At 42.2% G+C, this 56,925-nt stretch carries 58 protein-coding genes and 1 pseudogene (2 of these 59 only partly in view); 48 read left to right on the forward strand and 11 right to left on the reverse strand.

The annotated features are described in order from the left end of the window. The 9 genes from ACHBIE_RS01245 to ezrA all read left to right on the forward strand — a co-directional run. Positions 1 to 31 carry the final stretch of an RsmF rRNA methyltransferase first C-terminal domain-containing protein gene (locus tag ACHBIE_RS01245; protein ID WP_172010044.1) on the forward strand. Its footprint begins 1,271 nt before the window's first position, so 31 of the gene's 1,302 nt are visible here — the last part of the coding sequence; the start codon falls outside the window, past its left edge; it ends in the stop codon at positions 29 to 31. 136 nt (positions 32 to 167) lie between these two features. Continuing rightward, a complete protein-coding gene (locus ACHBIE_RS01250; protein ID WP_105110979.1) occupies positions 168 to 1,037 on the forward strand; it encodes a phosphate ABC transporter substrate-binding protein PstS family protein in 870 nt (289 codons plus the stop codon). Positions 1,038 to 1,039: 2 nt separating this feature from the next. Then, entirely contained in the window at positions 1,040 to 1,957 is a 918-nt protein-coding gene (gene pstC, locus ACHBIE_RS01255; RefSeq protein WP_105123235.1) for a phosphate ABC transporter permease subunit PstC, read from the forward strand. After that, positions 1,947 to 2,834 (forward strand): phosphate ABC transporter permease PstA, encoded by an 888-nt coding sequence (gene pstA, locus ACHBIE_RS01260; protein ID WP_105123236.1) that lies wholly within the window; start codon positions 1,947 to 1,949, stop codon positions 2,832 to 2,834. Before pstC ends, pstA begins: the two co-directional genes overlap by 11 nt. Positions 2,835 to 2,858: 24 nt before the next feature. Continuing rightward, entirely contained in the window at positions 2,859 to 3,662 is an 804-nt protein-coding gene (gene pstB / locus ACHBIE_RS01265) for a phosphate ABC transporter ATP-binding protein PstB (RefSeq protein ID WP_105123237.1), read from the forward strand. Between the two features lie 12 nt (positions 3,663 to 3,674). Next, positions 3,675 to 4,433: a phosphate ABC transporter ATP-binding protein PstB gene (pstB, locus tag ACHBIE_RS01270; RefSeq protein WP_105110975.1), complete on the forward strand. Its 759-nt coding sequence runs from the start codon at positions 3,675 to 3,677 to the stop codon at positions 4,431 to 4,433. A 30-nt stretch (positions 4,434 to 4,463) separates the two neighbouring features. Beyond that, positions 4,464 to 5,120: a phosphate signaling complex protein PhoU gene (phoU, locus tag ACHBIE_RS01275; RefSeq protein ID WP_105123238.1), complete on the forward strand. Its 657-nt coding sequence runs from the start codon at positions 4,464 to 4,466 to the stop codon at positions 5,118 to 5,120. Between the two features lie 404 nt (positions 5,121 to 5,524). Then, the gene (gene gyrB, locus ACHBIE_RS01280; RefSeq protein ID WP_105110973.1) at positions 5,525 to 7,477 is read left to right on the forward strand and encodes a DNA topoisomerase (ATP-hydrolyzing) subunit B; all 1,953 of its coding nucleotides are present in this window, start codon (positions 5,525 to 5,527) and stop codon (positions 7,475 to 7,477) included. Between the two features lie 98 nt (positions 7,478 to 7,575). After that, on the forward strand, positions 7,576 to 9,300 hold the full coding sequence (gene ezrA, locus ACHBIE_RS01285; protein ID WP_394732505.1) for a septation ring formation regulator EzrA: 1,725 nt from the start codon (positions 7,576 to 7,578) through the stop codon (positions 9,298 to 9,300). A 212-nt stretch (positions 9,301 to 9,512) separates the two neighbouring features. Here the strand turns inward: ezrA and ACHBIE_RS01290 are convergent, their stop codons facing one another. Continuing rightward, entirely contained in the window at positions 9,513 to 11,708 is a 2,196-nt protein-coding gene (locus ACHBIE_RS01290; RefSeq protein WP_394732545.1) for an LTA synthase family protein, read from the reverse strand. A gap of 194 nt (positions 11,709 to 11,902) precedes the next feature. Between ACHBIE_RS01290 and ACHBIE_RS01295 the strand changes: the two genes are divergently transcribed. The 7 genes from ACHBIE_RS01295 (at position 11,903) to ACHBIE_RS01325 (ending at position 18,441) form a co-directional block, all read left to right on the forward strand. Beyond that, positions 11,903 to 13,063: a class I SAM-dependent rRNA methyltransferase gene (locus tag ACHBIE_RS01295; protein WP_394732506.1), complete on the forward strand. Its 1,161-nt coding sequence runs from the start codon at positions 11,903 to 11,905 to the stop codon at positions 13,061 to 13,063. Then, positions 13,060 to 13,734, forward strand: coding sequence for a type I 3-dehydroquinate dehydratase (gene aroD, locus ACHBIE_RS01300; protein ID WP_105160665.1), 675 nt, complete (start codon positions 13,060 to 13,062; stop codon positions 13,732 to 13,734). The genes ACHBIE_RS01295 and aroD overlap by 4 nt, the downstream gene beginning before the upstream one ends. A 1-nt stretch (position 13,735) precedes the next feature. After that, positions 13,736 to 14,902, forward strand: coding sequence for a chorismate synthase (aroC, locus tag ACHBIE_RS01305; protein ID WP_394732507.1), 1,167 nt, complete (start codon positions 13,736 to 13,738; stop codon positions 14,900 to 14,902). 7 nt (positions 14,903 to 14,909) lie between these two features. Next, positions 14,910 to 16,013, forward strand: a complete 1,104-nt coding sequence (locus tag ACHBIE_RS01310) for a prephenate dehydrogenase (protein ID WP_105137178.1) — start codon at positions 14,910 to 14,912, stop codon at positions 16,011 to 16,013. Between the two features lie 9 nt (positions 16,014 to 16,022). Then, positions 16,023 to 16,361 (forward strand): YlbF/YmcA family competence regulator, encoded by a 339-nt coding sequence (locus tag ACHBIE_RS01315; RefSeq protein WP_105110968.1) that lies wholly within the window; start codon positions 16,023 to 16,025, stop codon positions 16,359 to 16,361. Between the two features lie 53 nt (positions 16,362 to 16,414). Continuing rightward, on the forward strand, positions 16,415 to 17,026 hold the full coding sequence (locus tag ACHBIE_RS01320; protein WP_394732508.1) for a DUF3885 domain-containing protein: 612 nt from the start codon (positions 16,415 to 16,417) through the stop codon (positions 17,024 to 17,026). A gap of 728 nt (positions 17,027 to 17,754) precedes the next feature. Next, positions 17,755 to 18,441: a hypothetical protein gene (locus tag ACHBIE_RS01325; protein ID WP_394732509.1), complete on the forward strand. Its 687-nt coding sequence runs from the start codon at positions 17,755 to 17,757 to the stop codon at positions 18,439 to 18,441. A gap of 38 nt (positions 18,442 to 18,479) precedes the next feature. On the opposite strand, the gene ACHBIE_RS01330 is transcribed toward ACHBIE_RS01325, so the two are convergent. Both ACHBIE_RS01330 and ACHBIE_RS01335 read right to left on the reverse strand, forming a co-directional pair. Continuing rightward, on the reverse strand, positions 18,480 to 19,073 hold the full coding sequence (locus ACHBIE_RS01330) for a DUF1361 domain-containing protein (protein ID WP_394732510.1): 594 nt from the start codon (positions 19,071 to 19,073) through the stop codon (positions 18,480 to 18,482). Positions 19,074 to 19,223: 150 nt separating this feature from the next. Continuing rightward, positions 19,224 to 19,817 (reverse strand): DUF1361 domain-containing protein, encoded by a 594-nt coding sequence (locus ACHBIE_RS01335; RefSeq protein ID WP_394732511.1) that lies wholly within the window; start codon positions 19,815 to 19,817, stop codon positions 19,224 to 19,226. Positions 19,818 to 19,962: 145 nt separating this feature from the next. Here ACHBIE_RS01335 and metG point away from each other — a divergent pair, with 145 nt between their 5' ends. Continuing rightward, complete coding sequence (gene metG / locus ACHBIE_RS01340) at positions 19,963 to 21,969, forward strand: methionine--tRNA ligase (RefSeq protein WP_394732547.1); 2,007 nt, start codon at positions 19,963 to 19,965, stop codon at positions 21,967 to 21,969. Positions 21,970 to 22,009: 40 nt separating this feature from the next. On the opposite strand, the gene ACHBIE_RS01345 is transcribed toward metG, so the two are convergent. Further along, positions 22,010 to 23,266 carry an ISL3 family transposase gene (locus ACHBIE_RS01345; protein WP_394732512.1) on the reverse strand — a complete coding sequence of 419 codons (1,257 nt, stop codon included), beginning with the start codon at positions 23,264 to 23,266 and terminating at the stop codon, positions 22,010 to 22,012. Between the two features lie 200 nt (positions 23,267 to 23,466). Continuing rightward, positions 23,467 to 25,014 (reverse strand): PucR family transcriptional regulator ligand-binding domain-containing protein, encoded by a 1,548-nt coding sequence (locus ACHBIE_RS01350; protein ID WP_105122872.1) that lies wholly within the window; start codon positions 25,012 to 25,014, stop codon positions 23,467 to 23,469. A 117-nt stretch (positions 25,015 to 25,131) separates the two neighbouring features. Between ACHBIE_RS01350 and fdrA the strand changes: the two genes are divergently transcribed. The 6 genes from fdrA to arcC are packed head-to-tail and all read left to right on the forward strand — an operon-like array spanning position 25,132 to position 33,471. Continuing rightward, positions 25,132 to 28,140, forward strand: a complete 3,009-nt coding sequence (gene fdrA / locus ACHBIE_RS01355; RefSeq protein ID WP_105122873.1) for a DUF1116 domain-containing protein — start codon at positions 25,132 to 25,134, stop codon at positions 28,138 to 28,140. Then, complete coding sequence (locus tag ACHBIE_RS01360) at positions 28,130 to 28,975, forward strand: DUF2877 domain-containing protein (RefSeq protein WP_105122874.1); 846 nt, start codon at positions 28,130 to 28,132, stop codon at positions 28,973 to 28,975. The genes fdrA and ACHBIE_RS01360 overlap by 11 nt, the downstream gene beginning before the upstream one ends. Continuing rightward, positions 28,965 to 30,209, forward strand: a complete 1,245-nt coding sequence (locus tag ACHBIE_RS01365; RefSeq protein WP_105122875.1) for an MFS transporter — start codon at positions 28,965 to 28,967, stop codon at positions 30,207 to 30,209. Before ACHBIE_RS01360 ends, ACHBIE_RS01365 begins: the two co-directional genes overlap by 11 nt. Before the next feature lie 21 nt (positions 30,210 to 30,230). Next, the gene (locus tag ACHBIE_RS01370; RefSeq protein ID WP_105122876.1) at positions 30,231 to 31,442 is read left to right on the forward strand and encodes a dicarboxylate/amino acid:cation symporter; all 1,212 of its coding nucleotides are present in this window, start codon (positions 30,231 to 30,233) and stop codon (positions 31,440 to 31,442) included. Further along, positions 31,439 to 32,509: an ureidoglycolate dehydrogenase gene (gene allD / locus ACHBIE_RS01375; RefSeq protein ID WP_105122877.1), complete on the forward strand. Its 1,071-nt coding sequence runs from the start codon at positions 31,439 to 31,441 to the stop codon at positions 32,507 to 32,509. Before ACHBIE_RS01370 ends, allD begins: the two co-directional genes overlap by 4 nt. 23 nt (positions 32,510 to 32,532) lie before the next feature. After that, complete coding sequence (gene arcC / locus ACHBIE_RS01380) at positions 32,533 to 33,471, forward strand: carbamate kinase (protein WP_105122878.1); 939 nt, start codon at positions 32,533 to 32,535, stop codon at positions 33,469 to 33,471. 18 nt (positions 33,472 to 33,489) lie between these two features. Here the strand turns inward: arcC and ACHBIE_RS01385 are convergent, their stop codons facing one another. Continuing rightward, the gene (locus tag ACHBIE_RS01385) at positions 33,490 to 34,056 is read right to left on the reverse strand and encodes a GNAT family N-acetyltransferase (protein ID WP_394732513.1); all 567 of its coding nucleotides are present in this window, start codon (positions 34,054 to 34,056) and stop codon (positions 33,490 to 33,492) included. A gap of 61 nt (positions 34,057 to 34,117) precedes the next feature. Between ACHBIE_RS01385 and ACHBIE_RS01390 the strand changes: the two genes are divergently transcribed. The 5 genes from ACHBIE_RS01390 (at position 34,118) to ACHBIE_RS01410 (ending at position 38,611) form a co-directional block, all read left to right on the forward strand. Then, a complete protein-coding gene (locus ACHBIE_RS01390; RefSeq protein ID WP_105122880.1) occupies positions 34,118 to 35,059 on the forward strand; it encodes a competence protein CoiA in 942 nt (313 codons plus the stop codon). 41 nt (positions 35,060 to 35,100) lie between these two features. Further along, a complete protein-coding gene (locus ACHBIE_RS01395) occupies positions 35,101 to 35,742 on the forward strand; it encodes a hypothetical protein (protein WP_105122881.1) in 642 nt (213 codons plus the stop codon). 72 nt (positions 35,743 to 35,814) lie between these two features. Then, positions 35,815 to 37,617, forward strand: a complete 1,803-nt coding sequence (gene pepF, locus ACHBIE_RS01400) for an oligoendopeptidase F (RefSeq protein WP_394732514.1) — start codon at positions 35,815 to 35,817, stop codon at positions 37,615 to 37,617. A 1-nt stretch (position 37,618) separates the two neighbouring features. Next, positions 37,619 to 38,065 carry a hypothetical protein gene (locus ACHBIE_RS01405; protein ID WP_394732515.1) on the forward strand — a complete coding sequence of 149 codons (447 nt, stop codon included), beginning with the start codon at positions 37,619 to 37,621 and terminating at the stop codon, positions 38,063 to 38,065. Between the two features lie 12 nt (positions 38,066 to 38,077). Then, the gene (locus tag ACHBIE_RS01410) at positions 38,078 to 38,611 is read left to right on the forward strand and encodes a DUF6630 family protein (RefSeq protein ID WP_172062088.1); all 534 of its coding nucleotides are present in this window, start codon (positions 38,078 to 38,080) and stop codon (positions 38,609 to 38,611) included. Positions 38,612 to 38,661: 50 nt separating this feature from the next. Here the strand turns inward: ACHBIE_RS01410 and ACHBIE_RS01415 are convergent, their stop codons facing one another. Beyond that, on the reverse strand, positions 38,662 to 39,111 hold the full coding sequence (locus ACHBIE_RS01415) for a DUF1694 domain-containing protein (RefSeq protein WP_105122885.1): 450 nt from the start codon (positions 39,109 to 39,111) through the stop codon (positions 38,662 to 38,664). Between the two features lie 151 nt (positions 39,112 to 39,262). Between ACHBIE_RS01415 and eno the strand changes: the two genes are divergently transcribed. Further along, the gene (gene eno / locus ACHBIE_RS01420; protein ID WP_099871461.1) at positions 39,263 to 40,570 is read left to right on the forward strand and encodes a surface-displayed alpha-enolase; all 1,308 of its coding nucleotides are present in this window, start codon (positions 39,263 to 39,265) and stop codon (positions 40,568 to 40,570) included. Between the two features lie 154 nt (positions 40,571 to 40,724). Here eno and ACHBIE_RS01425 read toward each other — a convergent pair whose 3' ends face one another. Beyond that, positions 40,725 to 41,888: a tyrosine-type recombinase/integrase gene (locus tag ACHBIE_RS01425; RefSeq protein WP_394732516.1), complete on the reverse strand. Its 1,164-nt coding sequence runs from the start codon at positions 41,886 to 41,888 to the stop codon at positions 40,725 to 40,727. Positions 41,889 to 42,055: 167 nt separating this feature from the next. Next, positions 42,056 to 42,682, reverse strand: coding sequence for a helix-turn-helix domain-containing protein (locus ACHBIE_RS01430; protein WP_394732518.1), 627 nt, complete (start codon positions 42,680 to 42,682; stop codon positions 42,056 to 42,058). Between the two features lie 190 nt (positions 42,683 to 42,872). On the opposite strand from ACHBIE_RS01430, the gene ACHBIE_RS01435 reads away from it, so the two are divergent. The 15 genes from ACHBIE_RS01435 to ACHBIE_RS01505 all read left to right on the forward strand — a co-directional run bounded on the left by ACHBIE_RS01435 (position 42,873) and on the right by ACHBIE_RS01505 (position 51,039). Continuing rightward, on the forward strand, positions 42,873 to 43,070 hold the full coding sequence (locus ACHBIE_RS01435) for a helix-turn-helix transcriptional regulator (RefSeq protein ID WP_105106978.1): 198 nt from the start codon (positions 42,873 to 42,875) through the stop codon (positions 43,068 to 43,070). 14 nt (positions 43,071 to 43,084) lie between these two features. Continuing rightward, entirely contained in the window at positions 43,085 to 43,807 is a 723-nt protein-coding gene (locus tag ACHBIE_RS01440; RefSeq protein ID WP_394732519.1) for a BRO family protein, read from the forward strand. A gap of 263 nt (positions 43,808 to 44,070) precedes the next feature. Further along, on the forward strand, positions 44,071 to 44,466 hold the full coding sequence (locus tag ACHBIE_RS01445; protein ID WP_105110609.1) for a hypothetical protein: 396 nt from the start codon (positions 44,071 to 44,073) through the stop codon (positions 44,464 to 44,466). After that, complete coding sequence (locus ACHBIE_RS01450; RefSeq protein WP_105110608.1) at positions 44,448 to 44,651, forward strand: hypothetical protein; 204 nt, start codon at positions 44,448 to 44,450, stop codon at positions 44,649 to 44,651. The genes ACHBIE_RS01445 and ACHBIE_RS01450 overlap by 19 nt, the downstream gene beginning before the upstream one ends. Positions 44,652 to 44,805: 154 nt before the next feature. Next, entirely contained in the window at positions 44,806 to 45,141 is a 336-nt protein-coding gene (locus ACHBIE_RS01455; RefSeq protein WP_394732521.1) for a hypothetical protein, read from the forward strand. After that, complete coding sequence (locus ACHBIE_RS01460; protein ID WP_104929583.1) at positions 45,134 to 45,403, forward strand: hypothetical protein; 270 nt, start codon at positions 45,134 to 45,136, stop codon at positions 45,401 to 45,403. Before ACHBIE_RS01455 ends, ACHBIE_RS01460 begins: the two co-directional genes overlap by 8 nt. Before the next feature lie 209 nt (positions 45,404 to 45,612). After that, a complete protein-coding gene (locus ACHBIE_RS01465) occupies positions 45,613 to 46,488 on the forward strand; it encodes a primase alpha helix C-terminal domain-containing protein (RefSeq protein ID WP_394732522.1) in 876 nt (291 codons plus the stop codon). Between the two features lie 53 nt (positions 46,489 to 46,541). After that, positions 46,542 to 47,978: a phage/plasmid primase, P4 family gene (locus ACHBIE_RS01470; RefSeq protein ID WP_394732523.1), complete on the forward strand. Its 1,437-nt coding sequence runs from the start codon at positions 46,542 to 46,544 to the stop codon at positions 47,976 to 47,978. A 312-nt stretch (positions 47,979 to 48,290) separates the two neighbouring features. Continuing rightward, positions 48,291 to 48,476 carry a hypothetical protein gene (locus ACHBIE_RS01475; RefSeq protein WP_394732524.1) on the forward strand — a complete coding sequence of 62 codons (186 nt, stop codon included), beginning with the start codon at positions 48,291 to 48,293 and terminating at the stop codon, positions 48,474 to 48,476. 14 nt (positions 48,477 to 48,490) lie between these two features. Continuing rightward, positions 48,491 to 48,655, forward strand: a complete 165-nt coding sequence (locus ACHBIE_RS01480; RefSeq protein ID WP_162840654.1) for a hypothetical protein — start codon at positions 48,491 to 48,493, stop codon at positions 48,653 to 48,655. An 89-nt stretch (positions 48,656 to 48,744) separates the two neighbouring features. Next, positions 48,745 to 48,981 carry a hypothetical protein gene (locus ACHBIE_RS01485; protein WP_172085034.1) on the forward strand — a complete coding sequence of 79 codons (237 nt, stop codon included), beginning with the start codon at positions 48,745 to 48,747 and terminating at the stop codon, positions 48,979 to 48,981. A gap of 3 nt (positions 48,982 to 48,984) precedes the next feature. Beyond that, the gene (locus ACHBIE_RS01490) at positions 48,985 to 49,986 is read left to right on the forward strand and encodes a hypothetical protein (protein ID WP_394732526.1); all 1,002 of its coding nucleotides are present in this window, start codon (positions 48,985 to 48,987) and stop codon (positions 49,984 to 49,986) included. A gap of 43 nt (positions 49,987 to 50,029) precedes the next feature. Further along, positions 50,030 to 50,353: a replication protein gene (locus ACHBIE_RS01495; RefSeq protein WP_394732528.1), complete on the forward strand. Its 324-nt coding sequence runs from the start codon at positions 50,030 to 50,032 to the stop codon at positions 50,351 to 50,353. Beyond that, positions 50,353 to 50,586: a hypothetical protein gene (locus tag ACHBIE_RS01500; RefSeq protein ID WP_394732529.1), complete on the forward strand. Its 234-nt coding sequence runs from the start codon at positions 50,353 to 50,355 to the stop codon at positions 50,584 to 50,586. The genes ACHBIE_RS01495 and ACHBIE_RS01500 overlap by 1 nt, the downstream gene beginning before the upstream one ends. Positions 50,587 to 50,637: 51 nt before the next feature. Then, the gene (locus ACHBIE_RS01505; RefSeq protein ID WP_394732531.1) at positions 50,638 to 51,039 is read left to right on the forward strand and encodes an ArpU family phage packaging/lysis transcriptional regulator; all 402 of its coding nucleotides are present in this window, start codon (positions 50,638 to 50,640) and stop codon (positions 51,037 to 51,039) included. Between the two features lie 682 nt (positions 51,040 to 51,721). On the opposite strand, the gene ACHBIE_RS01510 is transcribed toward ACHBIE_RS01505, so the two are convergent. Further along, positions 51,722 to 51,907, reverse strand: a complete 186-nt coding sequence (locus ACHBIE_RS01510; protein ID WP_105122886.1) for a hypothetical protein — start codon at positions 51,905 to 51,907, stop codon at positions 51,722 to 51,724. 55 nt (positions 51,908 to 51,962) lie between these two features. Then, positions 51,963 to 52,973, reverse strand: a complete 1,011-nt coding sequence (locus ACHBIE_RS01515; RefSeq protein WP_105122887.1) for a lactonase family protein — start codon at positions 52,971 to 52,973, stop codon at positions 51,963 to 51,965. A 134-nt stretch (positions 52,974 to 53,107) separates the two neighbouring features. Here ACHBIE_RS01515 and ACHBIE_RS01520 point away from each other — a divergent pair, with 134 nt between their 5' ends. The 4 genes and pseudogenes from ACHBIE_RS01520 to ACHBIE_RS01535 form a co-directional block, all read left to right on the forward strand. Continuing rightward, entirely contained in the window at positions 53,108 to 54,274 is a 1,167-nt protein-coding gene (locus ACHBIE_RS01520; protein WP_394732534.1) for an AI-2E family transporter, read from the forward strand. Next, on the forward strand, positions 54,267 to 55,496 hold the full coding sequence (locus ACHBIE_RS01525) for a tetratricopeptide repeat protein (protein ID WP_394732535.1): 1,230 nt from the start codon (positions 54,267 to 54,269) through the stop codon (positions 55,494 to 55,496). The genes ACHBIE_RS01520 and ACHBIE_RS01525 overlap by 8 nt, the downstream gene beginning before the upstream one ends. Before the next feature lie 3 nt (positions 55,497 to 55,499). Continuing rightward, positions 55,500 to 56,216, forward strand: coding sequence for an acetolactate decarboxylase (gene budA, locus ACHBIE_RS01530; RefSeq protein WP_394732536.1), 717 nt, complete (start codon positions 55,500 to 55,502; stop codon positions 56,214 to 56,216). Positions 56,217 to 56,407: 191 nt separating this feature from the next. Then, a pseudogene (locus tag ACHBIE_RS01535) lies at positions 56,408 to 56,925 on the forward strand (IS982 family transposase); it runs 347 nt beyond the window's last position.

Consider the following 56,925-nt stretch of genomic DNA (forward strand, 5'->3'; position numbering starts at 1 on the left):
AAACAGCTTTCCCAAAGGCCTTCGTTTTTAAGAGATGCAAGCAGATTATTTTTGCAACTTGTACGGTTATATGTTATAGTGGAATGGTGGAAAAATCTTGTAAATTCTATGTAAAAAATACATAAAATAGAGGAGATTCCACTGAAAAATGTAAAGGAAAAAACGACATGAAAAAAAAGCATAAGCTAGGTATTGCAGCTTTATTTTTAGTTTCTAGTTTGGCCCTTTCTGCTTGCTCGTCATGGATTGATCGTGGAGAATCCATTACAGCAGTAGGGTCGACAGCCCTCCAACCCTTGGTTGAGGCGGCAGCGGATGAATTTGGCTCTGTCAACATCGGTAAGTCTGTCAATGTCCAAGGTGGTGGTTCGGGTACTGGTTTGTCACAGGTTCAGTCAGGAGCTGTCCAAATTGGTAACTCAGACGTATTTGCTGAGGAGAAGGATGGGATTGATGCCAGCCAGCTGGTGGACCATCAAGTAGCAGTTGCAGGTCTAGCGGTCATTGTCAACGAAGAGGTGACAGTAGACGACATCTCGACAGAGGACTTGCGTAAAATCTTCACTGGTGAAATTACCAACTGGAAGGAGCTAGGTGGTAAAGACCTTCCAATTTCCATTATCAACCGTGCAGCAAGTTCGGGTTCTCGTGCGACCTTTGACGGCATCATCATGCAAGGTGAAAAAGCCATTCAAAGTCAGGAACAGGATTCAAACGGGATGGTTAAGTCCATTGTAGCCCAAACGCCAGGAGCGATTTCTTATTTGGCCTTTGCCTATCTAGATGAGTCAATTCATACCATTAAATTGAACGGGTTTGAACCGACGGCTGAAAATGTAGCGACCAACGACTGGCCAATCTGGGCTTACGAGCATATGTACACCAAGGGCGAGCCTGAAGGTTTGACCAAGGAATTCTTGGACTACATGTATTCAGAAGAAGTCCAAGAAGGTATCGTTGTCAGCATGGGCTATATTTCTATGAATGCCATGAAAGTTGAAAAGACAGCTGATGGCGTGGTCACAGAGAAGGAGTAGAAATGAAAAATCAACAACTTGAAAAAGAATTGTCAACCCCTTCCAAGAACTCTCGTTTAGAGAAATTTGGTCAAATTTTGACCTTCCTTTGCTTGAGCTTGATTGTCTTCATCGTTGCCATGATTTTGATTTTCGTGGCCCAACGCGGACTTTCGACCTTCTTTGTGGATGGCATTAGCATTGTAGATTTCTTGTTCGGTGACAAGTGGGAACCGGCATCCAAAACTTTTGGTGCCCTACCAATGATTTCTGGTTCCTTTATCGTTACCATCCTGTCAGCAGTGATTGCAACGCCGATTGCTATCGGAGCAGCAGTCTTTATGACAGAGATTTCACCAAAACGTGGTGCTAAGATTCTCCAGCCAGTTATCGAATTGCTAGTCGGTATTCCATCAGTAGTTTATGGTTTCATCGGTTTGCAGGTGGTGGTACCCTTTGTCCGCTCCATCTTTGGCGGGACAGGTTTTGGTATCTTGTCAGGTGTATTCGTACTCTTCGTCATGATTTTGCCAACTGTAACCTTTATGACAGTGGACAGCTTGAAGGCCGTTCCTCGTCACTACCGTGAGGCAAGTTTGGCCATGGGTGCGACGCGTTGGCAGACTATCTGGCGCGTTATACTGAACGCAGCTAAACCAGGTATTTTTACAGCTGTTATCTTCGGTATGGCCCGTGCATTTGGTGAGGCCTTGGCTATTCAGATGGTGGTGGGTAACTCAGCGGTTATCCCAACGTCCTTGACAACACCTGCTGCGACCCTGACCTCTGTCTTGACCATGGGTATCGGTAACACGGTAATGGGAACGGTCCAGAACAACGTCCTCTGGTCACTGGCCCTTGTCTTGCTCTTGATGAGCTTGGTCTTCAATATGATTATGAAATTTATTACGAGAGAGGGTAAGAAAAACTATGCACGCTAAGAAAATGGATAAACTGGCGACTGGTATTCTTTACTCTATCGCTACAGTTATCGTCGTTATTTTGACAGCCCTTATCCTCTTTATCCTATTAAGAGGGTTGCCTCATGTAGACTGGCATTTCTTGACCAGCAAGTCATCTTCCTATAAAGCAGGTGGTGGTGTTGGTATCCAACTCTACAATTCCTTCTTCCTCTTGGTTGTAACGCTTTTGATTTCAGTTCCTCTGTCAACTGGTGCTGGTATCTACCTAGCGGAATATGCTAAGAAAGGTCCGTTGACCAACTTTATCCGTACCTGTATTGAAATCTTGTCCTCTCTGCCATCGGTAGTCGTTGGTTTGTTTGGTTACTTGATTTTCGTTGTCCAGTTTGAATATGGTTTCTCTATCATCTCAGGTGCCTTGGCCCTGACTGTATTCAACCTGCCACAGATGACCCGTAACGTTGAGGATAGCCTGCGCCACGTTCACCATACACAACGTGAGGCCGGTTTGGCCCTTGGGTTGTCACGCTGGGAAACCGTTCTCCACGTGGTCATTCCTGAGGCTTTGCCAGGTATTGTTACTGGTATTGTCCTTGCATCCGGTCGTATCTTCGGTGAAGCAGCAGCTCTGATTTATACCGCTGGTCAATCAGCTCCGGCCCTTGATTGGTCCAACTGGAACCCGCTCAGCGTTACCAGCCCGATTTCGATTTTCCGTCAGTCAGAAACCCTAGCGGTTCATATCTGGAAGGTCAACAGTGAGGGAACGATTCCTGATGCGACACAAGTATCTGCAGGTTCTGCAGCCATCCTCTTGGTATTTATCTTGATTTTCAACCTTTCTGCCCGTTATATCGGTAAGAAACTTCATGCGAAAATGACTTCTGCAGCATAAGCAGTCGACTTATAAGGAGAAAAAATGGCAGAATATAACTGGAATGAACGCCATATCATTACCTTCCCAGAAGAAAAAATTGCCCTTTCGACAAAGGATGTACATGTTTACTACGGTAAAAATGAGGCTATCAAGGGCATTGATATGCAGTTCGAGAAAAATAAAATCACAGCCTTGATTGGTCCGTCAGGTTGTGGGAAATCGACTTACCTTCGCAGTCTCAATCGGATGAATGATACCATTGATATTGCCAAGGTAACCGGCCAAATCCTCTATGAAGGAATTGACATTAACAAGCCAAACATGAACGTTTACGAAATCCGTAAGCACATCGGTATGGTTTTCCAACGTCCCAACCCATTTGCTAAGTCCATCTACAAAAACATTACCTTTGCCCATGAGCGTGCAGGTGTCAAGGACAAGCAAGTCTTGGATGAAATCGTGGAAAACTCGCTCAAGCAAGCAGCCCTCTGGGACCAGGTCAAAGACGATTTGCACAAGTCAGCCTTTACCTTGTCAGGTGGTCAGCAGCAACGCCTCTGTATCGCGCGTGCTATCTCTGTAAAACCACAGATTTTGCTTATGGATGAGCCAGCTTCAGCCCTGGACCCAATTGCGACGATGCAGTTGGAAGAAACCATGTTTGAACTCAAGAAGAATTATACGATTATCATCGTGACTCACAACATGCAACAAGCAGCCCGGGCCAGCGATTATACAGCCTTCTTCTACCTGGGTGATTTGATTGAGTATGATAAGACATCAAACGTCTTCCAAAATGCCAAACTCAAGTCAACCAGCGACTACGTTTCAGGACACTTCGGATAGAAAGGAGACACCATGACAACACCTATTTTACAAGTAAAAGATTTGTCTGTTTACTACAATAAGAAAAAGGCTTTGAACAGCGTCTCTATTGATTTCTACCCAAATGAGATTACAGCCTTGATTGGTCCCTCAGGTTCTGGTAAATCAACGCTTTTGCGGTCTATCAACCGTATGGGCGATTTGAACCCAGAAGTAACCTTGACAGGAGCTATTGATTACAACGGCAAGAATATTTATAGTCCACGCACAGATACTGTTGACTTGCGCAAGGAAATCGGGATGGTCTTTCAGCAACCCAACCCATTCCCAATGACCATTTATGAGAATGTTGTCTATGGTCTTCGTATCAATGGTATCAAGGATAAGGCCGTCTTGGATGAGGCAGTAGAACGTTCGCTCAAAGGTGCTTCTATCTGGGATGAGGTCAAGGATCGTCTCCATGACTCGGCCTTGGGTTTGTCAGGTGGTCAGCAGCAACGTGTTTGTGTGGCCCGTGTATTGGCAACCAGTCCTAAGATTATTTTGATGGATGAGCCTACCTCGGCCCTTGACCCGATTTCGGCTGGTAAGATTGAAGATACGCTCTATGGCTTGAAAGAAAAGTACACCATGGTTCTGGTTACCCGTTCTATGCAGCAGGCGTCCCGTATCTCAGACCGTACTGGTTTCTTCTTGGATGGCGACTTGATTGAGTACAATAAAACCAAGGAAATGTTCTTGAATCCAGCTCACAAGGAAACCGAAGACTATATTACTGGTAAATTCGGTTAATCTTCATTTAGATATAGAAAAGAGATATATATGTTAAGAGCACAATTTGAAGAAGAATTAGGAAAATTGCATAATCAATTCTATGCCATGGGGAACGAAGTACAGGCGCAAATCAACAATGCAGTCCGTGCCTTTACAACTCATGACCGTGAATTGGCTAAGGAAGTCATCGAGGCAGATAGCAAAATCAATGAGTTTGAAGTCAAACTTGAGAAAAAGTCACTTGAAATCATTGCCTTGCAACAGCCTGTATCAACAGACTTGCGCCGTGTTATCACTGTCTTGAAGGCAACCAGCGACTTGGAGCGTATGGGAGACCATGCTGTTTCTATCGCCAAGGCGACTATCCGCATGAAGGGTGAAGTTCGTATCCAGATTGTTGAAGATGAAATCAAGAAGATGGGTAAAGAAGTCCGTAATCTGGTAGAAGCGGCTCTGGATCTCTACTTGAATGCATCAGAAATCGAAATAGCCTACGAAGTGGCAGCTCGTGATGAAATCATCAATAATTTCTACGCGACAATCCAGGAATTGACCACTGAAGAAATCAAGAAAAATCCGGACGCTTTGATTGCCGGACGTGATTACTTCCAAGTCTTGACCTACCTGGAGCGTGTAGGGGATTACGCGAAAAATATCTGTGAGTGGATGGTCTATCTCCGCACAGGTGATATCACAGAATTGTAAGAATAGCATAAACTATTGAAGTCTTTAGCATCCGTCTAGAGGCTTTTTTCTTGGGTTCTGTGTCTTGATTGTTGGGGTGAGAGTTAGGGTCTGCTTCTCAGGGGAATTGTCTGCTTTTAGTAGGAATTGGCGCTAAAATATGGTATAATGAAGGGTATTCGTTAGAATGTTTTAATACTCTTCGAAAATCAAAAATATCCGTCGTCAAGCGCATTGGTGAGTGAAAAGCCCCGGGGGAGGTTTTCAGCCTGTCGCCTTGAAACGAGAGAACGACAGAGTTCTACCTTCGGCGTTTTTGAGGCGAACAAGTTCGCTCTATTTCCAGCCTTCAACTGTTCCCCAAACAGTTGAAGCTAGGCTAGATTGATTTTCATTAAGTATAACTAGAAAAATAAGGGATGAACATGACAGAAGAAATCAAAGATTTACAAGAAAAAGCCCAGGAATATGATGCCAGTCAAATTCAGGTCCTAGAGGGACTGGAGGCTGTTCGCATGCGTCCGGGTATGTATATCGGGTCTACTTCTAAAGAAGGCCTCCACCACCTGGTTTGGGAAATCGTCGACAACTCGATTGACGAGGCACTGGCAGGCTTTGCCAGCAAGATTGAAGTCTTTATTGAGCCGGATAATTCGATTACGGTTGTTGACAATGGCCGTGGTATCCCGGTTGATATTCAGGAAAAAACAGGTCGTCCGGCCGTTGAGACAGTCTTTACCGTTCTCCACGCCGGTGGTAAATTTGGCGGTGGTGGCTACAAGGTGTCAGGTGGTTTGCACGGTGTAGGTTCATCGGTCGTCAATGCCCTGTCTACCCAGCTGGATGTCCATGTCTATAAAAATGGTCAGGTATATTATCAAGAATACCGTCGTGGTGAAGTGGTAGATGATTTGAAGGTCATTGGTGAGACAGACCGCAATGGTACTACCGTTCACTTTATTCCAGACCCAGAAATCTTCACGGAAACGACCGAGTTTGACTTTGCTAAGCTCAATAAACGTATCCAGGAATTGGCCTTCCTCAACCGTGGTTTGCAGTTGACCATCAGCGATAAGCGTGAGGGGCAGGAGCAGACCAAGGAGTACCACTATGAGGGCGGTATTGCCTCTTACGTGGAATATCTCAATGAAAATAAGGATGTCATCTTTGAGACGCCGATTTACACAGACGGTGAGATGGACGACATCACCGTCGAAGTGGCCATGCAGTACACGACCAGCTACCATGAAAATGTGGTCAGCTTTGCCAACAATATCCATACCCATGAAGGCGGTACCCATGAGCAAGGTTTCCGTACGGCCCTGACTCGTGTTATCAATGACTATGCTAAGAAAAATAAAATCCTCAAGGAAAATGAGGACAATCTGACTGGTGAGGATGTTCGTGAGGGTCTGACCGCCGTTATCTCTGTCAAGCACCCTGGACCGCAGTTTGAAGGTCAGACCAAGACCAAGCTGGGCAACAGCGAAGTTGTTAAAATCACCAACCGTCTCTTCTCAGACGCCTTTGCGGAGTTTCTTTTGGAAAATCCACAAATTGCCCGTCGAATTGTAGAAAAAGGCATTCTGGCCAGCAAGGCTCGTATTGCTGCCAAGCGGGCGCGTGAAGTCACCCGTAAGAAGTCAGGTTTGGAGATTTCCAACCTGCCTGGTAAATTGGCTGATTGTTCGTCAAATGACGCGACTAAGACAGAGCTCTTTATCGTCGAAGGGGATTCGGCTGGTGGTTCGGCTAAATCTGGTCGTGACCGTGAGTTCCAGGCCATTCTGCCTATCCGTGGTAAGATTTTGAACGTGGAAAAGGCCAGCATGGATAAAATCCTGGCCAACGAAGAAATCCGTAGTCTCTTTACAGCTATGGGGACTGGTTTTGGGGCAGATTTTGATGTTGAGAAAGCTCGCTACCAAAAATTGGTCATTATGACCGATGCCGATGTCGACGGAGCTCATATCCGAACCCTTCTCTTGACCCTCTTTTACCGTTACATGCGTCCGATTGTCGAAGCGGGTTACGTCTATATTGCCCAGCCACCAATCTATGGTGTCAAGGTCGGAAGTGAGATTAAGGAATACATCCAACCAGGAGCCAATCAAGAACAAGAACTCCAGGCAGCCTTAGAAAGACATAGTACAGGACGTTCCAAGCCAACCATTCAGCGGTACAAAGGTTTGGGAGAAATGGACGATCACCAGCTCTGGGAAACAACCATGAATCCTGAAAATCGTCTTATGGCACAAGTTTCAGTAGATGATGCTGCTGAGGCAGATAAAATCTTTGATATGTTGATGGGAGACAAGGTTGAACCCCGTCGCGAGTTTATCGAGGAAAATGCGGTTTACTCAACATTGGATATTTAGAACATATTCACTGAAAAAAATTGTGCACTAGCTAGCAATATATGGTATAATAAGGCGATATATTCTAGTAAATTACTATACTATCTAAGGAGAACTACATGTCTAAAGGAACAATCTATTTAATCGTAGCGATTGTTGTTATATTAATTGTTGCCTATGTAGCCTGCCTTATTATCCGAAAGAAAAACGAGCAAAAGTTGCTTCAATTGGAGGATCGTAAGGAAGAGCTATTCAACCTACCAGTGAACGATGAAGTTGAGCAAGTTAAGACCTTGCACTTGATTGGTCAGAGTCAAATTTCCTTCCGCGAGTGGAATCAAAAATGGGTGGATCTTTCCCTCAATTCATTTGCAGATATTGAGAACCATATTTTTGAAGCAGAAGGGTTTAACAATGCTTTCCGCTTTGTCAGCACAAAGAATGCTATTGACAGCATTGAGAGCCAGATTGACCTGATTGAAGAAGATATCACGTCAATCCGTCAAGGCTTGGCAGAGCTTTCCGAACAAGAAGAGAAAAATACTGGTCGTGTCAAATACGCCTTGGATATGTTTGAAGAATTGCAGGCAACTCTGCAGAAAAATTCAGGCAAGTACGGCGATACACTTCCAGAGCTTGAAAAGCAAGTTAAGAATATCGAAGTGGAATTTTCAGAATTCGTTATGCTCAATTCTTCTGGTGATCCGCTTGAGGCAGCTGAAATTCTGAACAAGACAGAGGAGCACATGATTGCCCTCAATCAAATCATGGATCTAATCCCTGCCTTGGTGGAGAAAGTGGATGTAGACTTCCCAGAGCAGTTGGAAGATTTGGAGTCTGGTTACCGTAAGTTGGTTGAGCAGAATTACCTGTTCACAGAGACGGACATTGAGTCGACTTTCCAGGAAATCCGTGTTGCTATTCGTGAAAATTCAGCCCTCATCGTGTCATTTGATTTGGATGTGGCTGAGGCTGAAAATACCCACATTCAAGAGCGCATTGACCATCTCTATGATGTATTCCAGAAGGAAATTGATGCTCACAAAGAGACAGTTAAAATCAGCAAAACCCTACCCAAGTATTTGGAGCATATCCGCAGCAATTCAGATAAATTGACAGAAGAGGTTAACCTTCTTCAAGCTACCTACGTTTTGGCGGATAGCAAGGTTTCTCGTATTCAACAATTGGCAAATCGCTTGACATCACTGGATGCTGTTGTGACAGAAGGTGTTGAAGATTTGGACAATCCTCAGGTAGCCTATTCAATTCTTCAGGAGCGCTTGGAACATGCCCTTGCAAGTTTGAAAGAAATTGAAGAAGAGCAGCTAGTCTTGGCAGACTATCTCAAGACCCAAGAGGATTCAGAAAAATCGGCTCGTATCAAAGCAAATCTCTACATTCATAAGCTGCACACCCTGAAACGCTTTATGGAAAAACGAAATCTTCCTGGTATTCCAGAATATTTCCTTTCAAGTTTCTTCCGTACCAGCGATCAGGTGGAAGCTTTGGCGGCAGAGTTAGAGTATTCAAAAATCAATATTGAAATCATTAATCGATTGTTGGAGAATGCGACCTATGATATGGAAAAATTAGAAGAAATTGCCTACTCAATCGTTCAGTATTCTACACTGACAGAGCAGTTGCTTCAGTATTCTAACCGCTACCGTTCATTCGACGAGAATATTCAAAAAGCCTTCAATCGTTCGCTTGCAATTTTTGAAAAAGATTTTGATTATCAAGCATCATTTGAAGAAATCTCATTTGCCTTGGAAGCAGTTGAACCAGGCGTTACAGAACGTTTTGTTCGTTCATACGAAAAGACTCGCGAAAGCATTCGTTATTAACAGAAGATTAAGGACTGAAGCAGTAGCTTCGGTCCTTGTTTGCGCTTTGGAGATTGCAGCGAAGCAATTGGATTAAGGTTGAAAGGACAGTTGTATAGGTGCAATCTGCATAGAAAAACTCCTCAGAATGGTCATTCTAAGGAGTAGTGAAATATGTCAACAGGTTTCAAATTAATGACACAGGGAAAGGAAGTTAGCTTATCTCCCATTTCCTAATTCCCTGCGCTGGTGCTGGTTTCCGTTGTTGTGTCAGAATCATCTGTGTTGCTGGAAGTTGTCGCACTTGTCTCAGCTGTTTCTTTATGCAATTCCTGATAGCTCGGTGCTTTAAAGAGACTGACGGTCGATTGTTTATTTTTTCGTGCCCAGAGGCTGGTTGACTCTTGACCAAGTGTTTCTTCTCTTTCTAGCAGTTTTTTCAGGGAATCTTGATAGGAATAAGTTGAAACATCTGGGAATCCGATATCGGTTTTTAAGAAACGGAAGAGATCGCCAGTTTGAATAGCATCGCTAGTTGCTAACTGAGAAGCTACCCGATTTTTTATATTTTCGATTTTAGCCAAAGTCGTTTCATCTGGATTGGTGAGTTCGATGCCACTATCGGTGTAGTAGAGCTTGCCAGCATAGGATGTATATTCTGGTGTAACAAAGGTATCTGCTGTTCGCATGGCAACAATCTGTTGTTTCTGCGGTGACAGTAAATCTTGTCCAACTTGTAGGAATTGATTGGTTTCAATGCCTAGTAAGTGCTCAATGGTTGGCAAGGAGTCTATCTCGCCACCGTAGGTATCAATGATTCGTCCCTCTGTCATTCCAGGTACCACAATCATGTAGGGAACCCGTTGTAACATGGCGTTGTCGTATTCGGACCAAGTTTCTGAGTCCTTGCCAATGAGGGCAGCCAAATCCGGGTTACGGGAATTAGAAATACCGTAATGGTCGCTGTAGAGGACAATGATAGAATTTTCGTAGAGGCCACTTTCTTTCAGGTAGTCAAAGAAAGCCTTGACTGCTGCATCGAGATAGTTTGCTGTCGCAAAGTAGCTATTGATGGTCGCATCCTCTCCCTTGGCCAGTGGGAAGCCGACTTCGTCTCCGCTCAAGCTGGTTGTAAAGGGATAGTGATTGGATACAAGAATGTATTTGGCGTAGAATGGTTGCTGGAGAAGTTCCAGATACTGAATGGAATCAGCCAGGACAACCTTGTCATTGAGCCCGTATTGGAAGGAATTTTCTTCCGTCGGTTCTGAGAAGTAGGAAATATCAAAGAAGTTGTTGTATCCCCAGCGCTTGTAAGTGTTGTTTCGGTTCCAGAAGGTGCCGCTATTTCCGTGGAAGACAGCTGAGTCGTAACCGGCCAACTTGGATAGGATATAGGGAGCAGCTTGCTGGCTATTGCTTCCCCCATACTGGACCATAAAGGAACCCTGGTCGAGTCCGAATAAGGATGTATCCATCATGGTCTCAGCATCGGAGGTTTTCCCCGCCTTGACCTGGTGGAAGAAGTTTGAGAAAGCAAGGGTAGAGTTGGAATGGTAGAGGGAGTTGAGGAAGGGAGTAACCTCGTATTCCTGGCCGTCGACCTCTAGTTTGTAATCAATGATGAACTGCTGTAGACTTTCCAGGTGCAGGTAGATGACATTTTTCCCCTTGGCCTTGCCAAAAAATTCAGGATTTGGTGCTGCATAATTGGTTTGGATGAAGCTTTGCACAGGCTCCAAATCGGCTGCGTTGGCACCGGAACGGTCCTTCTCCGCAGAATAGGTCTGGTTGGCATTATAGCTTAAGTAGGCTGGTAAGCCCAGGGCCCGAACGATATAGGTATTGGAAAAACCGCGGGACAAGAGCTCTGGGCGATCAATTTCTGCTAAGAATAGGTTGATCGAAAAAAGCAGAACAGATAGTGACGTTAGGGCCAGAGCCTGTTTCTGAGGGAAAACTGAACGGTCTAAGCTTATTTTTTTAGCGCGAATCAGGAAAATCAGACCAACAAAATCTAAGAAATAAACTAGGTCCCAGGGACGAAATAACTTGGTCACTGCTTGTCCCTTAAACCCTTCGGAAACGCTGGAAGATGCCAAAATAGTCGAGACGGAGAAGAAATCTGAAAATTCTCGGTAGTAGACGGCATTTGCGAACAGCCAGGCAAAGAGGAGGAAGTAAATTGTCCCTGCAGTTGCGTAAAAGAGCTTGCTATTTTTGATATAGAGGGCCAGCCCCAGCAGCAGCAGCCCCAGTGGAATAGGGTTGATAATGGCAATCAGCAACTGGTAGGGGTTGGATAGGTCCAGGTTAAAGTCAACAAAATAGGCCCACAAGGTCTTGAGCCAATAGCTGGTCAGGAGAGCAAGAATAAAAGCCAGTCGGCCACTCAGGTGCTGTTTCATCCATTGGCTAATCTTTTTCACCATTCTAAAGTCCTCTCTGTTCTTTCAAAAAATTTTATATGCTCCTTCACACCGAAGGCAGATTTAAAAACTGGCTCTATATAAGAGTTCCGGTCTGTGAATATAGGTTCTCATCATTATACCACATTTTCAAAACATACTTGAATTCTAGGAGTTTTTTTGTGAATCGAATAATTTTTTGGTATAATATTTCCATGAAATTGATTCTACATCCCAAAGCTGAAAAAAGGCTAAAAAGAGGACAGCATGGTCTCCTGGAACACGATTTTTTGGTTCAACCGGAGCTGGACAAGTGGGTGGAACTCTATAATCAAGCCAATCAGTTTATTGGTCAGGCCTATATTTCCAAAGAGAATAAGGGCTATGGCTGGTTGGTTAGTTCTACCAAGCAGGCAGTGACAGAGGAATGGTTTGTCAAACTCTTTGAGACCGCCAAATCTAAGCGGCAGGCCTATCTCCATTCTGAGCAGACGACTGCCTTCCGTCTCTTCAATCAAGATGGCGATGGTTTTGGTGGTTTTACAGTGGATTTGTATGCTGACTATGCTGTATTCTCCTGGTATAATTCCTTTGTTTATGGCATCAAAGAGGTGATTATTTCTGCCTTTAGCCAGGTTTATCAAGAGCTTGCAGGTGCCTATGAAAAGATTCGTTTTAAGGGATTGGATTATGAGAGTGCACATCTATACGGTCAGGAGGCTCCAGATACCTTTACGGTTTTGGAAAATGGTGTCCGCTATCAAGTTTTTATGAACGATGGATTGATGACGGGAATTTTTCTGGACCAGCATGAGGTCCGTGGCTCACTAATAGATGGTCTCGCAGCTGGAAAATCCCTGCTCAATATGTTTTCCTATACGGCAGCCTTCTCGATTGCAGCGGCTATGGGCGGAGCCAGCCGGACGACCTCTGTTGATTTGGCTAAGCGATCTCGGGAGCTGTCCCAGGCGCATTTTGAGGCAAATGGTGTGGATGTTGACCAACATAGCTTTGTGGTCATGGATGTTTTTGAATACTTCAAATATGCCAAGCGTAAGAGCTTGACCTACGATGTTATCGTTATTGATCCACCAAGCTTTGCCCGTAATAAAAAACAAACTTTTTCGGTTGCCAAGGACTACCATAAGCTGGTTAGTCAGGCGGTGGAGATTTTAGAGCCAAATGGTCATTTGATTTTGTCAACCAATGCGGCCAATCTTTCCCTGGAGAAATTCAAGGACCAGATTGAAAAAGGATTCGGCGCTGTCAAGCATCGCTATGTGACGACCTATCGTCTTCCGTCGGATTTTGTATACAATAAAAAAGATGAAAGTAGTAATTACCTTAAGGTCTTTACAATACAGGTGAAAAAATGAAAATAGTCGTTCCGATTATGCCTAGAAATTTGGAGGAAGTGGAAGCCTTAGACGTTGAGCGTCTGGCCGAGGCGGACTTGATTGAATGGCGGGCAGATTATCTGCAAAAAGAAGCTATCTTGACTCTTGCGCCTGCTATTTTTGAAAAATGCAATGGTAAGGAAGTGATTTTCACGGTTCGTACGACGCGTGAGGGTGGCTATCTGGACCTAGATGACCAGGAATATGTGGACTTAATCAAGGAAGTTGCTGGACTTTATCAGCCTGAGTACATTGATTTTGAATATTATTCATATAAGGCCGTCTTCGACCAGATGCTGGACTTTCCAAATTTGGTGCTGAGCTACCACAACTTTGAGGAGACACCGGCCAACTATCTGGAAATCATGTCTGAATTGACTAGTCTATCGCCAGCTGTTGTTAAGATTGCTGTGATGGCTAAGTCGGAGCAGGATGTTCTGGATGTGATGAACTACACACGAGGTTTCAAAACCCTCAATGCAGAGCAGACCTTTGCGACGATTTCCATGGGTGAGCTGGGTAAACTCACTCGCATCGCTGGTCACATAACTGGTTCATGCTGGACCTTTGCAAGTTTAGATGAGGTTTCTGCGCCTGGGCAAATGTCCCTGGCCAATACCCGCAAGTTTTTAGAGATTTTGGAGAATTAGGATGAGATATTTAACTGCTGGAGAGTCCCATGGACCACGTTTGACAGCTATTATTGAGGGAGTTCCTGCCGGCCTTCCATTGACTGCAGATGACATCAATGCGGACTTGATTCGCCGTCAGGGCGGTTACGGTCGCGGAAGTCGGATGAAAATCGAGACAGACCGTGTGGAAATCACGGCTGGTGTTCGTCATGGTAAGACGACTGGGGCACCGATTACGCTCAATGTGACCAACAAAGACCACCAGAAGTGGCTGGACATTATGGCAGTGGAAGATATTGAGGACAAGCTCAAGTCTAAACGCCGGATCAAGCATCCTCGTCCAGGTCATGCGGACTTGGTCGGCGGGATGAAATACCGTTTTGACGACCTTCGTAATTCCTTGGAGCGGTCATCTGCGCGTGAGACGACCATGCGGGTGGCGGTAGGTGCCGTTGCCAAGCGCATTTTGGCTGAGTTGGATATTGAAATTGCCAACCACGTTGTCGTCTTCGGTGGCAAGGAAATCGACGTTCCAGATGGTCTGACTGTTGCAGAAATTCGTGAATTGGCTGCTAAGTCTGAAGTATCCATTGTCAACCAGGAACGTGAGCAGGAAATCAAGGATTACATTGATCAAATCAAACGGGACGGAGACACGATTGGTGGTGTTGTCGAGACAGTTGTCGGTGGAGTGCCTGCTGGTCTTGGTTCCTATGTACAATGGGATAAAAAATTAGACGCAAAAATAGCACAGGCTATTGTGTCAATCAATGCATTCAAGGGAGCAGAATTTGGAGTAGGATTCCAAGCAGGTTATTTGAGAGGTAGCCAGGTCATGGACGAAATCCTGTGGAATGCAGAAGAGGGCTACACTCGCCGCACCAACAATCTCGGTGGTTTTGAGGGTGGCATGACCAATGGTCAGCCCCTGGTCATCAAGGGAGTGATGAAACCAATTCCGACCCTCTACAAGCCGCTTATGTCAGTGGATATTGACACTCACGAGCCTTACAAGGCGACGGTGGAGCGTTCCGATCCGACGGCTTTGCCAGCGGCGGGAGTGGTCATGGAGTCTGTTGTGGCGACAGTTCTTGCGACAGAAATCTTGGACAAGTTCTCATCTGATAACCTGGAAGAACTCAAGGCAGCTGTGGCTAGCCACCGTGACTATGTGAAGAATTTCTAGGAGTCTCATGACAAAAACGATTTATATTGCAGGCTTGGGTCTGATTGGGGCCTCTTTGGCCCTGGGTATTCGGAAGGCCCACCCAGATTACCGAATCATTGGCTACAATCGCGGTGAGCAATCGCGGCGCGTGGCTCTGGAGCGGGGCATGGTGGACCTGGCGACAGACAATTTTACCCAGTATGCAGGTCAGGCAGATGTGATTATCCTCTGTGTGCCTATCCAGCAGACTATCGAATTTATCAAAGAACTGAGCCAATTGGGCTTAAAAGAAAATGTCCTTGTGACTGACGCAGGTTCGACCAAGGTGGCCATTGTGGCAGCGGCTGAGGAATACCTGGCACCCAAAGGTATCAACTTTATTGGTGGACATCCCATGGCAGGTAGCCATAAATCGGGCGCTGAGGCGGCAGATAGCTTGCTCTTTGAAAATGCCTATTTTATCATGACGCCTTCTAGTCTGACCAAGCCAGATGCAGTGCCACGATTGACAGATTTGTTGTCGGGGACCGGTGCTCGTTTTGTGCAAATCGATGCAGAGGAGCACGACCGGGTGACCAGTCAGGTTTCCCATTTTCCTCACGTTTTGGCATCTAGTCTGATGAATCAGGCTGGGGACTATGCTCTGGACCATCCTTTCACTAATAATTTTGCGGCAGGTGGTTTCAGGGATATGACGCGGATTGCTGAGAGTGAGCCTGGCATGTGGACCAGTATTTTGGTGACCAATCCAGAGCCGATTCTGGGACGGATTGAGGAATTTAAGGCGAGGTTGGACCAAGTGGCTCAGCTATTGTCCACAAAAGACCAGGATGCTATCTGGGAGTTTTTCGACCATGGACGGAAGATGCGCAAGGCTATGGAAATTCATAAGCGGGCTGGTGTGGATTCCTTCTATGATTTGTTTATCAATGTTCCGGATGAGGAAGACACGGTCTTGAAGGTGCTGGAGGTCCTGCGAGGAATTTCTATCGTCAATATCCGTATCAACGAGGAAAACCGTGAGGATATTTACGGTATCTTGCAAATTACGTTTAAAAATAAGGAAGATTTGGAGGATGCTGCTGGACGGTTGCGTCAGCAGACGGACTACCAAATCCACCTAGATTAGGAGAAAATTATGTCAACAAATATCTATGATATTGCCAATGAATTGGAGCGTGCTATCCGCAATTTGCCTGAATACAAGGCGGTTGAAGCGGTTAAGGTGTCTGTGGAAGCCAATCCAGAAGCCAAGTCTATTTTGGAAGGCTATATTGAGTTCCAAAAGTCTATCCAGGCTAAATTGCAGGCTGGTGACATTCCGACTGAAGTGGACCAGAAAAAGATGTTGGACTTCAATAAGCAGGTTCAAGGTAACGCTCTTTTGACAGAGTACTTCAGCAAGCAACAGCAGTTGGGAACCTACGTGGCTGATTTGGAGCGGATTATCTTCACACCGCTGAATGAATTGTTATAAGAGAAATCAAGTATGTCATGAAAATGGCATGCTTTTTTGAAAGGTAGCAAACGATGATTTTTAATAACTGGATCGAGGAGTTTCGATTAGAAAACAAGCCATTGGTAGGTCCGTTTTTTTATGCGACCCCTCTGGCGCTCCGATTTGAGATTGGTCCTGCAGAGGAGGCTGAGACTCTTCCTAGAAAAGTTTATCTTGACCATGCTTATGCGCGTGCAGTTGAATTGATGGAGACTGCAGCTTCAGCATACGACTATGTGATTCTTTCGCTGCTTCGCCAGGAAGATAGGGAAATCGACTCTTACCTTTGGCATTTTACATCGAAATTTAACTTTAACAAGTGTCCTGAGCCTGAGCTGATAGAAGTGGAGGACTGGACGGGAGAAGTGCTAGTCTTTGAACGCTATCTTTTTCCGGTCGCTGACCAAGATTTGAAAGCTCTCTTGTGGGAGATTATCAAGGCTGACCATGGTGGCTTTAACTACCTTTCTGCTTCTGTTTGCTTCCTATCTAGTCAGGACAAGGTTCTGTATCATTGTTATGACGATAGGGGAGTGGATATCGCGGTGGTGGATGATGACAAGCGTCGTCAGCTTTTTACGGACTGCCATGACCTGCTTTTTGACTATGATATGGAGGAGATGGAGAGGAGGGTGGAGAGCTAGAAAACCTTGTTTTAAGATGATGTACACTATTGTTCATCTGCTAAAAAAACAAAAAGTTACAAGCTATAGAATCTCTAGAGATACTAAGGGTAAAGCAAGAGAAATGAGTTAAATTGCATTAAAGGATGGTCGTGCTGAAATTGAAACTATTTCATTTCAAACAGCACAAGCTATGATAGAATGGTAGGATTTGTACGATAAAGTTTATCAGTCAGATGAGTGACGTAGATTTATGAAAAAAATAATCGTTCCAGTTTTACAATATTCTTTTATTCCTATGTTAAATTTTTTATAGATTGAAGATGATAAAGTAAATTGAAATTATGAAGTTTGACAAATCAACCTTATTTATCAACCAAATTACTGGAGAAATATATTGTTCGTTTCTATTTCTTACATTTGCGATTTGATATCTGGTAGGCATTATTGCCATTGCGATAGCTTTCATATTCTTTCGTAGGAAATAGGAGGAAGGACAGATGGACAAAGTATTGCCTTGGTTTTTATCGTAAACTGTGCTTCCCTGTAATCATTGGTGCATTGGCAGGTGGTTTTGTCATTTTAAGCATATTGTTTGGCAGAAGGAAATAATGATATTTAAGCATTGCAAAAGAATGGAACCTATCGTAAAATGGTAGTATATTTCAGATATACAGGGAGGGGTTGCTGTGCCTTACCGTAAATTAACATCAAGAGATCGGTCTTTTATCAAAGGGTAGACGGACCGTTTGCTGAATCAGATGAATAGCAATGCGGCCTATTTGGGGACAGTTCAGACCTATGAAGCAGCCAAGGCTAGGGCCAACCAAGCCTATCTGGCAATGGAACTGGAAGATGACCCAGAGAAAAAGGTCCGACTGGCAAAATTGGTTGAAACCTATACTGCACAAGCCCAGGCTATATTGGACGAGTGGGAAGAAAAAAACAAACGAGCAGTGAAAACGACAAGAAATGTCAAGTTGTTCTTGTGGCTGACCGTTCTTTTTACACTCAGCTTTGTCTTTCCAGTCAATATCATTCTAGTCATTCTTTTTGCCGTTTGGTTTTATCGGAATTACCTTCGTTCTAGTAAATTCGACCGAGTGACTAAGACCGCAACTAACCATTCTTTGACAGAAGAGGAAAGGTTTGAAGACTGGTTGACAGAAAAGATTGTCACACTCAACAAAGACAAGCGGGAGTGGACTGAGGCTATGCTGACAAAATATGACAACTTAGATGACATAGCAGCAGGTATCGGTGAAATGGATGAGATAGATAAAGTGGCTGGTAAGAACCTTCTACACCGCTATCAGGACATTTTAACAGATATTGAAAAACTGCCAGATTCTGACCAGAAAACCTATTATTTGGATTTTCATCGGGAGATCATTGCCGACTTGGAAGATCTATTTCAACAACTCCATTTTGGATAAGAAAAACCGGTAACAGTACAAGGCTGTTGCCGGTTTTGTTATTCGTCAATGGAGAAGACCAAGACCATGATTTGAATAAAGGTAAAGCCCAGGATGAAAGGCAGGGCAGCCCAGGAAACGACTTCAATCAATTCACTGACAACTAGGCTTGGTCTGGTAAAGATGTCCCATGAATTGAGCCGTGCATAGCGTCCGATGTGAATGGCAAAGCTGGATAGAAGGGAAAGACCACCAATCAGAAACAGCCTGTTCCAGTAGGACTTGATAGAGAAGGCAGAGAAAATCAGCCGCAGGCTTTCCACGCCAGTCATGACCCCATAGAAAATACTTGGGACATAGAGCATAAAAAGGATCATGCTTTCCCGTTGCCAGAGTACAGTGTTTGCAAAATGCATATGGACGATGTCCGTCACCATATAAAAGGTATTAGGATAGAAAAAGAGCCAGATAAGGGCAGCAATGATTTTTATGTATTTAGACTTACTGTAGTTGGTGAGGATGGCAAAATCAAGTGCTACCAAAGCCAAAAACATATTCCAAGTCAAGTCTGGTGCGGTGACACCATAACGCTTTAGACCGGCAGCGATGATGAGGAAAAAAATATGAATAAAAACATTTTTCTTTGTAAACATGACAAACCTCTTTCTGTAAAATATAAAAGCTAGTATAACACATTCAGAAAGAAAAGTGGGACTAGGCATTGTATTGTTTGAACATGTTTAAGAATGGATTAAGTATTAGAAAACAAAAAAGAAACAGCTGAACTATTTCTTTCAACTCCTTTATTCATCAACGGCAAAGACCAAGACCATGACTTGAAGAAAAGTAACGCCCATAATAAATGGGAATGTTTCCCAAGAGATAGCTGCCAGCATAGAGTTTAAGACGATAAAAGGTTGGATGAACATATCCCAAGAATGAAGATTTGCAAAATATGCAACGTGAATAGCATAGCTAGAAGTTAACGCTAGAGACCCAATAACCGCAAGACGTAGTGCATAATTTCTAATTGAATATCCTTTGAAAATCAGTTCTACGCTTTCCACGCCAGCCATAATGCCAAATAAAATTGCAGGAATGGTCAACATGAAGAGTATCAAGCTGCTTTGTTCCCAAAGGGTATTGCTGGCCAGCTGGAGATTGGTTAGCTGGGTCACCATAAAGAAGGTGTTGGGATAGAAGAAGAGCCAAAATGGTGTCAGGAGGAGCTTGCTTGCCACATGGCTGTTTTCCTTGACTAAAATGGCCAAATCCAAGGCGATGAGGGCCATGGTCATATTGCCAATCAGGGGTGAATCCTGGGCTCCATATAAAAAGAGACCGACCACAATCAGTACATAAAATAGATGAATCAATAAATTCTTAGGAGAAAACATAGGAAACCTCAAACTTTTTCATAACTGTTTACTAGTATATCACATAGTGGAGGGTTTGGAATAGGAAGTCGCTTTGTTTTTGCATAAAAATGTGATAAAATAAAGCGTTTAGAAAAAGGTTTCATTAGCCTTCTGAAAGGATTATATCATGTCAAAAACACCGTTTTACATTACCACACCCATTTATTACCCGTCTGGAAAGCTCCATATCGGTTCGGCCTACACGACTATTGCCTGCGATGTCTTGGCTCGCTACAAGCGTCTCATGGGCCACGAGGTCTTCTATCTGACAGGGCTTGATGAGCACGGGCAAAAGATTGAGGAGAAGGCTAAAGAAGCAGGTCTGACACCTCAGGCCTACGTTGACGGCATGGCGGTTGGCGTCAAGGAACTTTGGAACTTACTAGACATCTCGTATGACAAGTTCATCCGCACGACCGATGATTACCACGAGGAAGTAGTGGCGGCTGTTTTTGAAAAATTGCTGGCGCAGGACGACATTTACTTGGGAGAGTATTCTGGTTGGTACTCCGTACCGGACGAGGAATTCTTCACCGAGAGCCAATTAGAAGAGGTCTTCCGAGATGAAAATGGCAAGGTAACAGGCGGTATCGCTCCCAGCGGTCACGAGGTTGCCTGGGTTTCAGAAGAATCCTACTTCCTTCGCCTCAGCAAGTATCAGGATAAGTTGGTCGAGTTCTTCAATGCTCACCCAGACTTTATCCAGCCAGATGGTCGCCTCAATGAAATCATGAAAAACTTCATCGAGCCAGGCTTGGAAGATTTGGCCGTATCCCGTACTTCATTTACCTGGGGCGTGCCCGTACCGTCAAATCCAAAGCACGTTGTCTATGTCTGGATTGATGCCCTACTCAACTACGCAACTGCCTTGGGCTATGGTCAGGAAGAAACAGCCAACTACGACAAGTTCTGGAATGGAACAGTTTACCATATGGTTGGCAAGGACATTCTTCGTTTCCACTCCATTTACTGGCCAATTATGCTCATGATGTTGGATATGAAGTTGCCAGACCGCTTGGTTGCTCATGGCTGGTTTGTCATGAAAGATGGCAAGATGTCTAAGTCTAAGGGCAATGTGGTTTATCCAGAAATGCTGGTCGAGCGTTTCGGTTTGGATCCGCTCCGTTACTACCTCATGCGTAGTCTACCAGTTGGCTCTGACGGCACCTTTACACCAGAAGATTATGTTGGTCGTATCAACTACGAACTAGCTAACGACCTTGGAAACTTGCTCAACCGTACCGTTGCTATGATTAACAAGTACTTCGGTGGTCAGGTACCGACTTTTGTTGCCAACGTGACAGATTTTGATGCGGACTTGGCGGCAGTAGTTGCTGACAACTTAGCAAGCTACCACAAATATATGGAAGCTGTTGACTACCCACGCGCCTTGGAAGCGGTATGGAATATCATCTCCCGTACCAACAAGTACATCGATGAAACAGCACCGTGGGTCTTGGCAAAAGAAGAAGCTGACCGTGACAAGTTGGCGGCGGTGATGGCTCACTTGACAGCAGGTCTTCGTGTGGTGGCTCACCTCATTCAGCCATTTATGATGACCACTTCAAATGCTATTATGGAACAGCTTGGTTTGGGAACAGAATTTGACCTTGAAAATCTTGACTTTGCAGGTCTTCCAGTTGGTTTGACAGTGGTAGAAAAAGGCACACCTATCTTCCCACGTCTGGATATGGAAGAGGAAATCGCCTATATCCAAGCCCAAATGGGTGGCAGCTCTTCTATTTCCCAAGAGGAAGAAAAAGAATGGGACCCAGCTGACGTGGAGCTCAAAAACGAGAAGGCCGCGATCAAGTTCGAGGACTTTGATGCGGTTGAAATCCGCGTGGCCGAAGTCAAGGAAGTTGCCAAGGTGGAGGGGTCTGATAAGTTACTCAAGTTCCGCTTGGACGCTGGTGACGGTCAGGATCGCCAAATCCTTTCTGGTATTGCCAAGTACTATCCAAACGAGCAGGAGTTGGTCGGCAAGAAAGTCCAAATCGTTGCCAACCTCAAGCCACGTAAGATGATGGGCTTGCTCAGCCAGGGCATGATCCTCTCAGCCGAACACGACGGCAATTTGACACTTTTAACAGTAGATCCATCTGTGCCAAGCGGCAGTCAGATTGGGTAAAAAAAGGGCTCTTTGTCAACTGTAGTGGGTAGACGAAAAGCTAACACCTAGAGAGGACGAAATTCGTTCTCTCATTTTTGATGTTCAAAGCAATATATATCTTGGTTTTAAAGTTCGTAAAGTTCCTAAAGCCGAACGCTTGCCTCTTGATGTCTTTGATGAGTTTATTGGTCGCTTCCAGCTTAGCGTTGGAATATGGAAGCACCATGGTGTTCGTGATGTACGTTTTATACTTTAGAAATGTCTTAAAAACAGTCCTAAAGGTTGGATTGACAAGATTCAGGTTGTCCTCTAGAAGCTCGAAGAAATGTTTCGAGTTCTTCTCTTGGAAATGGAAGAGAAGGACCTGGTAGAGTTCGTAATAGAATTTCAGTTCCACAGAGAAATTCAATGTCTTCTGGACAACCTCTCTCGGTGTTACTGTTTGCCCAAAAGTGCGAGAAAAGAAGCGATTCAGAGACAGTTTTCGACTATCTTTTTGGAGAATACGCCAGTGATTTTTCATGGATCGATAAGGTAGGGAACGCGTATCGAAAGTCTTCATAATATCAATTCTAGTCGTCATCATAGCACGGCTCAGGTGTTGGATAATGTGAAATCTATCAAGAACAATTTTCGCATTTGGAAATAACTGTTTGATGATAGGAATATAGCTACCCGACATGTCCACTGTTACGACCTCGACAGTTTCTCTGACCGCCCTAGGATACTTGTAGAAATAGTTCTTGATGGTGGTTTGGCGGTTGTTGTCAAGAATGGTCACAATCGATCTCGTCTCAAAATCCTGAGCAATAAAGGCGAGTTTTCCCTTGTTCCGACTAAATTCATCCCAGCTCAAGACTTTTGGTAATTTCATAAAATCATGCTCAAATTGAAATTGAGCCAGTTTCCTCTGGACAACTGACACGGAGATATGTAGTCTCCTAGCGATGGCTATATTGGTCATGTTTTCTGTATGGAGTTGTGTGATTTTCTCCCAAATAGGTTGGGAAATCTGACAGTTTTTCTTGACTAGAGGTGTCTCAGATACAGTCACTTTTTGGCAAGATTTGCATTGAAACCGTCGTTTCTTAAGCAAGAGGAGGGTCGGAAAGCCCTGACAATCCAAAATCGGAATCTTTGACGACTTTTGAAAATCGTACTTGATACACTTCCCTTGGCAATGAGGACAACCAGGGCTGTCGTAATCTAGCTTTGCCCTGATTTCTAGATGGGTCTGATGTTTCAAAATGAAGAGAATTTTGATGTTTTTGTCTTTGATTCCGATTAGTTCTGTGGTATGATAAAGCTGTTCCATATGAACCCTTTCTAATGAGTTGTTTAGTCGCTTTTCATTATAGGTCATATGGGACTTTTTTTCTACACTCAAAAAGGCTCCATAATCTCTACAGTGGATTTACCCACTACAGAAATTTTAGAGCTAAAAAAAGATGAAAAGGACTGTATCAATTGCAGTCCTTTTGTGTTGCTATGAAATGAGGAAGATTTTTTTGACTTTCACTTTTTATGACTCATAGTTAATAAAATACAGCCGATGGTGTAATTGATTAATTGTACATGATTTGATAAATCGATATTCAAGAGTTCTTTTACTTTGTTGATTCGATAGCGGATTGTTTTAGGGTGTAGAAATAGTTGGCGGGCTGTTGTTCCATAGTTCAATTGGTTGATAATGAAGCATTGGAATGTTTCAAAAAGTTCATATTTATGTTGAAATAATTCTTGTAAATTTTGCGGGATCAGTTGGTCATATTTGTCTGGAGGAATATTAATAAAATAGTCAAAGATTCCCAAATCATTTTTGACGAGTACCTTGCCTAGAGAAAATACATCATTGAATTCTTTCATATTGATACAAGTTGAAAAATTTTCATGTATCTGAGTGGAAGGTCCCGCTTGACTAAGATAATAATGAACCATGGGGAGCCTATCCAAGATACCTAGTAACTGTTCCTTTCGTAAAGCCGATTCAGTAGTGGGTATGTTCAGTAGATAGACAAGGGTATAATTGCTTTCATAGTAGATATTTTGAGTGGATAGTGCTTCGAACCACTTTTTGATAATTTGGATATCTGCTTTGGAAGCATTCGTTGGGAATGTAGCTAGTAAGACTTGATAGTAGTCGTGACTATGTAGGTGGATGTCATGAAGTAAGCCATCTAGTTCATACTCATCTTTGACAATACCGAATAGAATTGAAGAAACAGTCTTATTTCTATGTAGGAAGACTTCATTTTTTCTGTGGTAATCTGTGTCTAATTTTAAGAGCAACACTTCGATGAACTTCTCCAAAATAAGAATGATCGAGTGATCAATAGTGGGAGAGTGGAGAGATAGGATGAGTTCGAATCGCAGACTCTTTTCAGTACCATCTAAAAGCAGGTAGTAGGTTTCTTCTTTCCTGTTGGTCTTTATTTGTCGTAGTACATAGCGATTATGAGTAAAACTATTGCGTATATGTGTCTCCGTGTATAAACAGGACTCTTCATTGTGAAAATTGGCAGAGCTGAAGTGAAGGTTTAGTTCTGGAATTGTAATTGAGAAGGGCAAACCAATTAAATCAACAAAACTAGTGAACAGGTTTTCATAAGTATAGTTAAGATTGGTAAAACGGTTCAGTACGCGACTGGCATTGTAGTAACTTCTCAATAAGAAGGAATCATTGTTTAATAACGGCTCATGTATTGATAAAATGATGGATTCGTAAGAAGTAGTATAGGAAATCTCTACTAAGGGAATATTGTAGTCTTGGCATAGGCGGATAAAAAAATCAGGGACAAACTCAATAATTCGCTTGGTCTTAATAAAAATTCCACTGATTCCGATTTTAGAAACATTTGTAAAAAAATGTTCAATATCATTCAGTGATTTTGATTGAAATGCGACGAAAGAGGTCAGTAATATCTGATTTTTAACAGCCCACCGTTCAATATCTAATGCCTCAATGACCATAACAGATTCGATGGCTCTATCCAACGAAAGACTAGGAGTTAGTATCTTAGCCTCTTTATAAGTATTTTGAGTTAATAGTTCGCTCAATAACATAGGTTCTCCTTTAGAATTTTGGATAAAAAATAGGCTAAATTTTAGAAGTTTATAGAATGGAAACGCTAACAAAATTATTGTATAATAATATTAATAAAAAAGCAAAGGAGAATATCTATGTTGATTACAGAGATATTAAAGAACAACTATCAAGATTCAATTAATCTGATGTTGTTAACACAGCAGGTCAATACCCTGCCAGATGTCGTTAAATGTCAAATCATGATGGGGTCAGATGCCAATAAGGATATCTTATTGAATAGTGGTTTGCTGTCAGAAGAGGCAAAGACAGCTACTCCGAATGATTTGGTGATTGTTATTGATTCAGAATCAGAGAGTATCAAGGATGAGGTGCTAGTGCTAGTAGAGGAGTTCTTATCTGACTTGTCTATCAAATCTAGTAATTCTTCCAAATCAGAAGAAGCATTCAGTCTAGAACAGGCGCTTGAAAAATGTCCTGACGCCAATCTTGCTCTGTTTAGTATTCCGGGAGAATACGCTGCAGTTGAGATAGAAAAAGCCTTGAAAAAAGGATTGAATGTTTTCTCCTTTACAGACAATATTCCTGTAGAAGATGAGGTGCGTCTGAAAGAGTTGGCACATGAGAAAGGTTTGTTGATGATGGGGCCTGACTGTGGAACAGGCATACTTTCTGGAGTACCATTGGCCTTTACCAATAGCATTAAAACAGGTAATATCGGTATTGTAGGTGCATCTGGAACAGGCATTCAAGAAGTTACGACTATTATTGACCGCTTAGGTTTTGGAGTGATTCATGCGATTGGGACAGGAGGGCGTGATTTATCTGATAAAGTAGGGGCTATCACAACCATGGATTCGATTATTGGCCTAGAAAATCATGAACTGACAGATGTCATCTGTGTGATTTCAAAACCACCTGCTAAAGAGGTGCGCGATCAGGTTGTAAAATTACTTCATAGCTTGACCAAGCCAGTTGTAGCTATCTTCCTAGGAGAGAAACCAGAGGCTCATGAAGGGACAGTTTATTTTGCAAATACCCTTGAAGAAACGGCTCGGCTTGCAATTGACTTAGCTCAAGGAAATACAGTTAAGGAATCCTATCAACAATCTTTGAAGCACACCGTTGAAAAAACGATAGCTGAAGGCAAAGTAGTAATTGGTCTCTATTCTGGAGGAACCTTAGCTTCAGAGGCAGGGATGTTGATTTCAGACTCCTTGAAGCTAGGAAAATCAGTTAAAAAGGATGGTTACATCTTGCAACAGGATGGCTATGATATCATCGATTTAGGAGATGATATCTATACACAGGGTCGTCCTCATCCTATGATTGATCCGACAACTCGGATTCAAAAAATGAAAGAATATGCTGCTAAAGCAACAACAGGTATTCTCTTGTTTGATGTTGTGCTTGGTTATGGTGCTCATGAGGACATGGTGGGAGCACTCTTGCCAACGATACAAGAAATTAGAGAAGAGTATCCAGATGTACACTTTATCGCAACTGTCTGCGGTAGCTTGAATGACCCACAGGATTATCAAAGTTCTGTCGAACGGCTAGAGCAAGCAGGTGTTATGGTAGAAGATAGCAATGAAAAAGCTGTTCGTCTAGCTCTGCGATTCAAAGGAATTGAAATAGAAGCTCAGATCAAAACTAGCGTGGCATATGAGGGTGATGTCTTAGTGTTGCCAAATCCTTCTGAACAGGTGATGGAGTTGCTCTACAAGAAACCTCGTGTAATCAATATCGGCTTGAAGAGTTTTAATAATTCTATCATTAGTCACGGAGGAACTTCTGTTCAGTATAATTGGAAGCCCCTTGCAGGTGGTAATAAAAAGATGATTCAAATTTTGAACTATCTTGAACAATTTAAGGATGAGATTGAGCAGGAAAATGCCGAAGTTATCCAACAGATGAAAAAAGTACAACCCTTCTTAGTTGATGTTGTCCAAGCTAAGACAGTTATTGATGCTCTTAATGATCCGAATCAGAAAACATTGCTCCATGCAGGGCCTCCAATCACTTGGGAAAGAATGACAGGACCTATGCAAGGTTCTTGTATAGGGGCTGCTCTCTTTGAAAAATGGGCTCAAACAGAAGCAGAAGCACGTGCTCTGTTTGAACGTGGTGAAGTCTGCTTTATCCCATGCCACCATGTAAATGCAGTAGGACCAATGGGAGGTATTACTTCTGGAGAGATGGCTGTCTTGGTAGTACGGAACAAAGAGGATGGGACAGAAGCTTACTGTACACTTAACGAAGGTATTGGTAAGGTATTGCGGTTTGGAGCTTATTCTGAAGAGGTCATTACGAGACTGGGTTGGATGCGCGATGTTCTAGGTCCAACAATTGCAAGAGCTTTGGAGTTGACGAATGGAGGCATCAACTTAAATGTACTCATTGCGCGTGCCATTACAATGGGAGATGAATTCCATCAACGTAACATTGCTGCTACCTTGAACTTTGTAAAAGAAATTGTTCCATACATCATTCAGTTGGATATGGATGAGCAGATAAAATATGAAGTAGTGAAGTTCTTATCCGATACAGATCAGTTCTTCCTCAATATCATGATGGCGACAGGAAAAGTCATTGTAGATTCTGCTCGAAAAGGTGCTAAAGGCACAATTGTGACAACTATGACACGGAATGGTGTTGATTTTGGTATCCGTATCGCAGAAACAAACGATGACTGGTATACTGCTCCAGTAAATACACCAAAAGGTCTCTACTTTACAGGCTTCACAGAAGAGGATGGAAATCCAGATATTGGGGATAGCGCAATTACAGAAACTGTGGGTGTTGGAGCAATGGCCATGATTGCTGCACCAGGTGTAACAAGGTTTGTTGGCGCAGGTGGCTTTGCAGAGGCTATTAGTGCTTCGGAGGAAATGGCTCGAATTTGTAGTGATCGAAATGCTAACTGGTCTATTCCAAACTGGAACTTTGAGGGAACTGTTCTAGGAATTGATATTCGAAAAGTTGTTGAAACAGGTATTACACCTATTATCAATACAGGTATCGCTCATAAAGAGGCAGGTTTGGGACAAGTTGGTGCAGGGACAGTCCGAGCTCCACTTGGATGCTTCGAGAAGGCTTTAGAAGCCTATGCTATTCGTAAAGGAATGCAGCTAGATGAAAGCTAAACAAATCAGTAGTCTGATACTCCCGCTTAATCAATACGGGAGTATCGGATATGTTCAAAGTATCTTTTCTGACTCTATCAATGTCAGTATTTCGAGTCGGCTTATTCATATCTCTTCTGACAGCCTTCCTTTATCAGGTTTCGGTGTCCAGCTTGAAGCACGTTTTTTTCAAGAAGTAAGAGCTAGGGTTCAACTGGGAGATTTGGTAGTTTGCAAAGCTCAAAAAATAGTCTTCTATAGTCAAGAGTCTCCCTATCTGATTGATGTTTCCGGTTGTCCTAGTCCTTGTTTTTCGATAGAGTGTGGGCTACTCACAGAGAGTGAATTACAGGAATTTCGAGATATACTTCAAAAATATACTGATTTTGAGCAGATTGGCATTGACATTACTGAAAAATTTCAGCAACTGATAAGACAGATGACTGAAAGCCAAATCCAGAAACAATCGTTTAGAGAATGGTGTCACTACTTGATTGGCAGAGGTCAAGGCCTGACTCCTAGTGGCGATGACATTGTATTGGGCTATCTATATGGGCTACGAATCTTAGCTGACGAATCAGTCTTGACATACTTACGATTAGAATTAGATTGGATTAAAGAACAGACTACTAAGGTTAGTTTCGAGTATCTATATTCTCTTAGTTGTGATACGGTTAGTGAACTTTTTTATCAACTTAATCAACAAGTACTGAACAAACAATGGCGAGGAGTGGAGAAAATCGTCTACCAAATAGCGCAGATTGGGCATACTTCTGGTAGGGATACCTTGTTTGGAATGCTCCTAGCCATACAACATGTGACTAATAACATGAGGAGTAATAACAATGAAAAATAAAGTAGAGAAAGTTAGCAATAGCTACTGGATAAGACTGGTTGTCCTATTCTTCTTGGGATGGATATTGATGTATGCTACTCGAACTATTTTTAATCCTGTAATGGGATTGGTTGGCGAGGAATTTAATTTGACCAAGACGGATCTTGGTCTAGCAAATAGTATCTTCTTTCTGACCTATGCAGTAGCCCAAATTCCTTTCGGGGTTTTGGGAGACAAATATGGCAGAAAGTTAGTGATTACTGTAGGTTTTATAGGATTGGCTATCACCACATTCTTAAGTGGACTAGCCCAGACCTTTGGTATCTTTTTATGGATTCGTGCTCTGGCAGGTATAGCCCAAGGGGCATACTACGGTCCTCAATACGCTATGTCAAGTGAAGCCATTCCTAAGAAAAAAGTAACTTTGGGAAATGCCTTAATCAATAGTGGGATGGCTTTTGGTACATCTGGTGGATTTCTTCTATCTAGTTCGATAGTATTGGCAGGGGGAGCACACTGGAGTCGACCTTTCTTCCTAGTTGCTATTCCGACAGCTATCGTGGGCATTCTGTTCTATACCTTGCTCAAAGAAAAAGTCGTCATTGCAGATGATACTGTTGAGGATGAGGCAATTCCAGAGGAAGAGCCAGAACAAAAAGTTTCCCTGAAGGATATTTTTACTAATAAAAATTTAGTAGCTGTCTTCATTGTTTGTTTTGTTAGTATATATGCTAACTTTGTTATCTTAACTTGGTTACCAACCTTTCTAATTCAAGAAAGAGGCTTTGATGGAGCAAGTGTTGGAATTATTTCATCCTTGGTACCATGGGCCTCAATTCCTGGCGCATTGTTCTTCGCCAATATGAAAGACAGGATCGGTAGTACCAAAAAAATGATGTTCTTCCTGATGCCCCTAGCCTTATTGTCAGTTTTTCTCATTGCCAATGTAACGGATAAAACTGCACTCTATGCTGTACTGGTACTCTATGGTATCACTGGTAAACTTGCCCTGGATCCTATTCTGATTTCTTATGTAAATGCCTACGCTCCAAAAGGTAGTCTCTCTACCACCTTGAGTGCTTATAACTTTATTGGGATGTCTGGGTCTATCTTAGCACCTTATGTAACAGGTTATCTAGCAGATAAGGTCGGATCTATGCAGATTGGATTTTATCTAGCATCTGTCTTACTAGGAGTAGGTTTACTACAATTTGTTTTAATTGCTAAAGATACCAAAAAACAGTCTGCATCTTAGCATGAAGATGGGAGGCTTAAGATGAAAGATCAACATTTCTTAAGGAAAATCATGATTGCTATTGGCTTAGGAATCATCGCTGGATTTATTTTTAAGGACTACCTTATTGTATTTGAAACGGTTGGAAAGATTTTCTTGCGTGCCATGCAGATGGCAATTCCTCTTTTGGTAGCAGGTCAAGTAGTGCAGGCCTTAGGTGCCTTGGAGAAGAAAGACCTGTCTGCTTTGGGTATAAAAACTATCGCTGTTTTTGGAATCTCTTCTGTCTTAGCTGCTTATTGGGGGATATTATTTGCCCTTGTATTTCAACCTGGTAAAGGGGTGACGGTTGATAATGTTACATCTGATGCTATTCAGGAACAAACTATCAATATTTCTGAAACCCTGATTGAATTTGTACCACAAAATTTTATTAACGCCTTGACCCAGGGCTCCATCATTCAAGTTATCATATTTGCAATCTTTATGGGAATTGCAGTTAATCGTTATACTAGTCGGAAGCCAGACAATCTATTCTTACCTCTCCTAATTGATTTCAATGAAATTATCATGGACATTATTCGCTTGGTCATGAAATTTGCACCGATTGGAATATTTGCCATGATTGCTGTTTCAGTAGGAAATCTAGGACTTGAGATCCTACTCCCTCTTGTTAAATATTTATTAGTATTTGGAGTTGCGACAGCAACCTTCCTTCTAATCTGGATTATTGTTGTGGCACTTTATAGCAAAAAAACAATCGTGAGTATTATCAAGGGTATAAAGTCGATCTCACTAATGGCATTAGCAACAACTTCATCAGCTGTTACTCTACCGATTGCTTTAGAAGATACTCACCAAAAACTAGGAGTTAGTAAACGTATCGTTGATTTAGTGTTACCAATGGGTGTATCTCTTAATAGTAATGGATCAGCTATGCATATGGCAATAACAGCTATCACAGTTGCTCAGCTATATGGCATTGAGTTTAATCTAATAAGTCTAGCCTATTTGGGTATACTAGCAACTTTTGTTTCTTTGGCGAATGCAGTTGTTCCAGGAGCTGGGCTCGTATCTTTAGCTATTATTATTCCTCAGTTAGGTTTGCCGGTCGAGAGTATAGCACTATTTGCTGGGGTTGAATGGTTTGTCGGTATGCTGAGAACAATTACCAATGTCAATTCAGATGTCTTCTCTGCAATGATTGTAGAAGGGACAGAAAATCATACAGAGAGAGAAAGGAGTGTAGTATGACAGAAGTAGAAGATAAGCTAGATATACTAGACTTTGATGAACTCTTGCAACTGATTAATCAGAAATTACAGCAGGCAGGACTTCCAGAGGAACAGGCAGAAGAAGTTGCAAACCACCTTGTTGATGCAGATTTTCGAGGAATTCATTCTCATGGTGCGGTAAGGGTTGAATACTATGTTGAAAGAATTTGCAAAGGCGGTGTCACCCTCCACCCTCAACTCTCTTTTGAACGAACAGGGGAGTCAACTGGTATTTTTCATGGAGATAATGGAATTGGTCAATATGTAGTTAATGAAGCTCTACCTTCAATAGTAAAAATAGCCAAGGAAACAGGAGTAGCAATAGTAGGTATTTCAAAAATGAGTCATAGTGGGACCATGACTTACTACTTGGATAAGATTGCCAGGGAAGGTTTAATTGGCATCACTATGTGTCAGTCTGATCCGATGGTAGTACCTTTTGGAGGTGCAGAAAATTATTTCGGCACCAATCCAATAGGCTTTGCAGTGCCAAGAGAAAATCACTCTCCGATAATATTTGATATGGCTACAACCGTACAAGCATGGGGGAAAATTTTAGATGCTCGCTCTAAGAATCAGTCGATACCGGCTACTTGGGCTGTAGATTCTCAAGGTAAGCCAACTACAGATCCGCATGCAGTACAAGGGCTGTTACCAATCTCAGGTGCAAAAGGTTACGGTCTCATGATGATGGTAGATATCTTAGCAGGTAGTCTACTAGGATTACCATTTGGTAAGCATGTGACTTCCATGTATTCGCATATTGCTGAGCCAAGAAATTTAGGCCAAATCTTTATTGTCATTGATCCAGAACGTTTCGCTGGTCGAGAATTTTTAGAGCAACGAATGAATACGATGGTTGAGGAACTTCATACCATACAACCTAGCGAAAATGTGGAACAGGTATTATATCCTGGGGAATTGAATCTACTCCTCCTAGAAAAACATCTAAAAGAAGGTGTGGGGATACCGAGTGAGATTGTGGCATATTTAAGATCAGATTTACTTCATGAAGACCGTTATGGAGGAAAAGGCTCATTTGCCTAAAATATAAAAGAGAAAGGAAGCTTATGAAACAGAAAGTTTTAGTTGCACTAGGTGGGAATGCTATCCTAACAAGTGATTCTACAGCAAAAGGGCAACAAAAAGCTCTTGAGGAGACTGCCAACTATTTGGTTCAACTGGTTGAATTAGGTTGTCAATTGATTATTAGTCATGGCAATGGTCCACAGGTTGGGAACCTCCTATTGCAACAGGCCGCTGCTCATTCTGATACGAATCCAGCTTTGCCTCTCGATACTTGTGTTGCAATGACTCAGGGAAGCATCGGCTATTGGTTACAAAATAGATTACAGGCAGCTTTAAGAGCAAAGGGGATTTCAAGGCAAGTTACAAGTCTAGTTACTCAAGTACAAGTTGATAAAAACGATCCAGCTTTTGTCAATCCGACAAAACCGGTTGGTCCCTTTCTTTCAGAGAGTCAAGCCAAAGAACTAGAAATTCGAACAGGCGATACCTATATTGAAGATGCTGGACGAGGTTTTAGAAAAGTGGTTCCCTCACCAAAGCCCCTATCTATTGTTGAAGAAGCAGTCGTGAAAGAATTAATTGAAAATGAAGTGATTGTTATCACTTGTGGAGGTGGAGGAATACCCGTAATTCAGGAAGGGTCAGAATTTGTGGGTGTAGAAGCGGTAATTGATAAGGATTTTGCTTCGGCCAAATTAGCAGAGGTTACAAAGGTGGACAAGCTAATTATCTTGACAGGGGTAGACAATGTCTATCTAAACTTTAATCAACCAAGTCAAGAGAAGTTAGAAGATATCTCAGTTAAGAAAGTGAAGCAGTATATCAGTGAAGGACAGTTTGCGAAGGGAAGTATGCTACCAAAGATTGAAGCAGCTGTTAACTTTTTAGAATGCTATCCTAAGGGAGAGGTGGTCATCACTTCCCTAACCAATCTTGGTAATTACTTACAAGGTGGTAGTGCAACAGTTATAACTTATTAAGCTACCGAAAAACCAGCCCTAGTCGGCTGGTTTTTTGAGTACTTTCCATTCCTTTTCTAGAATGGACATAATGAGGGTATCGGCATAACCGTCTGCTGTCTTATGGCTGTCACGCTTGATACCTTCTAAACGAAAACCTGCTTTTTCATAGGCACGCTTGGCACGCGGGTTGAAGGAAAAAACTTCCAATTCCAAGCGATGTAAGCCAACCTGCTCAAAAGCGAAATCTCTGGTTTTCTCGACTGCCCAAGAGCCCAAACCACGGTCCAAATAGTCCTCGTCAAAGATAACAATCCGAAAGTTAGCGGAGTTATTCTCCCTATCTAGTTCATTGATGACCGACTCACCGATAAAGGTTCCGTCAGGTGCAATCAAGATAAAATCAAACCGATCAGGGTCAGCCACAATCCGATTGTAGAAGTTGATAACGTCATCTTTAGTGTAAGTTCCCGAGCTCCCTGTCAAACGATAAATTTCAACGGAAGGCTTGGTAAAACAGTCCTCATAGTATTTCTCTGCAAAGCCCGCTTGAAAGGACTGTAGGACAAAGCCGTCCTTTTCCCATTTGGCAATTTTTTTGGTCATTTTCCATCTCCTTTTCATCATTTTACCACAACTTGCGAACTAAATAAAGAGAGGAGGTTTTATGTTAGTTGCACTTGATGAAGATGGACAAGTTTTTAATGTCTTGGAAAATCCTGCGCCGCAAGGCAGTTTTTCCTGTCCAGGTTGTGGAGGACCGGTCCGATACAAGTCCGGAAAGGTTCTGCGTTCGCACTTTGCCCATGTTTCCCTGCGGGATTGTAGTTACTTCTCCGAGAATGAGTCCGCCCAGCACCTGTCACTTAAGTCCAGTCTCTATAACTGGTTGGCTAAAAACGAACTGGTTGAACTTGAAAAATGCCTGCCAAAGATTGGCCAGGTCGCTGATTTATTGTTCAATAATAGTCTGGCCTTGGAAGTTCAATGTTCTAGCCTCCCCATTACTCGTTTGCAGGCGAGAACAATAGCCTATCATGTTGCAGGTTATCAGGTTGTTTGGTTGCTTGGCAAGGATTTGTGGCTCAAGGGACGACTGACCAATTTGCACAAGCAATTTCTCTCCTTTAGTATGAACATGGGTTTTCATCTGTGGGAGTTAGATGATGAGAAGAATGAGTTAAGACTTCGTTACCTCATTCATGAAGACTTGCGGGGCAAGGTTCATTGTCTGACCAAGGTCTTTCCTTTTGGTCAGGGAGATTTGCTGTCTGTTCTTCGGTCACCATTTGCTAAGCAATCCTTGTCATATTTCACTTGTTCGTGTGATCAGGGCTTGCTAGACTATGTTGCTAAACAACTCTATTACCGTACTCCCAAGTGGATGAACTTACAGGCGGAGGCCTATCAGCAAGGAAAAAACTTGCTCAGTCAGTCCTTGGAAGACTTCTATCCCCAAATCCGTCTGCCCCGCTCTGCTATTGGCTTTGCCCAAATCAAGCAAGACCTGACACCGATTTACCAAGCATTTGATCGGTTTTACGACAAAGCAAAAGATAAGAGTAGACAAATCTTGTATCCACCTATAATGTATAGACAATTTATGTAAATAATGATATAATAAAAAAGGTTTACAAGGAGGTTCGTGGAATGAAATTCAGTCGTTTTACCTTAGTAACTGCCTCTTTACTGCTAATAGCTTGCTTATCAGCTTGTGCTGTCAGGTATGAGGAAGGGCAAACAAGCACTGCCTCGAGTCAGCAAGTGCAAACAATCAATGAGGATGAAGTACAGAAGTTTACCTCCCTACATAGTCAGAAAGTAGTCTCTAAGGAAATAGCGGAAAGCGGAGGTACCAGCATTACCTTTGATGATGGAACTGAGTATGTTCATGTCTCCGATACAACCGTTGGGGAATATTATATGCTTTCCTATCCAAGTGGTTGTAAGGTAACCTATTTCGTTGAAAGTGGTGATTATACTGTAGCGACAGATGAATACGAAGGCGAAGAGAAAGCAAGTACAGCTAAGGGACAGGTCGGACAGTATTTTGTAGACAGTGGCTATTCTATTTCTTTTGCAAATGATGGCGCCCTCCTCATTGATTTACAAGGAAATTTCACCCACCAGTATGATGGCAAGGAGAAAAAAGGTAATATTAAAGATGCTGAAGGAAGCAGTTACGTTGACGATTTGTTAAATAAATATGGTATCCCCAATCTTGCCTTTTATGACAGCTTTGTCAAAGAAGTGGTAGCAGATGCCAAGACCTACTTGACTACTGATGAGTAGGTTGTAAGCCCTCACTTTTCAATGGAAAGCGAGGCTTTTTTGTGGTAAAATAATAGGAACGGAGGATTTATTATGTCAAAACAACGTTATGAGATTGAAGAAAAATACCAGTGGGATTTAGCGACTATTTTCCCGACAGATGAGGCTTGGGAAGCCGAGTTGGCTGATCTCCAAGCAGAAACAGAAAAAGCTAAGGTCTTTGCAGGTCACTTGCTGGACTCAGCTAAGAGCCTCTTGGAGATTAGCGAAACCCAGCTTGGTCTTATGCGCCGACTTGAAAAGCTCTATGTCTATGCGTCCATGAAGAACGACCAGGATACTCGAGAAGGCAAGTACCAGGAGTTTCAAGCCAAGGCTTTGGCCCTTTATTCAGCCTTTTCACAAGCTTTCGCCTTCTATGAGCCAGAATTTATGGCCATTACTGAGGAGCAACTGGAAGCTTTCAAGGTAGAAGAGCCAGCTCTGAGTCAGTACAGCCACCAATTTGAAAAACTCTTGGCAGCCAAGGACCACATCTTGTCACAGGAAGTAGAAGAAGTTCTTGCGGCGACCAGTGAGATTTTCGATGCTCCGTCTGAAACCTTCTCTGTTTTGGATAATGCCAGCCTGCGTTTCCCAGAAATCGCAGATGAGGACGGTCACTTGGTGCCCCTTTCTCACGGCAATTACATCTCCTTTATGGAGTCCAAAAACCGTGAAGTGCGTCAAGAGGCCTATGAGGCACTCTACGAAACCTACGAGCAGTTCCAGCATACCTACGCCAAGACCCTTCAGTCTAACGTTAAGGTCAATAACCTGAAAGCTCGTTTGCGGAAGTACGACTCTGCTCGCCACGCAGCCCTTTCTGCCAACTTTATCCCAGAGTCCGTTTACGATACATTAGTGTCAGCAGTCAACAAGCACCTCCCGCTCTTGCACCGCTACATCAATTTGCGTAAGAAACTCTTGGGAATCGATGATCTCAAGATGTACGATATGTACACACCGCTTTCGAGCACAGAGACCAAAGTAAGCTACGAAGAAGCTCTTTCTACCTGTGCGGATACCTTGAACATCTTTGGTGATGAGTACGCAGCTATCGTCAAAGAAGCCTTTGAAAACCGCTGGATTGATGTCCATGTCAACGAAGGCAAACGTTCAGGAGCCTATTCAGGTGGTGCCTATGACACCAACGCCTTCATGCTCCTCAACTGGCAGGATAATTTGGATAATATGTATACCCTGATTCACGAGACTGGTCACTCTATGCACTCTATGTTAACCCGCAAGAACCAGCCTTATGTATACGGCCACTATTCGATTTTCTTGGCTGAGATTGCCTCTACAACCAACGAAAATCTCTTAACAGAGAAGCTCTTGGCAGAAGTAGAAGACGAAAAGACCCGCTTTGCTATTCTCAATCACTACCTCGACGGTTTCCGTGGAACGGTCTTCCGTCAAACCCAATTTGCTGAGTTTGAGCAGGCTATTTACAAGGCTGACCAGGAAGGTCAAGTCTTGACTGCTGATTTCCTCAACCAGCTTTATGGTGAACTCAATGAGAAGTATTATGGCTTGTCTGCGGAAGAAAATCCATTGATTCAGTATGAGTGGGCTCGTATTCCACATTTCTATTACAATTTCTATGTTTACCAATATTCAACTGGCTTTGCGGCAGCGTCTGCTTTGGCAGACAAGATTGTCAATGGTAGCCCAGAGGACAAGGAAAACTACCTCAACTACCTCAAGGCTGGTAGCTCTGATTATCCACTCAATGTCATTGCAAAAGCTGGCGTGGATATGACCAAGGAAGACTATCTCAACGATGCCTTCAAGGTCTTTGAAGCCCGCTTGACAGAGTTGGAAGCTCTCGTTGAGAAAGGTGTGCACCTATAAGATGATTTCCTACAAACGATCTTTAGTCTATCCGCTTGTCAGTTCTAGCCTTGCGGCGCTGATTGGCATCGGTGTGATGACCAAACCAGAACCTGCAGTCGGACTAGGACTTGCCTTTCTCCTGGTCGCTATCCTATCGGCTATCTATGCGTATGTCTTGCGCCAGCAGGGTGAAGTCTTTCTCTTAACAGCTGAAGGCTTGGACTTTCAGGAAAAAATCGGCTCACCACGCCAGCATTTTTCAATGGAAGAAATTGGAGAGATGCGCTATATAGTGCGGCCTATTTATCGGGATTTTTTGTCGCACAAGCTGAGGATTGTTGGAAATACAGGGAATTTGTTAGTTGAAGTGAATTTGAATGCCCTGGCTGGAGCGGACTTTAACGACATTTACCATTTTGTGCAAGAAGTCGCTCCCTATGTCCAGTGGGATTTTCCTACGAATTAAGAAGGAGGAAGCATGCTAACAGAAAATCAATTGCAGGATATTTTTGAAATAGCTGAAATCCTGTCAAATAGCGACAGAGACCTGTTCGCACAGTTGAAAGAGGCAGTTTTTGCAACGGATCCCAATCATATTTTGAATATGTTCGAATCCTATTTGTCAGCTGAGGAGTTTGACCAATTTTTGGACCAGGTGACGGAGTCAGAAAAAGACAATTTATGGTTGATTTTAGTCACGCTGTTAACCAAGCAGGACTATATTTTCCCTTGTGATATAGAAGTTGACTTGACGGATTTTATCAATGGTTTCGATCAGCTCAAACAGGTACGTGCTGCAGGTGTTTTACTAAAATTGGATCCGGATGGACTCAATCCAGGCGCCAATCTTGCCCAGTGGCTCGTAACGATTAATGCCAAGTTTGAAGCTGAAGGCTTGGCTGCGGGCTTGCTGTCAATTACAGAAGACAAGTTTTATGTTTTCTTTAATCAGATTGAAAAAGTAGCCCGGTTGCAGCAGCTGGCACAAGGACTTGATATTGTGATTGCCTAATCATTGAGTATGAATGTGTTATTTTGGGGAATAAAAAGGGCAAGCCTTGCTTACCCAAATAATTTTTTCCAGAAGGAAGGTTTTGTATCTTCCTTTTTTTCTGTTTTTGTCATCCATTCTGGAAAGTTTGCTGCGAATGCAATATCCTCCTTATCGACAGCATGGTCCGTGTGGAATAGGAGAGCATAAGGAGAAGCGCCAACTTTCTCATCAATAATGCTGGCTGTGATGCTACCCTGCTGAGCAATTTTCATCAGTGCGATTTGCAGGCTATCGGACAGGGAAGGGGACAACTTGAGAAAGAGAGGACTGGTTTCTGACAGGAGTTTTTGGCAGATATAAGCAAAGTTCTTTGCCAGGTCAGGATGATTGGCCTCTTCAAAATTGAGAATGAGGACCACCCGTTCGCGGAAGGTTCCCATGTATTTACGCTGTTGGTCAGGGTCCAGTCTGGTCTCGCCAGATGCTTTTTGTAAAATGGTAGAATGTAAATCAGTCATGTTGATTAGTATAACATAGTTGAAAAAGTTCGCCAAGGAAGACGCTTACATCATTTCTTTCAGCAAAATAACCTATTTTTTCTTGAAAAATCCCTGCTTTTAAGGTATGATAGCTTTGTAACAATTTTAAACTCATAAGGAGAGTAATATAATGTCAATTATTACTGATGTTTACGCTCGCGAAGTCCTTGACTCACGCGGTAACCCTACACTTGAAGTTGAAGTTTATACTGAATCAGGTGCTTTCGGACGTGGTATGGTTCCTTCAGGAGCTTCTACTGGTGAGCACGAAGCAGTTGAGCTTCGCGATGGTGACAAGTCTCGTTACCTTGGTCTTGGTACTCAAAAAGCTGTTGACAACGTAAATAACGTAATCGCTGACGCTATCATCGGTTATGACGTTCGTGATCAACAAGCTATCGACCGCGCTATGATCGCTCTTGACGGTACTCCTAACAAAGGTAAATTGGGTGCAAACGCAATCCTCGGTGTTTCTATCGCTGTTGCGCGTGCAGCTGCTGACTACCTTGAAGTGCCACTTTACACTTACCTTGGCGGATTCAACACTAAAGTATTGCCAACCCCAATGATGAACATCATCAACGGTGGTTCTCACTCAGACGCTCCAATCGCTTTCCAAGAATTCATGATCTTGCCAGTTGGCGCTCCTTCATTCAAAGAAGGTCTTCGTTGGGGTGCTGAAGTATTCCACGCTTTGAAGAAAATCTTGAAAGCTCGTGGTTTGGTAACAGCTGTTGGTGACGAAGGTGGTTTCGCTCCTAAGTTCGAAGGAACTGAAGACGGTGTTGAAACAATCATCGAAGCGATCGAAGCTGCTGGTTACGAAGCTGGCGAAAACGGCATCATGATCGGTTTCGACTGTGCGTCATCTGAATTCTACGACAAAGAGCGTAAAGTTTACGACTACACTAAATTCGAAGGCGAAGGCGCTGCTGTTCGTACATCTGCAGAGCAAATTGACTACCTTGAAGAATTGGTTAACAAATACCCAATCATCACTATCGAAGATGGTATGGATGAAAACGACTGGGATGGCTGGAAAGCTCTTACTGAGCGTCTTGGCAAACGCGTTCAATTGGTTGGTGACGACTTCTTCGTAACAAACACTGACTACCTTGCACGTGGTATCAAAGAAGGTGCTGCTAACTCAATCCTTATCAAAGTTAACCAAATCGGTACTCTTACTGAAACATTTGAAGCTATCGAAATGGCTAAAGAAGCTGGCTACACTGCCGTTGTATCACACCGTTCAGGTGAAACTGAAGATTCAACAATCGCTGACATCGCAGTTGCAACTAACGCTGGCCAAATCAAGACTGGTTCATTGTCACGTACAGACCGTATCGCTAAATACAACCAATTGCTTCGCATCGAAGATCAACTTGGTGAAGTTGCAGTCTACAAAGGCTTGAACTCATTCTACAACTTGAAAAAATAAAATCATTTGATTTTGATAGGCTGTAAAGCCTTGATATAAGGCACTTTGGGGCATCATCCCAAGGTGCTTTTTTGATTTTACTACCCTTTTTACTACCCCTAACTTATTTTTGGTATAGTAAGAGGGTAGTCACTAATAGTGACACCCTTATTTTTTATAAATTGCTGATAGCTGCCTCAAAGATTGAGACGGCTTTTTTTGCGTTCTCTTTGGTGGCGTGAACGTATGTGTTTAAGGTCATGGAGATATTTGAATGCCCCAATCTATATTGGAGATCTTTCACTTCCAAGCCAGCATATAACATAATAGTGGCGTGAGTATGGCGGAAGCCGTGGAAACCAATATCAGGCACTCCAGCAGCCTTAAAATGCTTTTGTAGTCTTTTTCTGAGTAGGCAAGCATAAGCGTATTTGGTAGTAAATGGAGTGAATACAACATCCACAGACCGCCCCAGCGTCCAAGCGTGGGCCTGTTGACGCTTTTTATATTGCTTGAGTAGTAATACAGTAGCTTTGTCTATTTCAATATCCCGTAGCCCTGATTTAGATTTTGGGGTATTTGTTTCCTGGTATCGATTGAGTGTTTTTGTTACGCTGATTGTACCACTATCCAAGTCAATGTCAGACCATTCCAACGACAGAGCCTCACCGATACGGCACCCAGTGGCCAGTAAAGTCTTGTAAAGAACATAGTCAAAGAAAACGCCATAATTTGACTGATCCAAGCTATCCAGGTACTCAAGAAACTGTTTCAATTCCTGATTGCTGAAGAACTTGACTTTTTGCTCTTTATTCTGCTGCTTCCGTGGCACAATAACATCACGGGCTGGGTTATGTTGCAGCAGTTGCATCGTCACACCATATTGAAGAATGCGGCGGTTGATATTGTTTAGAAAACTGTAATTGGCATAAGCACCCTGGACACCTCTATTGGCGTTGTCAGCCCACTTATTGACTTGTTGCTGGATGATAGGAGTAGTAAGTCTATCCAGCTTGTAATCGCCAAATACAGGCAAAATATGAAGTCTAACAATACCTTCCATGGATTGCCTAGAATTGGGCTTGATGGTATTCTTGTAACTTTCCCACCAAAGGGCCACAAGCTCCCGATAAGTAGTGATGGTTGGTTTCTCTTTGACACAATGACCGTTTTTCTCAAATTCTAGTTGTGCTTGTCTAGCTTTGATTTTTACACCTTTTTTAGTGCTAGCCGTGACGGTTGTCCGTGCTTTCTTGCCGGTCAACTTGTCAACTCCAAGATAAACGCTTGAGCGGTACACGATAGTACCGTTTTTCTTTTTGTATTCTGTAATATTCATGATCATACCTTTCTAACATCAGTAAGCAAGTATGGGATTTAGTTAAGTATTTATCATGCGTAGGCTTACGAGAATAGCCCTATTTTCGTTTATTTTGGTTTGGTAGGGTAAATGTACCAGTCAAGAGTAAAATGCGAATACAGGCGATTTTGGAGCGTTTGACAGGGTTAGTCTAAATAGTTACGTTCCCCGTATTCTTTCTTCAAAACATCAAGTAAATGTTTTGCTTTGCTACCGCTTGCGGTTTCATCATCGATATAGCATTTTATTTCATCTAACAAAGGTGGACGGGCGTACTCCTCACCGAAAATGTAAGAGTATTCTTCGGAATTTTCAGCTTCGTTTATCAGATCATATGGAGACTTGAAGAATCTTTTTAGAAATTCAAAACCGCTTTGCCCATGGTTTAAGCTATTTTTTTGCAAGTTTTTATAACTAGATATTATTTCATTGTTAGAAAGGTAGAATGAATGATCACGTAAAAACCACAGGTACTCCAAAAATTCTTCAGTGGCCATTTTATCAAGATTTCTATCCGCAGAATATATAAACAACTCACCATCATCTTTTTCGGCTACTATTTCATCATCGTATCTACGCGGGTTATCACTATACCCCAACAGATACCCGACAGACACACCAAAATAGTCAGCGAGTGCCTGGGCTTTGTCTGGTTTGATAGTATTGACGCCGTTTTCCCAATTTTGGAGTGTTCTGTATGAAACACCAATTTCTTTCGCTAGAGCTTGTTGGGACAAGCCTTTTTCTTTGCGTAAAATTTTTAATCTATTCATAATTTCAACACCTTTCACGCAAATTATAACATGACACCGAAAAAATGTACAATATTTTTTCAAAAAAAGTGTTGACTACGAAAAAATAAAGTGCTATTATACAAACATAGCACCGAATAACGGTGCAAACCAACCGCAACACCTTTCAATCTATTCAGGTTGGTTATCAAAACAGAAAGGAGCAAGGACCATGAAGAACAATATGCGTGTATTGCTAGCTAAACGCCGTGAGAAAGTTTCACACGTTCACGAGGCTACAGGCATTTCAAAAACGACTTTGACAAGCTTGTACTATGAACGCACCAAGAACCCTGAAACAGAAACTTTGCTAAAAGTCGCAAACTATTTAGGCGTGACGATTGATGAACTATTAACGCCAGAGGAATAAGAAAGGAGCAGGCAATGAGAAGGAACTACAGTAAAGTCATTGAAGAAATGCGAAGCACTCACGGACTGAAGTTGGTTACTATTGCCAAACGGATAGGAACAGACCCCCGAACAGTTGGCAAGTGGGCACAGGGCAAACACCAACCCAACAAGGACAGCAGAAAGAAAATCAATAATCTATACAGAGAGGTAAAACAGAATATGACAACGCAAGTAAGTATTTTTGATGAAACAACAGGGCAGATAATGCAGGTAGTTGCTACTGCTGATTTTCACGGACAGCCGTTGGATATTTACGGAGACACTCAATCCCCTTGGTTTAGAGCTAAGGATGTGGCTAGTATGATTGATTATTCAATAGCAAGTATGAATAAATTTTTGCAATCAGTGGATGAAGACGAAAAGGAGCAGAAGAATATTCCGACCCCTGGAGGTATTCAAAAAACTTGGTTTTTAACAGAACAAGGACTGTATGAAGTACTTTTCCAATCACGCAAACCAATAGCCAAAGAATTCAAGAAATTGGTCAAAAACATCTTGAAAGAAATTCGAGTAAACGGCTACTACATGCAAGGTGAACTAATTCAAGACCAACCGACCCAGTCAGCTATCGAGCTAAATTCTGACATGGCCTACATCAAGAACCGACTTGCAGAGTTGCAAAGCATGACCACCATGGCAGATATTAAAGTAGGCCTAGCGAAAACTTACAGAATCGCTGAACTGATGGAAGATTAAAAAAAAAGACAACAAAAAAAGGCTTTGAGAGCGACCAAACTTCCAAGCCTTCCAACAAACAACTAAAACCACAAATTAGCAAGTATGGGATTTAGTTAGGTATTTATTTAATTATACCACAAATAGATATATTTGAACAGGCAGATAAAAAAATAGCACACTACCCCAAATGTTCGCCAACTTAGGGGCAACCGCCCAGCGTTTTGGATAGCAATGAATCGTATAGTAAAAACCAATTACAGAAAAAACGAGGCAAGTACAATATGAAAGACAATAACAGAGAAACAATAATCCATTTTGAGAATTCTAGCAAAGAATACTCACCAGTAAAAAATGCAGTATCGGAAGAGTTGGAAACAGTCATCCGCAAAGTATATCAACTAGACCATGAAACAGGCTGGGCATTACACTATCTAACCGACATCATGCTAAATCATTTTCATGAGGACGTGGCACGGGTTACAAATGGCGATTTGACACCGATTGAACGCAGTTTGAACGGTATTGCCTCACGAGTTGAAAATACCAGAATGGTACTTTTAAAAGCTGGATATGAAGACAAGATTGAAGTTGGTAATCCTATGTGGTACTTAAAACTAATCTTGCAAGATTTTGAGCATATGAAAAAGGAGATGAAAAAATGCAAGAACTCAATCTAACACCAGAACAGACTTTGAGCCTGATTGTTATGTTATTACCCGTAGTCATCTACTTATGGCATCATTTAGGCAGTTTTCAGCTTGATATAGAGCCTAAACCCAAGCCAGAGGGTAATAACACCAGACGGCTGACAAATGCTAACTACGGGGCTTATATACAGTCACAAGGCAGATATTACAACTAGGGGGAACTATGCTGACATTTAGAGAACTTGAACAAATAGCAGAAACATTACACAAACACGCTACGCCAGAAGAAACGCAGTGTTATCTTGATATGGAACACGATAGTAAAGTACTTTGGATCAAACACAAAATCGCTAGCCTAGAGGTGTAGGCATGACAGAAAACAAATTACCAGATTATCTAAACAAAGTTTTTAAACTCCTACCGCTTGGCATGGACTTGCCAATCACCGCCTCAGACATTGAGAAGCTGACAGGCTTGGACATCCGAACCATTCGGGAGTATATTCGCCAGCTTGTCATTGATCATGGTATTCCCGTATGTGGTGGACGAGATAACAAGCTAGGGGGCTACTATATCCCCCAGAATGAAGTGGAACGACTTGCTGGAGTGCTACCACTCCAACGCCAATACGACCAAGAGCACAAGCGTATACATGCGCTACTGACCGCAGACTTGCAAGACTGGAGGAAGTACAGAGATGGTTAATATACTATCACGAGAGGCAGAACTGGAGTTATTGGAGAAGGTGGACTGGCATCTGGACAAACGTCTGGAGCTGGAGAAGCAAAAACTGGAACATTTTGACTTGATACCAGCGGACGAAGTAGCTGATAAGTTAAATGTTTCTGGAACTACGCTGAGAAATTGGGAGCATATGGGCTTGCAGCGTTATCAGTCACCATTTGAGAATAGCAAAAAAATATTTTATCGAGCGAGTGACATATACAACTTTTTGGCCGTTGAGTGAGTAAAAAGGGTAACAAATTTTGAAATTATCCGAAGAAACTCAATAAAATCAATAGTTTACAGCGTTGAATATTATAACAAATTCAAATAATGGAGGTAACAAAATGAGCGAATTTTACACCGGAGAGCTTGAAAACTTAGTCGCAGAACTGCAAGAGCGCATTGAGGCACTAGAAGAACGGGTAGAGCAATTAGAAAGAGAGCGATGACATGATTTACGAGGCTAGAGGCTTTCAGAACAATCTAGTCTATCCGTTTGACGGGCTAGAGCCATTTGAGTACATAGCACAGTTTAGACCTATGAAAGTACCAGAAGGGGCGGACATTGAGCAATTCAAACGCACACAAGCCCCCTACTGTATCAGTGGCAAAGTGACAGCAGATAAAAAAGGCACTCACAGGCGGAATAATTCAAGCCTTGTCTATCGCGATTTAGTTTTCTTGGACTATGACGAGCTAGAAGCAAGCGTAAACCTACCTAAAATCGTTTCTGAGGCACTTTCTGACTACTCCTATATCATTTACCCGACAATCAAACACACGGCTAAAAAGCCCCGTTATAGGCTTGTAGTGAAGCCTAGTCACAAGATGAAAGAAACGACCTACAGGGCAACAGTGCAAGAGATAGCGGACAAAATCGGACTACCATTTGACCTTGCTAGTCTTACATGGTCACAGTTGCAGGGCTTACCCGTCACGACAGGCGACCCTGAGAAGTATCAGAAAATTATCCATAGGGGGAGCGATTACCCTATTCAAGCGGTATTGGATAAACAGCCGACAAAAAGGGCTGTAACTACTACTTACACCCCACGACCTAGCGGACACCGTTCAATCACTATGAGGGTTATAGACACGCTTTTTGATGGCTTTGGAGATGAGGGCGGTAGGAATGTAGCAGTTACCCGATTTGTGGGCTTATTGGTTGGTAAATGGGTCAATTGTGACATACCGACAGCGTGGGAGCTTACACAGATCGCCAACAGCGTAACGGCTGATCCATTGCCAGTTGACGAACTAGAAGCAACGTTTGAAAGCATTGTAAAAACAGAAATAAGAAAGAGAGGGCTAGGAGTATCGAACTAGAACAATTACAGGCAGAGATGGAGCAGGTCAGCACTGTTTCAGAGCCTACAAGCATGAAGGAACTTTATAACACATTATACGAACTTGGCGCAATCTGGAGAGAAGAACACCAGTACACAGTCAACGAGGGCAAGAAGAATGAAAAAATAGTAATTCCAATTCCAGAAGTTAGTACGGTAGCTAAGTATTTGAGACAGGTTTGTCACTTTGCTTTCATCTCCACGGGTGACAGTTCGGACAAGTCACCGCTATACTTGTATCACTACGACAAGGGAATTTATACCGATAGCGCGGACTTATTCAACAAACTATGTGCAAAGTTTGATAGCAGGTTAAAACCTAGAGCATGGGCAGACATTCGGGCATTCATTCGGACAACTACCCGAATTTATAAACCTTTCAGCGACCACACACGCATACCAGTAGCGAACGGGGTGTTTAATCTCAAGACAAAGCAATTAGAACCATTTAGCCCTGATTTTGTTATCACAAGCAAGATTAGAACGGCATACAATGGAGCAGCAAGAAAACCAATACTAGATAGCTGGTTTGACTTTGAGCGATGGCTAGACATCATCGCATGCGGTGATAGTGAAATATATGCTTTATTGTGGCAGATCATGAATGAGGCTATTAACCCAAATAGGACACGGGGAAAACTTGCAATTCTATTAGGTGACGGTAACAACGGTAAGGGCACATTTCAGAGCCTACTGATGAACCTGATAGGAGCGGACAAGGTGGCAACCTTACGCCCCGACCAATTCGAGGGGCACAACCTAGCCAGTCTATCGGGTAAAGTTTGTAATATCGGTGATGATATTTCTAACAGATACATCGATGAAGTTTCTGATTTGATGAGTATAGTCACAGGCGACACCGTCACGATTAACCCAAAACATCAACAACCGTTTGAACTGAGCTTAAAACTATTCTGTTTGTTTTCTGCTAACGAGTTGCCAAGAGTTCGGAACAAGTCACAAGGCTGGTATAGACGGCTTTGTATTGTACCCTTTAAGGCTGATTTTAATGGCCAGAAAGAACGCCCAGAAATTAAGAATGTGTTTTTTAAAGACCAGGAGCTATTGGAATGGGTACTATTTAAAATCTTGAACATGCCAGCGTTTGACAAGTTTATTGAACCCGAAGCAGTGGCCAAAGAGATTGACAGCTACAAGAAAGAAAATGACTACTTATACGCATTTGTAACGGACGACTATACCGAACGGGAATTACATTTGATTGAGCGTGTGCCGTTGAAGTGGATAAAAGAAGAATATCGGACTTTTTTAGCTGAGAATGATCTATCGGCACATATTCCGTACAGTTTCGGGAAAGACCTTGTTAGAATCTTGAGGGTACACACAGGCGGTAAGTATTCACTCAGACAAGGTAGATTGAAGAAAAAAGAAGCTGAAGTTTTTCCCTACCCGCTGACCATTGCAGAGTACACCGAATACCCCCTACGGTTGGTTGAAAAAGATGAGTAGATTTTGTAGTCGTTGTAGTCGTTGTGTAGTCGTTGTTTTTTTGGAGAACGACTACACAATTTATTCAATCATATCAAGGGTTTAAGTGTTGTTTGTAGCCGTTGTAGTCGTTGTTTTTTAAGTATGTATATAGGAAAGTAAAAAAAGAGCTATATATAAAAAATAAAACTTTTTTTGAAAAGAACGACTACATTCACTACAAAGTGGCTAAACCCTTACGGAGCAAGGGTTTGACAGTGTAGTTATTCTTTTTTTAAAAGAACTACTACATTCCAAAAGTTTACATAATTTATCTTAAAGTGAGGAAAAAACATGAAAATTGAACTATTTAGAAAATCTTACGAAGAAAGTTTACACGATTTTGAAAACCGAGTAAATGACTTTATGGCAACTGTAGAAGTGGTTGACGTGAAAGCAAACGTAATCATCACCCTAGGTGGCAGTTTGTTGCATACAATTACTGTATTATACAAAGATAATCAAAAACAAACAAATTAGAGGGGGTGGGCAGCATGAGAGAAGAGATTGAACTACTTCAAACAGTACTCAAAGGCTTTATTTTATATAATAAACATGGTATAATAGTGAAAGAGAAAACCCCAGACTTTGGGGAGATAACTCTACATTTTCTAGATGGCAAGTTTACACGTCTTGAAAAGAAAGAAATCAAAAAATAGTCTATTGGGAACAACCCTGGGGCGCACTACATGACAGTTATTGTTTTGTTTAGTGTGCCCCATTTTGTTTGACGAAAGGAGGTGTAATAGTGAGTAAGCAGCAAATTCTAAAAAGACTAAAAAATATTGAGTTAGCAATAGCCAATAAAAAATACAACCTGGAAGAAATCATTGCCGAATGGCTAGCAGTGATTCGCCAGATGATATGTTACCCAGATATTGAGAAACAACTTGAGGAATTGCCGTATGATATTAAATTCCGCACATTCGCTGAAAATGAAGAATTTAGAAAACAAATCAAAACAATTTTAAAAGAGGAGAATTAACAAATGACATTACAATTAAATTATGCAAAGACAAATGAATATAAAGCAATTTTTAAAAAATACTTGGATGGTGTGATTGAGTGGCGCAAAAAAGTAGCCTATGATGTTCGCCCAGAAGTTATTGAAACATTCAGGAAAAAACTAAAAAAAGAAACTGAAGAAGCCTACGATGATTACAAAAATAAAAAGATGACGGAAGCACGTCACCAGATGGAAGTCATTGAAAAGCAATTTAAAAATACCCGCAATACATACAAAGACCCACAAGCAGAAATTTTACGCAGACAAGATTTTGACTTGGAATTTTCAATCATGGATCGCGAGGACATTATTGAATTGTTAAGCGATGAACAACGGAATTTTTCGAACTATGAACTTAAAAGAATTCAAGTCGCTTATCCTGATGATTATAAAATTGCATCATTGCTTGAGAATCAGCAATTAAAACGTGACGGCCAATGGCTAGAAGATCCGTTTTATAAAGAATGGCAGCAGGATTATTCAATTCTATTCCAAACTAAAACTGCAGGGCTGGACGTTGTCTATTTCCCTAATAATTCGGACGATGGTTACACGTTCGAGGATTTAGACCTTTTCCTATCAAGTAACCAACATGTTACAGCACTAGACAATCATATTCAAAAAATTAGCAAACTAATTAGCGAGATCCCGACGGTGAAAAAAGCAGATAAGCCGGCGTTTTTCAAACCTGAATCCGTGAAAAAGATGGAGTTTGAAGAATTTGACGACCGTATTTATAGAATAAGTCCAGATTACGACGTTACAATCCGTTTCAAATATCTGAAAGAGCGTTTTGACGATACAACCACAGACCGTTGGTCACCAGGGCGTGATGATTATGATGCTTACCGTCATTTACAATTTCTTGAAAAACGTCACGATTTGAAACTACAAAACGATGAAGAGTATAGAAAACGATATTACGCAGTTGAAACAGCTATAAAATACGAACTTGAACAGAAGAAAGTGAATTTTAATGAATAGCGAGAAATTAACGCCTAAGCAAGAGAAGTTTATGCTCGCCTTGATGACTGCCCCGACGGTCACCGAGGCAAGCAAACTTGCTGGAATTGCTAGAACCACAGGGCAGAAGTATCTGAAAGATATTACATTCAAACGAGCTTACAGACAATACCGCACAGACATCATGCAGCAAGCTACAGGCAAGCTACAGAACGCCAGTATACGAGCTGTAGAAGTTTTAGAAGAAATTATGAACGATGAAACGGTCAGCCCTTACGCACGACAACAGGCGGCGCAGACCATTCTGAATATGGCTATGAAGTCGCACGAGGTGGATAACGTGCTTGAAATCGTTGAAGAACTTGAGTTAAGAATAGCGGAGGAATGATGGTAAGCGAATTGAAAAAGAAAGCGCTAAAACTTAAAAATCAATATATGCACAATGACGATTGGTTTGTGTTTATCAATTATGACACAGACGGATTTATAAAGATTACTAAGCGAAAGCCTAACGGAGAAAAAATGAGTGTTTTTAGAGTTTCCAACGAAGCAGAGGTTTGGGAAACGATAAAAAGTTTTTGTTTAACTGAGCATGATTTTATTTTCGATGATAGACTATAAAAGCAGCCTTTGCAGATCATTGGGGTTGGACATGACGGAGGGTTGGTGTAAATGGATTTAAAACAGCTAGCAAAGAGAAAACTGGAGGAGTTTCATAGGTGGTGCAGGGTTTCAAATCTATTTCATGAACCGACAGAAAGCTTTGACAATTGGCTGATACCGTCATTAGAATTTGATCCAGAGGATTACAAAGACAGAAGACACGATTGGCAACGTGAAGCCCCTGAAGAAGTGAATGAGATTATAAAGGCAGTCAATGCAATAGCTAGACCAAGACAGCGGGCCATACTTATCATGAGTTATATATCACCCGAAAAGATACGATCAGCAGAGCAGGCGCAACAACTTGGTATTAAGTCATCTACTTACTACTTGGCTAAGAATAAAGCCTTGGAAGAGTTTGCTAATTGTTATCGTGACGGGGCTATAAAGGATGACAAATATACTCAATGAATTGTATAATACATTCGTCAGCAATCAAAAAAGCGTATCGAATTGATACGCTGATTCTTGCTTACTGAACTCATCTTTTTTAATTCCCTTTTTAGTTACCCTTTATGTTTCCCCTGCTTGTCCAAGTGTTTGAAATTTTGACAAAATCGAGGTAAATTCTAATCAAAACTAGCCCTGTTTATAGGTACTGAAACATTGCCAGATAACTTGAAAAAATAAAACAGTCTGGGAGACTGTTTTATCCCCGAGCTAGCATAGCGAGGGTCATAATAAGGACAAGTCTGGAAATTTCCAGACTTGTTTTTCGTAGTACAGTGTACTAATTTATCCCCGAGTTAGAATAACGAGGGATATAGTAAGAACAAGTCCGAAAAACTTCGGACTTGTTTTTTCAATGTTTTGTAGACTGTTTTATCCCCGAGCTAGCATAGCGAGGGTCATAATAAGGACAAGTCTGGAAATTTCCAGACTTGTTTTTCGTAGTACAGTGTACTAATTTATCCCCGAGTTAGAATAACGAGGGATATAGTAAGAACAAGTCCGAAAAACTTCGGACTTGTTTTTCAATGTCTGGGAGACTGTTTTATACCTGAGCTAGAAAAGCGAAGGTTTTTCTACTTATTATTCTTGAAATAATAACAAAAAACTAGACTGAACATTCTCATCCTAGTTTTTACATGTATTAGAACAAGCCTTTAACCTTGTCCAAAAGACCGCTTACGCCTTCAGAACCTGACAACAAGCCTTTTGCTTGCTCCAAGTATTCGCCGAAGTTGTCTTTGTTTTCTTCGATAAATTGTTTAGCTCCGTCAAAGTCTTTGTTTGCGATTAAGTCTTTAACTTGGTTGAAAAGATCTACTGGATTCATGTAATTCACCTCCTATACAAATATTAAACCAAAAGTAGAGCGATTTCACAAATAATTAGTCTTCAAAAAATGTGACACATACAGCTTCTGGTAGGTAAAAATCATGAGAAAGTTCCGTCAGTCGACCTGTTTCTGTATCTCTTGAAAAAACAGTCGCATTATCAGAATCTTGGTGGACAGCGATTAGGTGTTTCTCGTCTGGGCTTAGGGTAAAGTCACGGGGTGTCTTGCCATGGGTTGACACGATTTGGACCAATTCAAGACTGGCATCGCCAAGTGTTTTGTAGACGGCGATTGAGTCGTTACCACGGTTAGAACCGTAGACAAATTTTCCATCTTTGGTGATACGAATAGCAGCTGTGCCGTTGAAACCTGTATGGTCTTGTGGAAGTGTAGAGATAGTTTGTAGGTGCTCGAACTCTCCCCAGCCATCGTAAATAAGAACTTCAATAGTTGAATTAAGTTCGCAGATGAGATAGGCAATTTTCGCAACTGGATGGAAAACGATATGACGTGGGCCACTTCCAGCAGCGGCCTGATAGGTTGCCAATTTTTCTACTTTTCCTTGGTCTGAAACCTTGTAGGTCACAACTTGGTCAGCACCTAAATCACAGGTCACCAAGAACTTATCAGGTGTTAAATCGGAAAAGTGGACATGGGCAGACGCTTGGTTTTCATGTGGTCCAGATCCTTCATGTTGAGCTACATCAGCCAGTTCTAAGGAGCCATCCTCTAAACGTTTGTAAACAAGCAATTGACCTTTATGAAAGTTTGAACCATAAACTAGATTTCTTTCTTCATCAACAGCAACATAGCAATGGGGAGCACCCTCGCTAACCACATGGTTTAGCAAGCTGAAATCTGTATCGAAAGCTGCGATTCCCCCGTGCTCATTTTCAGCCCCGACTGAGTATAGTCGACCAGCCTTATCAAAAGCAAGATAGGTTGGGTTTGGCTCTTCAGCAACCAATTCTAAGTTACTGAGTTGCCCAGTTTCGCTATTAAATTGTGCCTTATAAATACCTTTTGATTCACGTTTGGTGTAAGTACCGAAATAGACAGCCATGCTTATCTCCTTTGAAAATGATTGCTAAAATTATACCATATTTCTCCTGTAAAGTCTGAGAAAGCCTATGGTTTCTTTGTCTAAAATACTCCATTACATGATACAATAGAGAAAAAGAATGAGGAGTGAGCGAGATGGATGAACAGCAGCAACGATTTAGAATGTCCTGGTTTTTTAAGTGGTTTGTAAACAATCAGGCTGTTACTTTTTTTCTAGTAACCTTATTGGTTCTGTTAACTATTTTTGTTTTTACTAAGGTCAGCTTTTTGCTGAAGCCACTTGGGAGTTTTATTGAAATTATTCTCCTGCCTATGTTATTGACCGGTTTGCTCTATTATCTCTTAAATCCTATTGTGGATTGGTTAGAGAAATATAAGATTACACGGACAGCTGCTATTTCGGTCTTATTTGCATTGATTGGCATGCTTTTGGTTTGGGGCTTGGCTGTTGTTATTCCAAGTATTCAAGGGCAGGTCGTTTCTTTCGCCCAAAATCTGCCGTCTAATATTCAAAAGATTGAAAGTCAAGTGACGACCTTATTGGAAAATGAACAATTTGAACAGTTCCGTCCAACTGCCTTGGAAATTTTGAATAAGGTCAATGACCAAATTGTTTCCTATGCGCAGAAATTTTCATCTAGTGCGGTAAACTGGGCGAGTAGTTTGATCTCAACGGCCTCTCAGATAATTGTAGCAATATTGATAATGCCTTTCATCCTCTTTTATCTATTGCGAGATGGTCAACAGTTAAATGCTCATGTCACCCAGTACTTACCGACAAAATGGCGTTCATCCGTCAGCAAGGTTTTGACAGATGTCAATGCTCAGTTGTCTAACTATGTTCGTGGTCAGGTGACGGTCGCTATTATTGTTGCTCTCATGTTTTCTGTCATGTTTTCAGTGATTGGACTTAGTTATCCTGTAACCTTGGGGGTTATGGCTGGTTTCCTTAATCTGATACCCTACTTGGGTTCATTTTTGGCTATGATTCCTGCAGTAGTGTTAGGATTGATTGCTGGACCTGTCATGTTGGTCAAGGTTTTGATTGTTTTCATGTTGGAACAGACCATTGAAGGTCGTTTTGTAACTCCACTTATTATTGGTAGCTCTTTGAGTATTCACCCCATTACCATTTTGTTCGTCTTGTTGACTGCTGGTCAGATGTATGGTGTGTTAGGGGTCTTGTTAGGAATTCCAATTTATGCCTCTATTAAGGTAGTGGTCAAGGCGGCTTTTAACTGGTATAGAGAGTATAGCGGTTTATATGTTGAGGAAGGAGAACAGACGGTTCGAGATGAATAATAGTGAAAAAATGTTGATTTGCCTGCAAGAGCAGGATTTACAGAAGGCAGATAAGTATTTCAAACGTGCCTTGGCAGAAGATGACAGCGACACGCTCTTATCCTTGGCCACTTATCTGGAAAGTATTGGTTTCTTTCATCAGGCACGGGATATCTATATCAAGCTCTTGCCTGACTTTCCTGAGTTAGCCTTACAACTGGCTCAGATTGCTTTTGAGGATGGCCAGGTTGAAGAAGCTTTCGGATACTTGGAGGAAATTTCAGAAGACAGTCCTGCCTATCTAGAAGTCTTGTTGGTCAAGGCGGACCTATATCAGGCAGAAGGATTGTCAGATGTGGCGCGTGAGAAATTGTTAGAAGCTAGTCACATATCTGATGAACCAATTATTTTATTTGGCTTAGCAGAGTTGGATATGGAGTTGGAATTTTTTAATGAAGCCATCTCTTACTATGCCCAGCTGGATAATCGTGAAATCTACGAATTAACTGGGGTTTCTACCTACCAGCGAATCGGTCTTGCCTATGCAAGTTTGGGGAAATTTGAAGCGGCCATTGAATTTCTGGAAAAAGCTGTCGAGTTGGAATACGATGACCAGACTGTTTTTGAGTTAGCTGCTCTGCTATTTGAAAGCGAAGAATACCAAAAGGCCAATCTCTACTTCAAGCAGCTGGATACCATCAATCCTGATTTTGAGGGCTATGAATATGCCTACGCTCAATCCCTTCATGCCGAGCATAAGATTGAAGAAGCCTTGGCAATGACAGAAAAGGGCTTGGCCAAAAATGATTTTGATGCCAATCTCTTGCTGCAAGCTTCTCAGTATGCCTATGAAATGCACGATGAGGAAGCTGCTGAAGACTATCTTCTCAAGGTAAAAGAGGTGGCAGATGATAGTAATGAATTAGCCCTCCGCTTGTCCAATCTCTATTTGGAGCAGGAGCGGTTTGATGAGGTTGTGGCCCTCTTTGACGAGGAGCTGGACAATGTCTTGGCGCGTTGGAATGTGGCCAAAGCCTATCAAGCTCTAGAAAGAGAAGATGAAGCTATTGCGCTTTACGATGAATTGGTTGGAGAATTGGCTGAGAATCCTGAATTTTTGGTTGATTATGTAGGGTTATTACGTCAACTTGGTCGTTTGGAGGAGGCAAGAGAGCAAGCTAGCCGTTATATCCAATTGGTGCCAGATGACTTGGCCATGCAAGAATTTTTGAATGAAGAGTAAGTTATGCAAGTAAATCGATTATTTCAATACAATACACTCGGTGCCTTGATGGCTGGACTGTATGGCGGTTCCTTGACGGTTGGCGAATTGCTGGAACATGGTGATTTAGGCTTGGGAACTCTGGATTCTATTGATGGTGAGCTGATTGTCCTAGATGGAAAGGCTTATCAGGCCAAGGGGGCAGGGGAGAAACCAGAAGTGGTTGAAGTTCCTTCTGATATGAAGGTTCCCTATGCGGCGGTTATTTTCCATGAGGCAGAAGTGATTTTCAAGCAACGCTTTGAAATGACCAGCGATGAGTTACACCAACGGATTGAATCCTATTATGATGGAGAAAATCTCTTCCGCTCCATCAAAATAAAAGGAACATTTTCACGAATGCATGTTCGTATGATTCCTAAATCGGCTTCGGATGTCCGTTTCACGGAAGTGGCAAGTCGCCAGCCTGAGTATACCGCTGAGAATATTTCAGGCACCATTGTTGGTATTTGGACACCAGAGATTTTTCACGGGGTCAGTGTGGCAGGTTATCATTTGCATTTTATCTCAGACGATTTGACCTTCGGTGGGCATGTCATGGACTATATCATTTCACAAGGAAATATCGAGGTTGGCCCAGTAGATCAACTAGACCAACGTTTCCCTGTTCAAGACCGCCAGTATCTTTTCGCTAAGTTCAACGCCAAGGAAGTTAGAGAAGATATTGAGCGAGCGGAGTAGTAATGCTAATTCTAGTTGTAACATTAAGCTAGAAAGGAAGTTAATTTTGTTAGTTTCAGACTAACACTCATACTTTTAGGAATGAAACCTATTTGTATACAATACCCGTGGTGCTAGTTCATTTCAAACTACAATAAAAAGCCCAAATGGACCATACTTTAAGTGATGAAACATACAGGAGGTTAGTCCAAATGAGCCACTTACAGTATACCGCTAAAATCTCATCATTTGCAATGGAATGTACGCCAATTATCACAAATTTGTCATCACTCCTACCAAAACTATTGTCCAGATTCCTTCAAACATCGGCCTAATGATAGTTTAGCCAAAGTTTCAGATGAATCTCTTCTTGTCTTGCTTTTGTTACAAGCAGAACTAGGCATAACATCACAAGGCCATTTCTACACCATCTGCCACCTCTTTCCTTGTGGTCAGTTACTAGAAAGAAGTCGGTTCAATCGTCGGTCTAAACAATTGATTTGGATCGTCCAATTCATCCGAAAAGCTATGAGTGAAATGCTTCCATCTGATAAACTATCCATTATAGATAGTTTTCCCTTGCCACTTTGCCAACCCGTTCGCAATCACAGACCTACCATTTTTAAAGTATTAGCCAATATTTGCCACAATGCCTCTATACATCTTAGGTTCTACGGCTTCAAGGTTCATATGCTGGTGACCTTATCTGATTATATTTTTAACTATGTGC

This window comes from Streptococcus sp. A23, assembly GCF_043674155.1.
Lineage (GTDB): Bacteria > Bacillota > Bacilli > Lactobacillales > Streptococcaceae > Streptococcus > Streptococcus suis_V.

What these genes read in the sequence shown, in the direction of transcription:
- ACHBIE_RS01250 (WP_105110979.1), top strand. Translation starts at nt 168, where the DNA reads ATGAAAAAAAAGCATAAGCTAGGTATTGCAGCTTTATTTTTAGTTTCT.
- pstC (WP_105123235.1), top strand. Translation starts at nt 1,040, where the DNA reads ATGAAAAATCAACAACTTGAAAAAGAATTGTCAACCCCTTCCAAGAAC.
- pstA (WP_105123236.1), top strand. Translation starts at nt 1,947, where the DNA reads ATGCACGCTAAGAAAATGGATAAACTGGCGACTGGTATTCTTTACTCT.
- pstB (WP_105123237.1), top strand. Translation starts at nt 2,859, where the DNA reads ATGGCAGAATATAACTGGAATGAACGCCATATCATTACCTTCCCAGAA.
- pstB (WP_105110975.1), top strand. Translation starts at nt 3,675, where the DNA reads ATGACAACACCTATTTTACAAGTAAAAGATTTGTCTGTTTACTACAAT.
- phoU (WP_105123238.1), top strand. Translation starts at nt 4,464, where the DNA reads ATGTTAAGAGCACAATTTGAAGAAGAATTAGGAAAATTGCATAATCAA.
- gyrB (WP_105110973.1), top strand. Translation starts at nt 5,525, where the DNA reads ATGACAGAAGAAATCAAAGATTTACAAGAAAAAGCCCAGGAATATGAT.
- ezrA (WP_394732505.1), top strand. Translation starts at nt 7,576, where the DNA reads ATGTCTAAAGGAACAATCTATTTAATCGTAGCGATTGTTGTTATATTA.
- ACHBIE_RS01295 (WP_394732506.1), top strand. Translation starts at nt 11,903, where the DNA reads ATGAAATTGATTCTACATCCCAAAGCTGAAAAAAGGCTAAAAAGAGGA.
- aroD (WP_105160665.1), top strand. Translation starts at nt 13,060, where the DNA reads ATGAAAATAGTCGTTCCGATTATGCCTAGAAATTTGGAGGAAGTGGAA.
- aroC (WP_394732507.1), top strand. Translation starts at nt 13,736, where the DNA reads ATGAGATATTTAACTGCTGGAGAGTCCCATGGACCACGTTTGACAGCT.
- ACHBIE_RS01310 (WP_105137178.1), top strand. Translation starts at nt 14,910, where the DNA reads ATGACAAAAACGATTTATATTGCAGGCTTGGGTCTGATTGGGGCCTCT.
- ACHBIE_RS01315 (WP_105110968.1), top strand. Translation starts at nt 16,023, where the DNA reads ATGTCAACAAATATCTATGATATTGCCAATGAATTGGAGCGTGCTATC.
- ACHBIE_RS01320 (WP_394732508.1), top strand. Translation starts at nt 16,415, where the DNA reads ATGATTTTTAATAACTGGATCGAGGAGTTTCGATTAGAAAACAAGCCA.
- ACHBIE_RS01330 (WP_394732510.1), bottom strand. Translation starts at nt 19,073, where the DNA reads ATGTTTACAAAGAAAAATGTTTTTATTCATATTTTTTTCCTCATCATC.
- ACHBIE_RS01335 (WP_394732511.1), bottom strand. Translation starts at nt 19,817, where the DNA reads ATGTTTTCTCCTAAGAATTTATTGATTCATCTATTTTATGTACTGATT.
- ACHBIE_RS01345 (WP_394732512.1), bottom strand. Translation starts at nt 23,266, where the DNA reads ATGGAACAGCTTTATCATACCACAGAACTAATCGGAATCAAAGACAAA.
- ACHBIE_RS01350 (WP_105122872.1), bottom strand. Translation starts at nt 25,014, where the DNA reads ATGTTATTGAGCGAACTATTAACTCAAAATACTTATAAAGAGGCTAAG.
- fdrA (WP_105122873.1), top strand. Translation starts at nt 25,132, where the DNA reads ATGTTGATTACAGAGATATTAAAGAACAACTATCAAGATTCAATTAAT.
- ACHBIE_RS01360 (WP_105122874.1), top strand. Translation starts at nt 28,130, where the DNA reads ATGAAAGCTAAACAAATCAGTAGTCTGATACTCCCGCTTAATCAATAC.
- ACHBIE_RS01365 (WP_105122875.1), top strand. Translation starts at nt 28,965, where the DNA reads ATGAAAAATAAAGTAGAGAAAGTTAGCAATAGCTACTGGATAAGACTG.
- ACHBIE_RS01370 (WP_105122876.1), top strand. Translation starts at nt 30,231, where the DNA reads ATGAAAGATCAACATTTCTTAAGGAAAATCATGATTGCTATTGGCTTA.
- allD (WP_105122877.1), top strand. Translation starts at nt 31,439, where the DNA reads ATGACAGAAGTAGAAGATAAGCTAGATATACTAGACTTTGATGAACTC.
- arcC (WP_105122878.1), top strand. Translation starts at nt 32,533, where the DNA reads ATGAAACAGAAAGTTTTAGTTGCACTAGGTGGGAATGCTATCCTAACA.
- ACHBIE_RS01385 (WP_394732513.1), bottom strand. Translation starts at nt 34,056, where the DNA reads ATGACCAAAAAAATTGCCAAATGGGAAAAGGACGGCTTTGTCCTACAG.
- ACHBIE_RS01390 (WP_105122880.1), top strand. Translation starts at nt 34,118, where the DNA reads ATGTTAGTTGCACTTGATGAAGATGGACAAGTTTTTAATGTCTTGGAA.
- ACHBIE_RS01395 (WP_105122881.1), top strand. Translation starts at nt 35,101, where the DNA reads ATGAAATTCAGTCGTTTTACCTTAGTAACTGCCTCTTTACTGCTAATA.
- pepF (WP_394732514.1), top strand. Translation starts at nt 35,815, where the DNA reads ATGTCAAAACAACGTTATGAGATTGAAGAAAAATACCAGTGGGATTTA.
- ACHBIE_RS01405 (WP_394732515.1), top strand. Translation starts at nt 37,619, where the DNA reads ATGATTTCCTACAAACGATCTTTAGTCTATCCGCTTGTCAGTTCTAGC.
- ACHBIE_RS01410 (WP_172062088.1), top strand. Translation starts at nt 38,078, where the DNA reads ATGCTAACAGAAAATCAATTGCAGGATATTTTTGAAATAGCTGAAATC.
- ACHBIE_RS01415 (WP_105122885.1), bottom strand. Translation starts at nt 39,111, where the DNA reads ATGACTGATTTACATTCTACCATTTTACAAAAAGCATCTGGCGAGACC.
- eno (WP_099871461.1), top strand. Translation starts at nt 39,263, where the DNA reads ATGTCAATTATTACTGATGTTTACGCTCGCGAAGTCCTTGACTCACGC.
- ACHBIE_RS01425 (WP_394732516.1), bottom strand. Translation starts at nt 41,888, where the DNA reads ATGAATATTACAGAATACAAAAAGAAAAACGGTACTATCGTGTACCGC.
- ACHBIE_RS01430 (WP_394732518.1), bottom strand. Translation starts at nt 42,682, where the DNA reads ATGAATAGATTAAAAATTTTACGCAAAGAAAAAGGCTTGTCCCAACAA.
- ACHBIE_RS01435 (WP_105106978.1), top strand. Translation starts at nt 42,873, where the DNA reads ATGAAGAACAATATGCGTGTATTGCTAGCTAAACGCCGTGAGAAAGTT.
- ACHBIE_RS01440 (WP_394732519.1), top strand. Translation starts at nt 43,085, where the DNA reads ATGAGAAGGAACTACAGTAAAGTCATTGAAGAAATGCGAAGCACTCAC.
- ACHBIE_RS01445 (WP_105110609.1), top strand. Translation starts at nt 44,071, where the DNA reads ATGAAAGACAATAACAGAGAAACAATAATCCATTTTGAGAATTCTAGC.
- ACHBIE_RS01450 (WP_105110608.1), top strand. Translation starts at nt 44,448, where the DNA reads ATGCAAGAACTCAATCTAACACCAGAACAGACTTTGAGCCTGATTGTT.
- ACHBIE_RS01455 (WP_394732521.1), top strand. Translation starts at nt 44,806, where the DNA reads ATGACAGAAAACAAATTACCAGATTATCTAAACAAAGTTTTTAAACTC.
- ACHBIE_RS01460 (WP_104929583.1), top strand. Translation starts at nt 45,134, where the DNA reads ATGGTTAATATACTATCACGAGAGGCAGAACTGGAGTTATTGGAGAAG.
- ACHBIE_RS01465 (WP_394732522.1), top strand. Translation starts at nt 45,613, where the DNA reads ATGATTTACGAGGCTAGAGGCTTTCAGAACAATCTAGTCTATCCGTTT.
- ACHBIE_RS01470 (WP_394732523.1), top strand. Translation starts at nt 46,542, where the DNA reads ATGAAGGAACTTTATAACACATTATACGAACTTGGCGCAATCTGGAGA.
- ACHBIE_RS01475 (WP_394732524.1), top strand. Translation starts at nt 48,291, where the DNA reads ATGAAAATTGAACTATTTAGAAAATCTTACGAAGAAAGTTTACACGAT.
- ACHBIE_RS01480 (WP_162840654.1), top strand. Translation starts at nt 48,491, where the DNA reads ATGAGAGAAGAGATTGAACTACTTCAAACAGTACTCAAAGGCTTTATT.
- ACHBIE_RS01490 (WP_394732526.1), top strand. Translation starts at nt 48,985, where the DNA reads ATGACATTACAATTAAATTATGCAAAGACAAATGAATATAAAGCAATT.
- ACHBIE_RS01495 (WP_394732528.1), top strand. Translation starts at nt 50,030, where the DNA reads ATGACTGCCCCGACGGTCACCGAGGCAAGCAAACTTGCTGGAATTGCT.
- ACHBIE_RS01500 (WP_394732529.1), top strand. Translation starts at nt 50,353, where the DNA reads ATGGTAAGCGAATTGAAAAAGAAAGCGCTAAAACTTAAAAATCAATAT.
- ACHBIE_RS01505 (WP_394732531.1), top strand. Translation starts at nt 50,638, where the DNA reads ATGGATTTAAAACAGCTAGCAAAGAGAAAACTGGAGGAGTTTCATAGG.
- ACHBIE_RS01510 (WP_105122886.1), bottom strand. Translation starts at nt 51,907, where the DNA reads ATGAATCCAGTAGATCTTTTCAACCAAGTTAAAGACTTAATCGCAAAC.
- ACHBIE_RS01515 (WP_105122887.1), bottom strand. Translation starts at nt 52,973, where the DNA reads ATGGCTGTCTATTTCGGTACTTACACCAAACGTGAATCAAAAGGTATT.
- ACHBIE_RS01520 (WP_394732534.1), top strand. Translation starts at nt 53,108, where the DNA reads ATGGATGAACAGCAGCAACGATTTAGAATGTCCTGGTTTTTTAAGTGG.
- ACHBIE_RS01525 (WP_394732535.1), top strand. Translation starts at nt 54,267, where the DNA reads ATGAATAATAGTGAAAAAATGTTGATTTGCCTGCAAGAGCAGGATTTA.
- budA (WP_394732536.1), top strand. Translation starts at nt 55,500, where the DNA reads ATGCAAGTAAATCGATTATTTCAATACAATACACTCGGTGCCTTGATG.